The organism is Leclercia adecarboxylata (genome assembly GCF_035787115.1).
GTDB lineage: Bacteria > Pseudomonadota > Gammaproteobacteria > Enterobacterales > Enterobacteriaceae > Enterobacter > Enterobacter adecarboxylatus_E.
Map to the genome: position 1 here is coordinate 1,204,936 of NZ_JALKTL010000001.1, position 57,671 is coordinate 1,262,606.

47 protein-coding genes, 1 tRNA gene and 1 pseudogene (2 of these 49 only partly in view) are annotated in these 57,671 nt (G+C 55.4%); 26 read left to right on the top strand and 23 right to left on the bottom strand.

Going from position 1 to position 57,671, the window contains the following annotated elements; all coding sequences use genetic code 11:
• The 6 genes from mglA to MXM41_RS05790 all read right to left on the bottom strand — a co-directional run.
• A protein-coding gene (gene mglA / locus MXM41_RS05765; RefSeq protein WP_325930462.1) for a galactose/methyl galactoside ABC transporter ATP-binding protein MglA crosses the window boundary here: on the bottom strand, nucleotides 1-29 show its 5' portion. It extends 1,492 nt beyond the left edge of the window; the window shows 29 of its 1,521 coding nt (coding positions 1-29); its start codon is at nucleotides 27-29; its stop codon lies off the left edge, out of view.
• Nucleotides 30-102: 73 nt separating this feature from the next.
• Nucleotides 103-1,101 (bottom strand): galactose/glucose ABC transporter substrate-binding protein MglB, encoded by a 999-nt coding sequence (mglB, locus tag MXM41_RS05770; protein WP_325930463.1) that lies wholly within the window; start codon nucleotides 1,099-1,101, stop codon nucleotides 103-105.
• Between the two features lie 291 nt (nucleotides 1,102-1,392).
• Nucleotides 1,393-2,415: an HTH-type transcriptional regulator GalS gene (galS, locus tag MXM41_RS05775; protein ID WP_325930464.1), complete on the bottom strand. Its 1,023-nt coding sequence runs from the start codon at nucleotides 2,413-2,415 to the stop codon at nucleotides 1,393-1,395.
• Between the two features lie 155 nt (nucleotides 2,416-2,570).
• Complete coding sequence (gene yeiB, locus MXM41_RS05780) at nucleotides 2,571-3,728, bottom strand: DUF418 domain-containing protein YeiB (RefSeq protein WP_325930465.1); 1,158 nt, start codon at nucleotides 3,726-3,728, stop codon at nucleotides 2,571-2,573.
• A gap of 17 nt (nucleotides 3,729-3,745) precedes the next feature.
• On the bottom strand, nucleotides 3,746-4,414 hold the full coding sequence (gene folE, locus MXM41_RS05785) for a GTP cyclohydrolase I FolE (protein WP_325930466.1): 669 nt from the start codon (nucleotides 4,412-4,414) through the stop codon (nucleotides 3,746-3,748).
• Between the two features lie 117 nt (nucleotides 4,415-4,531).
• Nucleotides 4,532-5,665, bottom strand: coding sequence for a YbfB/YjiJ family MFS transporter (locus MXM41_RS05790; RefSeq protein WP_325930467.1), 1,134 nt, complete (start codon nucleotides 5,663-5,665; stop codon nucleotides 4,532-4,534).
• Nucleotides 5,666-5,805: 140 nt separating this feature from the next.
• Here MXM41_RS05790 and fghA point away from each other — a divergent pair, with 140 nt between their 5' ends.
• Nucleotides 5,806-6,642 (top strand): S-formylglutathione hydrolase, encoded by an 837-nt coding sequence (gene fghA, locus MXM41_RS05795; RefSeq protein ID WP_325930468.1) that lies wholly within the window; start codon nucleotides 5,806-5,808, stop codon nucleotides 6,640-6,642.
• A gap of 94 nt (nucleotides 6,643-6,736) precedes the next feature.
• On the opposite strand, the gene cirA is transcribed toward fghA, so the two are convergent.
• The 3 genes from cirA to yieE form a co-directional block, all read right to left on the bottom strand.
• The gene (gene cirA, locus MXM41_RS05800; protein WP_325930469.1) at nucleotides 6,737-8,707 is read right to left on the bottom strand and encodes a catecholate siderophore receptor CirA; all 1,971 of its coding nucleotides are present in this window, start codon (nucleotides 8,705-8,707) and stop codon (nucleotides 6,737-6,739) included.
• Nucleotides 8,708-9,022: 315 nt separating this feature from the next.
• Nucleotides 9,023-10,492 carry an amino acid permease gene (locus tag MXM41_RS05805; protein WP_325930470.1) on the bottom strand — a complete coding sequence of 490 codons (1,470 nt, stop codon included), beginning with the start codon at nucleotides 10,490-10,492 and terminating at the stop codon, nucleotides 9,023-9,025.
• 177 nt (nucleotides 10,493-10,669) lie between these two features.
• The gene (yieE, locus tag MXM41_RS05810) at nucleotides 10,670-11,539 is read right to left on the bottom strand and encodes a DNA-binding transcriptional regulator YeiE (RefSeq protein WP_325930471.1); all 870 of its coding nucleotides are present in this window, start codon (nucleotides 11,537-11,539) and stop codon (nucleotides 10,670-10,672) included.
• Nucleotides 11,540-11,661: 122 nt separating this feature from the next.
• On the opposite strand from yieE, the gene MXM41_RS05815 reads away from it, so the two are divergent.
• Both MXM41_RS05815 and nfo read left to right on the top strand, forming a co-directional pair.
• Nucleotides 11,662-12,708, top strand: coding sequence for a YeiH family protein (locus MXM41_RS05815; RefSeq protein WP_325930472.1), 1,047 nt, complete (start codon nucleotides 11,662-11,664; stop codon nucleotides 12,706-12,708).
• 65 nt (nucleotides 12,709-12,773) lie between these two features.
• A complete protein-coding gene (gene nfo / locus MXM41_RS05820; protein WP_325930473.1) occupies nucleotides 12,774-13,631 on the top strand; it encodes a deoxyribonuclease IV in 858 nt (285 codons plus the stop codon).
• A 72-nt stretch (nucleotides 13,632-13,703) separates the two neighbouring features.
• Here the strand turns inward: nfo and fruA are convergent, their stop codons facing one another.
• The 3 genes from fruA to fruB are packed head-to-tail and all read right to left on the bottom strand — an operon-like array spanning nucleotide 13,704 to nucleotide 17,480.
• Nucleotides 13,704-15,395, bottom strand: a complete 1,692-nt coding sequence (gene fruA, locus MXM41_RS05825) for a PTS fructose transporter subunit IIBC (RefSeq protein ID WP_325930474.1) — start codon at nucleotides 15,393-15,395, stop codon at nucleotides 13,704-13,706.
• Nucleotides 15,396-15,411: 16 nt separating this feature from the next.
• Nucleotides 15,412-16,350 (bottom strand): 1-phosphofructokinase, encoded by a 939-nt coding sequence (gene fruK / locus MXM41_RS05830; RefSeq protein ID WP_325930475.1) that lies wholly within the window; start codon nucleotides 16,348-16,350, stop codon nucleotides 15,412-15,414.
• The gene (gene fruB, locus MXM41_RS05835) at nucleotides 16,350-17,480 is read right to left on the bottom strand and encodes a fused PTS fructose transporter subunit IIA/HPr protein (RefSeq protein ID WP_325930476.1); all 1,131 of its coding nucleotides are present in this window, start codon (nucleotides 17,478-17,480) and stop codon (nucleotides 16,350-16,352) included. The genes fruK and fruB overlap by 1 nt, the downstream gene beginning before the upstream one ends.
• Nucleotides 17,481-17,848: 368 nt before the next feature.
• On the opposite strand from fruB, the gene setB reads away from it, so the two are divergent.
• On the top strand, nucleotides 17,849-19,030 hold the full coding sequence (gene setB / locus MXM41_RS05840) for a sugar efflux transporter SetB (protein WP_325930477.1): 1,182 nt from the start codon (nucleotides 17,849-17,851) through the stop codon (nucleotides 19,028-19,030).
• Here the strand turns inward: setB and MXM41_RS05845 are convergent.
• Entirely contained in the window at nucleotides 19,027-19,281 is a 255-nt protein-coding gene (locus MXM41_RS05845; RefSeq protein ID WP_325930478.1) for a YkgJ family cysteine cluster protein, read from the bottom strand. The two genes, setB and MXM41_RS05845, sit on opposite strands and share 4 nt — an antisense overlap.
• A 162-nt stretch (nucleotides 19,282-19,443) precedes the next feature.
• Between MXM41_RS05845 and yeiP the strand changes: the two genes are divergently transcribed.
• Nucleotides 19,444-20,016 (top strand): elongation factor P-like protein YeiP, encoded by a 573-nt coding sequence (gene yeiP / locus MXM41_RS05850; RefSeq protein WP_103825003.1) that lies wholly within the window; start codon nucleotides 19,444-19,446, stop codon nucleotides 20,014-20,016.
• A gap of 129 nt (nucleotides 20,017-20,145) precedes the next feature.
• Here yeiP and uxuA read toward each other — a convergent pair whose 3' ends face one another.
• Entirely contained in the window at nucleotides 20,146-21,336 is a 1,191-nt protein-coding gene (gene uxuA / locus MXM41_RS05855) for a mannonate dehydratase (protein WP_325930481.1), read from the bottom strand.
• Nucleotides 21,337-21,541: 205 nt separating this feature from the next.
• Between uxuA and MXM41_RS05860 the strand changes: the two genes are divergently transcribed.
• The 9 genes from MXM41_RS05860 to yejF all read left to right on the top strand — a co-directional run bounded on the left by MXM41_RS05860 (nucleotide 21,542) and on the right by yejF (nucleotide 33,189).
• Entirely contained in the window at nucleotides 21,542-23,008 is a 1,467-nt protein-coding gene (locus tag MXM41_RS05860) for a fructuronate reductase (RefSeq protein WP_325930482.1), read from the top strand.
• A gap of 123 nt (nucleotides 23,009-23,131) precedes the next feature.
• Nucleotides 23,132-24,118: a GTP-binding protein gene (locus tag MXM41_RS05865; RefSeq protein WP_325930483.1), complete on the top strand. Its 987-nt coding sequence runs from the start codon at nucleotides 23,132-23,134 to the stop codon at nucleotides 24,116-24,118.
• Between the two features lie 33 nt (nucleotides 24,119-24,151).
• Nucleotides 24,152-24,841: a phosphatase PAP2 family protein gene (locus MXM41_RS05870; protein ID WP_325930484.1), complete on the top strand. Its 690-nt coding sequence runs from the start codon at nucleotides 24,152-24,154 to the stop codon at nucleotides 24,839-24,841.
• Nucleotides 24,842-25,281: 440 nt separating this feature from the next.
• Nucleotides 25,282-25,851, top strand: coding sequence for a bifunctional murein DD-endopeptidase/murein LD-carboxypeptidase (gene mepS, locus MXM41_RS05875; RefSeq protein WP_325930485.1), 570 nt, complete (start codon nucleotides 25,282-25,284; stop codon nucleotides 25,849-25,851).
• A 180-nt stretch (nucleotides 25,852-26,031) separates the two neighbouring features.
• Nucleotides 26,032-27,588, top strand: coding sequence for a cyclic di-GMP phosphodiesterase (locus MXM41_RS05880; RefSeq protein ID WP_325930486.1), 1,557 nt, complete (start codon nucleotides 26,032-26,034; stop codon nucleotides 27,586-27,588).
• A 75-nt stretch (nucleotides 27,589-27,663) separates the two neighbouring features.
• Nucleotides 27,664-29,469 carry an extracellular solute-binding protein gene (locus MXM41_RS05885; protein WP_325930487.1) on the top strand — a complete coding sequence of 602 codons (1,806 nt, stop codon included), beginning with the start codon at nucleotides 27,664-27,666 and terminating at the stop codon, nucleotides 29,467-29,469.
• A gap of 9 nt (nucleotides 29,470-29,478) precedes the next feature.
• On the top strand, nucleotides 29,479-30,573 hold the full coding sequence (locus tag MXM41_RS05890) for a microcin C ABC transporter permease YejB (RefSeq protein WP_325930488.1): 1,095 nt from the start codon (nucleotides 29,479-29,481) through the stop codon (nucleotides 30,571-30,573).
• Nucleotides 30,573-31,598: an ABC transporter permease gene (locus MXM41_RS05895; protein WP_325930489.1), complete on the top strand. Its 1,026-nt coding sequence runs from the start codon at nucleotides 30,573-30,575 to the stop codon at nucleotides 31,596-31,598. Before MXM41_RS05890 ends, MXM41_RS05895 begins: the two co-directional genes overlap by 1 nt.
• 1 nt (nucleotide 31,599) lies before the next feature.
• Nucleotides 31,600-33,189, top strand: a complete 1,590-nt coding sequence (gene yejF, locus MXM41_RS05900) for a microcin C ABC transporter ATP-binding protein YejF (RefSeq protein ID WP_325930490.1) — start codon at nucleotides 31,600-31,602, stop codon at nucleotides 33,187-33,189.
• A 3-nt stretch (nucleotides 33,190-33,192) separates the two neighbouring features.
• On the opposite strand, the gene MXM41_RS05905 is transcribed toward yejF, so the two are convergent.
• The 3 genes from MXM41_RS05905 to rsuA form a co-directional block, all read right to left on the bottom strand.
• Entirely contained in the window at nucleotides 33,193-33,537 is a 345-nt protein-coding gene (locus MXM41_RS05905; protein WP_325930491.1) for a YejG family protein, read from the bottom strand.
• A gap of 333 nt (nucleotides 33,538-33,870) precedes the next feature.
• Nucleotides 33,871-35,067, bottom strand: coding sequence for a Bcr/CflA family multidrug efflux MFS transporter (locus tag MXM41_RS05910; RefSeq protein ID WP_325930492.1), 1,197 nt, complete (start codon nucleotides 35,065-35,067; stop codon nucleotides 33,871-33,873).
• A gap of 15 nt (nucleotides 35,068-35,082) precedes the next feature.
• Nucleotides 35,083-35,790, bottom strand: a complete 708-nt coding sequence (gene rsuA, locus MXM41_RS05915) for a 16S rRNA pseudouridine(516) synthase RsuA (protein WP_325930493.1) — start codon at nucleotides 35,788-35,790, stop codon at nucleotides 35,083-35,085.
• 151 nt (nucleotides 35,791-35,941) lie between these two features.
• Between rsuA and MXM41_RS05920 the strand changes: the two genes are divergently transcribed.
• A complete protein-coding gene (locus MXM41_RS05920; RefSeq protein ID WP_325930494.1) occupies nucleotides 35,942-37,699 on the top strand; it encodes a DEAD/DEAH box helicase in 1,758 nt (585 codons plus the stop codon).
• 128 nt (nucleotides 37,700-37,827) lie between these two features.
• Nucleotides 37,828-38,112 carry a 50S ribosomal protein L25 gene (gene rplY, locus MXM41_RS05925; protein WP_325930496.1) on the top strand — a complete coding sequence of 95 codons (285 nt, stop codon included), beginning with the start codon at nucleotides 37,828-37,830 and terminating at the stop codon, nucleotides 38,110-38,112.
• A gap of 51 nt (nucleotides 38,113-38,163) precedes the next feature.
• Here the strand turns inward: rplY and yejK are convergent, their stop codons facing one another.
• Nucleotides 38,164-39,171, bottom strand: a complete 1,008-nt coding sequence (yejK, locus tag MXM41_RS05930; protein WP_325930497.1) for a nucleoid-associated protein YejK — start codon at nucleotides 39,169-39,171, stop codon at nucleotides 38,164-38,166.
• A gap of 134 nt (nucleotides 39,172-39,305) precedes the next feature.
• Between yejK and MXM41_RS05935 the strand changes: the two genes are divergently transcribed.
• The 8 genes from MXM41_RS05935 (at nucleotide 39,306) to MXM41_RS05970 (ending at nucleotide 48,327) form a co-directional block, all read left to right on the top strand.
• Complete coding sequence (locus MXM41_RS05935) at nucleotides 39,306-39,533, top strand: YejL family protein (protein ID WP_032612681.1); 228 nt, start codon at nucleotides 39,306-39,308, stop codon at nucleotides 39,531-39,533.
• Nucleotides 39,534-39,552: 19 nt separating this feature from the next.
• The gene (yejM, locus tag MXM41_RS05940; RefSeq protein WP_325930498.1) at nucleotides 39,553-41,313 is read left to right on the top strand and encodes an LPS biosynthesis-modulating metalloenzyme YejM; all 1,761 of its coding nucleotides are present in this window, start codon (nucleotides 39,553-39,555) and stop codon (nucleotides 41,311-41,313) included.
• Between the two features lie 73 nt (nucleotides 41,314-41,386).
• Nucleotides 41,387-41,463: transfer RNA gene (locus MXM41_RS05945), tRNA-Pro, on the top strand.
• Between the two features lie 664 nt (nucleotides 41,464-42,127).
• Nucleotides 42,128-42,709, top strand: a complete 582-nt coding sequence (gene ecpA, locus MXM41_RS05950) for a common pilus major fimbrillin subunit EcpA (RefSeq protein WP_325930499.1) — start codon at nucleotides 42,128-42,130, stop codon at nucleotides 42,707-42,709.
• Between the two features lie 76 nt (nucleotides 42,710-42,785).
• On the top strand, nucleotides 42,786-43,463 hold the full coding sequence (locus MXM41_RS05955; protein WP_325930500.1) for a hypothetical protein: 678 nt from the start codon (nucleotides 42,786-42,788) through the stop codon (nucleotides 43,461-43,463).
• Nucleotides 43,464-43,471: 8 nt separating this feature from the next.
• Nucleotides 43,472-46,009, top strand: a complete 2,538-nt coding sequence (locus MXM41_RS05960; protein WP_325930501.1) for a CS1-pili formation C-terminal domain-containing protein — start codon at nucleotides 43,472-43,474, stop codon at nucleotides 46,007-46,009.
• 37 nt (nucleotides 46,010-46,046) lie between these two features.
• Nucleotides 46,047-47,618, top strand: coding sequence for a fimbrial protein (locus tag MXM41_RS05965; protein ID WP_418936772.1), 1,572 nt, complete (start codon nucleotides 46,047-46,049; stop codon nucleotides 47,616-47,618).
• 31 nt (nucleotides 47,619-47,649) lie between these two features.
• The gene (locus tag MXM41_RS05970) at nucleotides 47,650-48,327 is read left to right on the top strand and encodes a molecular chaperone (protein WP_325930503.1); all 678 of its coding nucleotides are present in this window, start codon (nucleotides 47,650-47,652) and stop codon (nucleotides 48,325-48,327) included.
• Between the two features lie 80 nt (nucleotides 48,328-48,407).
• On the opposite strand, the gene MXM41_RS05975 is transcribed toward MXM41_RS05970, so the two are convergent.
• Together MXM41_RS05975 and MXM41_RS05980 are read right to left on the bottom strand one after the other, a co-directional pair.
• The gene (locus MXM41_RS05975) at nucleotides 48,408-49,811 is read right to left on the bottom strand and encodes a DUF7594 domain-containing protein (protein WP_325930504.1); all 1,404 of its coding nucleotides are present in this window, start codon (nucleotides 49,809-49,811) and stop codon (nucleotides 48,408-48,410) included.
• A gap of 91 nt (nucleotides 49,812-49,902) precedes the next feature.
• Nucleotides 49,903-51,087: an MFS transporter gene (locus MXM41_RS05980; RefSeq protein WP_325930506.1), complete on the bottom strand. Its 1,185-nt coding sequence runs from the start codon at nucleotides 51,085-51,087 to the stop codon at nucleotides 49,903-49,905.
• A 283-nt stretch (nucleotides 51,088-51,370) separates the two neighbouring features.
• Between MXM41_RS05980 and eco the strand changes: the two genes are divergently transcribed.
• Entirely contained in the window at nucleotides 51,371-51,868 is a 498-nt protein-coding gene (eco, locus tag MXM41_RS05985) for a serine protease inhibitor ecotin (protein ID WP_325930507.1), read from the top strand.
• A 36-nt stretch (nucleotides 51,869-51,904) separates the two neighbouring features.
• On the opposite strand, the gene mqo is transcribed toward eco, so the two are convergent.
• A complete protein-coding gene (gene mqo, locus MXM41_RS05990; RefSeq protein ID WP_325930508.1) occupies nucleotides 51,905-53,560 on the bottom strand; it encodes a malate dehydrogenase (quinone) in 1,656 nt (551 codons plus the stop codon).
• A gap of 178 nt (nucleotides 53,561-53,738) precedes the next feature.
• Here mqo and MXM41_RS05995 point away from each other — a divergent pair.
• Nucleotides 53,739-55,027 (top strand): annotated as a pseudogene (locus MXM41_RS05995) (SulP family inorganic anion transporter).
• Here the strand turns inward: MXM41_RS05995 and mgtE are convergent.
• On the bottom strand, nucleotides 54,990-56,426 hold the full coding sequence (mgtE, locus tag MXM41_RS06000; RefSeq protein ID WP_325930509.1) for a magnesium transporter: 1,437 nt from the start codon (nucleotides 56,424-56,426) through the stop codon (nucleotides 54,990-54,992). The pseudogene MXM41_RS05995 and the gene mgtE overlap by 38 nt on opposite strands.
• Before the next feature lie 154 nt (nucleotides 56,427-56,580).
• Nucleotides 56,581-57,671 carry the 3' portion of a multidrug ABC transporter permease/ATP-binding protein gene (locus MXM41_RS06005; RefSeq protein WP_325930510.1) on the bottom strand. It continues 553 nt past the right edge of the window, so 1,091 of the gene's 1,644 nt are visible here — the last part of the coding sequence; the start codon falls outside the window, past its right edge — the gene reads right to left on this strand; its stop codon occupies nucleotides 56,581-56,583.

Here is a 57,671-nt window from a genome sequence, read left to right on the forward strand (position 1 = left end):
CCGGACGACTGAGTATTTGTGCTGACCATAATTATACCTTGTCGGCCTCGCATGTCGCGTTATAAAAGGGCGCAGAAACTGCGCCCAGTGGAATGCAATAACTTATTTACCAGTGAACTGCGCCAGGTTTTCCTGGTCTACGCCAACGTACGGTACGCGAACAACTTTGTTGTCAATTTTCCAGTTAGTACCGTCAGCAGCGCCTTTGCCTTCTGCCAGGTTTTTCGCCAGATCAAAGGTGGCTTTCGCCTGGTTGTTAGCATCGTTCAGCACGGTACCGGCCATTGCGCCGGATTTAACCAGAGCCAGTGCTTCAGGCAGGGCGTCAACACCAAATACCGGGATAGAGGATTTGTTGTGGGCTTTCAGCGCTTCTACCGCACCCATTGCCATCGCATCGTTGTTAGCGATAACCACTTCAATTTTGTTAGCGTTCGGGCCGGACAACCATGCGTCCATTTTGTCTTTCGCCTGAGCGGTGTCCCACATTGCAGTATCTAATGCCAGCTGCTGGGTTTTCAGACCCTTGTCATTCAGCTCTTTAATAACGTAGGTGGTACGTGCTTCAGCATCCGGGTGGCCTGGCTCGCCTTTCAGCAGTACGAACTGAACCTGACCATCTTTATTCAGATCCCAGTTCGGGTTAGCAGCCCAGTGTTTAGCAATCAGGTCGCCCTGAATAATGCCGGATTCTTTAGAGTCGGTACCCACGTAGAAGGCTTTGTCGTAGCTATCCAGCGCTTTGCGGGAAGGTTCTTTGTTGAAGAACACAACCGGCACGTTCTGGCCGCGTGCTTTCTCAATAACGGTACCTGCAGCAGCCGGGTCAACCAGGTTGATTGCCAGTGCTTTTACGCCTTTCGCCAGCAGAACGTCGATCTGGTCGTTCTGTTTGGACTGGTCATTCTGGGAGTCATTCATCAGCAGCTGAATGTCTGGTGCACCTTTACCCTCTTTCTCGATTGCCTTACGCACAACTGACATGAAGTTGTCGTCATACTTATAGATAGTCACACCAATACGGCTATCTGCAGCGTGCGCGGCGGCACCGAAAAGCATGCTTGCCATAACAGCAGACAGAGTCAACACCTTCTTATTCATGATATCTCCGATTTTTATGCAGGGTAGTTCGTGTGAATAACGCTCGGCGGGCACATGTTAAAGAAACGTTATTGCCGGCCGAAGTCCACTTATAAAATTTCTATCTTCCTTGGTCGGTAACGCTCCAGAATGCGTTTTTTTGGATGTTTAACGTACCTTAGCTATAGTCAAAGTGATTAATCACCGTTACATAGCGTTTCAGTTGCTAAAACGCTGACATCATAGACAGCGCATTGTTAACTTACTGTGAAATTACTCACAAATTGAAAACGGTTACATCACGACGAATTATTAGTTAGTGATCGGCACCACAATTTGCCGAATGGCAACGGAGTGGCGACGCACTAAAGTCGGCATGAAACAGTGTGTTGCATTGATATCCAGCTTGCCGGCCGCCCCCTGTAACGCCAGTTCGGTGGCCAGCCGCGCCATGGAGGCAATCGGGTAGCGAACCGTTGTCAGCTGAGGATCCGTATAACGGGCAATTGGAATATCATCAAAACCAATCAGTGACAGATGCTGTGGCACCGCAATGCCGTTATCTTTCAGCGCCGTCAGGGCTCCTGCGGCCATGCTGTCGTTATAGGCAAAGACCGCGGTCAGCTGCAGGTTACGCCCGAGCAGCTCCACCATTGCCGCTTCCCCGCCCTGCATGTCCGGCGCACCGGTACCGATCCAGCTTTCCGAGGCGGTAATACCCTGTTCCAGCAAGGCTTTCTGCCAGCCTTCCCGACGCAGGTCGTCATCCTCTATGCGGTGGCTGGAGGCCAGATAGCCGATGCGCTGATGACCGTTGTTCATCAGCATCCGGGTCGCCATCATCGCTCCGCTGACGTTATCGAGGCAGACGCAGCGATGGGCGTAGCCAGGGACGATGCGGTTAATCAGCACCATGCCGGGGATCTGCTCCATCAGTGCGGACAGTTCTTCATCGCTTAATGCTTTTGAGTGTACGATCAATGCGTTACAGCGCTGGCGAATCAACACCTCAATGGCGTTGCGCTCTTTTTCCGCCTCGTGATAGCTGTTGCCGATCAGCACATTTTTCTGATGCTCCTGGGCTACCATATCTACGGCTTTCACCAGCGCACCAAAGAACGCATCCGACACATCCATCACCACCACGCCGATGGTGTCGCTGACCTGTGTCGCCAGCGCCTGCGCGTTCGCATTTGGCCGGTAGCCCAGCGCCGTGACGGCTTTCATCACGCATTCACGCGTCTCTGGGCTGACCAGCGCGCTATTGTTAAGTACCCGGGAAACGGTGGCGACTGAAACGCCCGCCTGACGCGCAACGTCACGAATGGTGATCATATTCACCATCCTTCTTTAGATTGCAGCAACTCACAGACACCCCCTGTGTTTAGCAAGGTGACTATTCTGGCAGCGAGAAGGCGGGGACTACGTGAAGAAGGTCACAAGGATGAAAACGGTTACATCCGTTTTGTTAATGATTGTGATCCAGATCGTTATCCGGATGTATTACTTGATGAAACCCCTGACGCACGTGCGGTCAATTGTCGCCATAGCCATTCCAGCGGTCCCTGACGGAAATAGCGCAACCAGAGTACGGAGAAGAGGATATTCACCAGCCATACCGGCAGAACAATCCCCAGCAGCTGTAGGCGGTCGAACTGCATGAACAGGCCGAGGTGATAAAACAGGGTGGTGCAGATCAGTGTCTGTAAAATATAGTTGCTAAGCGCCATGCGCCCGACGCAGGCCACTGCCGTCACCAGCCTGAAACGGCAGAGCTGCGGCCAGAAACCATATATCAGCGCGGCATACCCAATCGTCTGGAACGGCGCGCTCAGCTCACGCGGCGCCTGTAGCAAAAATGCGCACCAGCGGTAATCCCAGTTTAACTGCCACTGCGCGATCACCGCCGGGAGGTTGATACCCAGACCAACCAGCACCAGCCACATCCCGGTACGCCGGTAGTGACGCTGGCTGAATTCGCCCTTCAGCCAGCCTGTGCGCATCAGCGCGGCGCCGATAAGCATCATTCCCGCCAGCTGCCAGCCATACTGGGCCCCGAGCGCCAGCAGGCTGTTGCCAATCATATCCGCCCGGTTGCTGACCGCCTCCATGCCGCCGCCCAGCTTCCAGTATCGTTCATACTGCAGACTCGCCGCATCCGGCACCCAGGAACGACTGGTCGACCCACCTGAGATGACACCAAGCAGCAGCAAAATGGCCACGCCAATGAGGAACAACACCACGCCGGTATTGAAGAGGTTTTTGACATCATGCGCGTCACGGATGATGCGCCAGCAGATCAGCCCCACCAGCCCATAGGCCAGCAGGATGTCGCCATCCCAGAACAGCAGCCCATGAATAAAGCCAAACAGCACCAGCAGGGAGAGTCGGGCCTGGATCCAGCGTTTACCGCGTTTCAGCAGCAGCTGAAGCCCGGCGCCAAACAGCAGCGCAAACAGGGTGAGGAATTTGACCTGAGCAAAGAGATCCAGCCCCGCCCATGTCCAGGCGTCGCGGAGAGTGATGTCGCCATACCAGGCGGGATTGAGGTAAGCGGCCTTCGGCAAACCGAAGGCGCTTATATTCAGAAGCAGAATACCCAGAATAGCGACGCCACGAACAAAATCCAGCGTGACATTTCTTTCCATGTATCCTGCCCTGACGATTAGCTAACGTGACGGACGGCGCGCAGGAACTCCTGGCGGGTATTCTGGCTCGATTTGAACAGGCCGCCCAGCGAGGTGGTCGTGGTGGCGCTGGTCGCATCGCGAATGCCGCGCGCTTTCACGCAGTAATGCACCGCATCAATAGATACCGCCACGTTGTTGGTGCCAAGCAGCGTTTGCAACGCGATGAGGATCTGCTGGGTCAAACGCTCCTGCACCTGCGGACGCTGGGCAAAGAACTGCACGATACGGTTGATTTTCGACAGGCCAATCACCGAGTCTTTCGGGATATAAGCCACGGTCGCTTTACCGTCGATAGTGACAAAGTGGTGTTCACAGGTGCTGGTCAGAGTGATATCGCGCACCGTCACCATCTCATCGACCTTCATTTTGTTTTCAATGACGGTGATTTTCGGGAAATTGGCGTAATCCAGCCCGGAGAAAATCTCATCGACATACATTTTGGCGATGCGACGCGGGGTCTCCATCAGACTGTCATCACTCAAATCGAGATTGAGCAGCTGCATGATTTCCGTCATGTGCCCAGAAATAAGACGTTTACGTGTTTCGTTGTCCAGATCCTGAACCGGTGGGCGCAGCGGCGTTTCAAGGCCGTGTGCTACCAACGCTTCATGAACAAGGGCAGCTTCTTTACTCATTGATGACATTCTTTTCTCCTGCAGGTGTGGCGCTCTTCTGCCCTCCGTGGGGCAAAATGTGCACTCATTGTGCGCGAGGCGGCGAGCATAATCCAGTATTCACCGCGATAATTATTCCAATTGCCGTTACCTTTCAACCTGACGCTGCCAGACCAGTCCGCCCGCTATAAACAATGCGATACCGGCAAGGCCCAGCGCCGGCTCAAGCTGATGGGTAAGCCAGCTTGACAGCGCTGAAGTCATCGGGCCAATCAGCTGCCCAATGGCATAGCCGGTCGTCAGCAACCCGGCCATATAACGCGTGTGGTTCGGCGCCAGTTCGCGTCCGTAAAGCAGCGAGAGCTGCACCGCACATAAAAATCCGCCTCCGACCAGCATCGCGCCGGTCACCAGACCGGCCATCCCCGGCATCAGCCAGGCGGCGATCACCCCCATCGCCTGCAGCCACAGCACCACGGCCAGCCGACGGTGAGTGGTTGAGACGTGGCGCAGGGCGATGCTCAGGGCAATTCCCAGCATCGAGGCGAAACCGAACACCGGCCAGACAAACTGGGCAAACGTGCTGCCTGGAAAGCGCAGCGCCGCCATATGCGACAGAAACGTCGCCGGGAGGATGTAACCAAACCCGGCGAGGCTGTAGCTCCACACCAGACGACGCAGATCGCGGTTCAGCGTCAGCGGCTCCGGCGTAGTGCCCGGACGATGCAGCTGCCCGGTACGCGGCAGGTAGCGGGCCACCAGCGCGACGAGCACCAGCGCCAGCAGGCCGTAGATTTGCCAGGCGGCGCTGGCCGACAGCGCCCGGGACTGGATCCACACCGCCAGCAGGCCGCTTATCGCGATCCCGGCCCCCGGCCCGGCGAACACCGCGGCGCTGAGGCCGGGCTTGCCAAAATGGGCCAGCCTTTCGTTGGTCCATGCGGCAACCAGCACCATTGACCAGCCGCTCATGCAGCCAATCACAAAGCGTAAAAGCCCGTGGATCACGGCATTATCCGCGACGGCGGAGAGCAGCGTCAGCGCCACCGCCCCCGTGATGCCAAGCCATAATCGCCCTTCGACAAACCGGTGCGCGCGCATGGCATCCCACGCTCCCACCAGATAGCCGAGATAGTTCATCGCCGCCACCAGCCCGGCGCTGGTCAGGGTAAGCTCGCCTGCCGCAATCATCAGCGGCACCTGTGGGGTAAAGGCAAAACGCCCTATTCCCATCGCTACCACCAGAACCACAAATCCGCTGAGCGCAATACGCAGCGCCATGACCACTCCAGTTGTTAAAGTTTCGTAAATTCATGATGCAGGATATGACGTCAATGAGGAAGTGAAAGTTACTCACACGTAACTGAATAATCTGTATTATGGCTTTCATACCCGATATCACCTTCCTGAAGGAGCCCTGCATGGAACTGCTCGAAGAGCACCACTGTTTTGAAGGTCGACAGCAGCGCTGGCGTCATGACTCAAGGGTGCTGAACTGCGCGATGACGTTCAGCATTTTTCTGCCCCCCGCGAACGGCAGCGCAAAACCGCCGGTGTTGTACTGGCTCTCCGGCCTGACCTGTAATGACGAAAACTTCACCACCAAAGCGGGTGCCCAGCGCGTGGCGGCCGAACTGGGTATCGCTCTGGTAATGCCGGATACCAGCCCGCGTGGTGACGATGTGGCGGACGATGAGGGATACGATCTGGGCAAAGGCGCCGGATTCTACCTCAACGCCACCCAGGCGCCGTGGGCGGGTCATTACCGGATGTATGATTACCTGTGCGATGAGCTTCCAGCGCTTCTCCAGGCGGAATTTGCGCTGTCCGATCGTTGTGCGATCAGCGGTCATTCGATGGGCGGCCACGGTGCGCTGATAATGGCACTGAAAAACCCGGGTAAATACGTCAGCGTGTCGGCGTTTGCGCCAATCGTGAACCCGATCCAGGTGCCCTGGGGACAAAAAGCGTTCACGAATTATCTGGGGGAGGATTCCGCAGCCTGGCAGGAGTGGGACAGCTGTGCGCTGATGCTGGCCAGCCAGCCGGAACAGGCCATCCCGACGCTTATCGATCAGGGTGATGCCGATCAGTTCCTGGCGAGTCAGCTCCAGCCGGCAGTGCTGGCGGAAGCGGCGCGGCAAAAAGCCTGGCCGCTGACGTTGCGTATCCAGCCGGGGTACGATCACAGCTACTACTTCATTGCGTCGTTTATTGAAGATCACCTGCGCTTCCATGCGCAGCAGTTGTTGAAGTAAGTGCGGCCTGATGCCCTCACCCCAACCCTCTCCCACAGGGAGAGGGAGTCAATCGTAGGCCGGGCAAGCGCAGCGCCGCCCGGCGTTTCCATTATCAGAACCGGTAATCCACCGCCATAAAGTAACGGCGCCCCTCTTCGGTATAGCTGTAATCGTCGCGGCTGAGATCTTTATCCAGCAGGTTCATCACCCCCGCACGCAGCTTGACGTTTTTGCTCGCCTGCCATGCGCCACCGGTGTTCCACACCACGTAGCCACCCGGCGTTGGCTCGCCTGCGGTAAGGGCGCGTTTCTCACCCGTATAGTTTCCCTGTACATAGAAGGACCAGGCCTGCGTCGCCTGCCAGTCAAGCGTGCCGTTGGCGGTATGGAACGGCAGCTCGGAAAGTGGTTTGTCGCCGCCGTTGCTGATATCACGCCCGTCGTTATAGGTGTAATTCAGCGTCATACGCCAGTCTTCGGCAATCGGGAACTTAATCTCCGTCTCCAGGCCACGGATACGTGCCTTATTAACGTTGTAATAGCGGAAAATTGGCTCGCCGTCGGCGTTCAACCCGACAAAGTTCGGATAGTTCTGCGCCTGGCTGACGCTGGCGTTACGGCTGATGCTGATCCGGTCATCAACGTCGTTCTGGAAGGCAGTAATGCTGCCCTGAACGCCTTCTAACCATCCCTCTTCGCCGCTGTAGTAGAGGCCCAGCTCGAAGCTTTCGCTGGTTTCGGGTTTCAGATCCGGGCTACCGACAATTTCACAGGCGCCGCGGCAGGAACCGGTGGTCCAGTCCGGGCTAAGTTGCAGCAGCGACGGCGCTTTAAATGCCGTTGCCCAGCCGCCCTTCACGGTCAGGGTATCGGTGGCGTTATAGACCAGATAGGCACGCGGGCTCCAGTGGTCGCCGTAGGTTTCGTGATCATCCATACGCACGCCGGTGGTCAGCGCCAGCGGCTCGAAGATCCGCCATTCGTCTTCCAGGAAGAGCGCATACTGGCTGGCCGAGGTATTGCTGCTGTTGCCGCCGGTGAGGTTTACCGGATCTTTAAGCTTGTCGTGACGCCATTCGCCGCCGAAGGTCAGGAGCTGGTTGATCTCGCCCAGCGGCAGGACATATTTACCGTCAATGGAGTTGCTTTCGGAAGTGATCGGGCTGCTGTTGCCCGGATTTTTGTTATCCACCTTCTCGCCGTAGAATTTCAGCTCGCTGTTGCCCACACCCCAACGGCCATTATGGCTCAGGGAGTAATTCTGACGCTCAAGACGGTTTTTATTCAGCGAGTCGGAGTCACGATCCTGGCGATCGAAACCGTATCCGGCGGTGAAATCGTGGTTGTCGTTCGGGGTCCAGGCAAATTCCACGTTGGCATCGCGGCTGGTAAAGCCTTCGATACGCGGGGTTTCGCCAGTAGCGCTGGTAGACGAGGTCTGCGGATCGTCTTTATCACGCTGAGAGACGCTGCCGAAAGCTTTCAGGCCGAGGACGCCATCCACCAGCGGGCCGCTGGTATAGAACTGGCCGCCGTAAGTATCGCCGCGATCGCGATGCTCCTGAAGCGTGGTATCTGCCGTCAGGGTGCCGGTCCATTTCTGGCCAATCTTTTTGGTGATGATGTTGACCACGCCGCCCAGGGCATCGGAGCCGTACAGGGAGGACATCGGCCCGCGCACCACTTCGATGCGCTCAATGGCATCTACCGGAACCCAGTTGAGATCGAAATCGTTATGGCGGAAAACGGCATTGCGCGAGTTGACGCGTTTACCGTCGATCAGGATCAACGTGTAGCTGCTGTCCAGCCCGCGGATACTGACGCCCTTACGGTTGTCCCCTTCGTTAGTTAATTGCACACCCGGAACGTCCTGTAACACATCTTTCAGGTTCTGCACCGGCTTACGCTGCAGATCCTGCTGGGTAATGACGCTAATACTGGCGGGAGCATCCTTCAGGTTTTGCTCATTGGCCGAGGCGGTAACGACCATAGTGTCGCCAGATTCCACCGCCACAACCGGCAGGGCCAGGGAAAGAGCAGACACGCACAGCCCTCCCCGAACGAAGGGATTCAACCTAAACATTCCATTTCTCCATGAGGTAAACACAGCAAAATCAAATAGGTACTGCTCACATTGCATTGCATGCTGCCCGCTTCTTTGGGCGGGTCAGCCAGGTAATTTTTTGCAGGTGCGGCGCAACACCCTCCCCTGACCAGGGCGAGAGTATTAACGCCTTCATCCTTTTGATTACTTTGCTAATGATAAAGCAAACGATAACTATTATCAATTCAATTGTTAAAAGTTATGTCAAGACTGCATATTGTGGAGAACGGATTGAAGAGCACGGAGATATAAAAAAACCCGCTCGAATGAGCGGGTTAACCTGAGGCGTTACTGCTATTTTTTGAAGCTATTCGGGAAGTCCATCTCTTTATAGCTTACGAACTTCGTTCCTTTTACCAGCTTGTAACCAAACCAGATGATCAGGAACAGCGGGATGCCAATATAAGTGGCTGCCACGCCGCCCCAGTCGATGGTGTCGGCCAGGAAGGCTTCGTAGTTCTGACCCAGAGTGATGATCAGACAGAGTACAAAGGCGAAGATCGGCCCCAGCGGGAAGAACCCGGAGCGGTACGGCAGGTTGTTAATATCGTAACCCTGCTTCACATAGCCACGGCGGAAACGGTAGTGACTGATGGCAATCCCCAGCCAGGCGATGAAGCCTGTCATCCCGGAGGTGTTCAGCAGCCACAGGTAGACCGTCTGATTACCGAACATTGAGGTCAGGAAACACAGGCAGGCGATCACGGTGGTGGCATACAGGGCATTACGCGGTACGCCGCCACGGGACAGCTTAGAGAAAATGCGCGGCGCTTTGCCATCGCAGGCCAGGGAGTAAAGCATACGGGTAGAGGCATACATCCCGGAGTTACCCGCCGACAGGACCGCCGTCAGGATCACCGCATTCATCACCGCCGCCGCCGAGAGCAGACCGGCATGCTGGAAGACCAGCGTGAACGGGCTGACGCTGATGTCTTTCACATCGTTACGCAGCAGGCTCGGATCGGTATACGGAATGATCAGGCTGATAATCAGGATCGCAAACACATAGAACAGCAGGATACGCCAGAACACCTGACGCACCGCGCGCGGGATATTCTTCTCCGGATTTTCGGATTCGCCTGCGGCAATACCGATAAGCTCGGTCCCCTGGAAGGAGAAGCCGACAATCATCGCCACGCCGATCATCGCCGAGAAGCCACCGGCAAACGGCGCATCACCCACCGTCCAGTTGCTCCAGCCCGCAGGCTCGCTGCCCTGGAAGATACCGACGATCATCGCCAGGCCGACGATAATAAAGATGATTACGGTCGCCACTTTGATCAGGGAGAACCAGTATTCCGCCTCACCAAAGCCGCGCACGGAGATATAGTTGAGCAGGAAGATCACCGCGAGGAAGACGGCGCTCCAGATCCAGCCTGGCGTGTCCGGGAACCACCAGGTCATCACCAGCTGTGCGGCGACAAGGTCAACGGCGATGGTGACCGCCCAGTTGTACCAGTAGTTCCAGCCCAGCGCGAAGCCAAAGCCTTCTTCAACGTATTTCTGACCGTAGGTAGAAAAAGAACCGGATACCGGCATGTACGCCGCCAGTTCGCCCAGGCTGGTCATCAGGAAATAAACCATCAGACCAATCAGGATATAGGAAAAGAGCGCGCCGCCTGGACCCGCTGCTGAAATGGTCGCCCCAGAGGCGACAAAGAGGCCTGTACCGATGGAGCCGCCAATAGCGATCATCGTCAGGTGACGCGCCTTGAGTTCGCGACGTAGCGCGGGCGCTTCTGTGGTTTTAGTTTCGGAAACCATGTGAAAATGCTGTCCATTCAAAAAATGAGGCGCGATTGTAGCAGACGATCGCCCGCTCTTCCGGCACAAATGCCCTGTTATAAGAGAGCTTCATGACCGGTCCAGGATTATAAGTAAAGCAGAGGATGGTATTGGTGTGAGGAATAGATCCCGGCGGGAAAAAGCCGCCGGGGAAACCTACATTTCGCAGTAACGCAGAAAACGTTGCAGTGAATTAGAGAGGTGTTTCTGGCGGTGATGAATGCGCCACAGGGTACGTACCAGCTTGTTTGGTAGCGGAACGGGGATCTCCACCAGCGTTCCACTCTCCAGCTGTTCGGCTATCACCCGGCGCGACAGGCAGCTGATGCCAAGACCGTGGCGCACCGCATGTTTGATGGCCTCCGAATTACCCAGCTCCATGCCCATGTGGAACTGCGGCAGATGCGAAAGCAGCAGATAATCGACGATCTCGCGCGTGCCCGATCCCTGCTCACGTAAAATCCACGGTGCCTGCGCCAGCCGTTCCAGCGTCACCTCCTGCTGTAATAAAGAAGAGTCCGGCGAGGCAAAGACCACCAGCTCGTCTTCCAGCCAGGGCTCCGCAATGATGTCGGCGTTGTGGCACGGCCCTTCGATAAGACCGATATCGACGCGAAAATCGATCACCGCGGTGATGACATCCTGGCTGTTACCGACGCTCATCTCCAGCGGCAAGCTGGGGAAATCCCGACGGTAACGGGCAATCACCTCGGGCAGGATATAGTTGCCGATGGTACTGCTGGCATAGACGCGAATGGCGCCGTTATCCTCGCGAAACAGCTGTTCGATCTCGACCGTCTGCTCCAGCAGCGCCAGCGCCCGCGGGTAGAGCAAACGCCCGTGTTCGTTCACCACCAGCCGCTTCCCTACCCTGTCAAAGAGCTGAACCCCCAACTGGCCTTCAAGATCGGTCAGCGCGGCGCTGACGGCAGACTGAGAGAGCGCCAGCATCTGCGACGCCTGCGTGGTCGACCCGCTTTTCAGCACTTCGGCGAAGACTTCAAGCTGGCGTAACGTAATGTGCATAGTAGCTACCCGATACGGTAAGCGCCCTGCTTACCACTTATAAAGATTAATTATAAATATATAATCAATTTTATTTTTAAGCCAGCGCGCCGTAACCTTTAGCCAGAGAAAAGGAGAAGGTTATGACAACACTCACCCTACAGCATCATCGTACACTGTGGCACTACATTCCGGGCCTGGCGCTGAGCGCGCTGGTTACCGGCGTTGCGTTACTGGGCGGCAGCATTCCGGCGGTGGCGGGAGCGGGATTCAGCGCCCTGACGCTGGCTATCCTGTTGGGGATGGTCGTCGGGAATACGGTCTACCCGCAGATCTACAAAGCCTGTGACGGCGGCGTAATTTTTGCCAAACAGCATCTGCTGCGTCTGGGGATAATTCTTTATGGCTTTCGCCTGACCTTCGCGCAGATCGCCGACGTCGGGGTAAGCGGGATTGCAATCGACATATTAACCCTGACCAGTACCTTTATGTTGGCCTGTTTTATCGGCCAGAAGGTGTTCGGGCTCGACAAGCAGACCAGCTGGTTAATTGGCGCGGGCAGCAGCATTTGCGGTGCCGCGGCGGTGCTGGCCACCGAGCCGGTGGTCAAGGCCGAGTCCAGTAAAGTGACCGTGGCGGTGGCGACGGTGGTGATCTTCGGTACGCTGGCAATCTTCCTCTATCCGGCAATGTATCCGCTGGTGGCGCACTGGTTTAGCCCGGAAACCTACGGGATCTACATCGGTTCGACGATGCATGAGGTCGCCCAGGTGGTGGCAGCGGGTCATGCCATCAGCCCGGACGCAGAAAATGCGGCGGTGATCGCCAAAATGCTGCGGGTCATGATGCTGGCGCCGTTCCTGCTGATTCTGGCGGCGCGGGTGAAACAGCTTGCTCCGGCGGGCAGCGGTGAGAAAAGCAAAATCACCATTCCGTGGTTTGCCATCCTGTTTATTGTCGTCGCGATATTCAACTCGTTCCATCTGCTGCCTGAGGCGGTGGTGGATATGCTGGTGACGCTGGATACGGTGCTGCTGGCAATGGCGATGGCGGCGCTGGGCTTAACCACCCACGTCAGTGCCCTGAAAAAAGCCGGTGCTAAACCGCTGCTGATGGCGCTGCTGCTTTTCGTCTGGCTGATTGTCGGCGGGGGCGCCATTAACCTGGCGGTTCATAGCCTGATGGCATAAACCGCTGTAGCCTTCTCCTGTTAACCCGCTATCATAGGCGTTTGTGGGTTAACAGGAGTCCCTTTATGAAATACGTTGGAGCGCACGTCAGCGCTGCTGGCGGTCTGGCAAATGCCGCCATTCGCGCCGCCGAAATCGAGGCGACCGCTTTCGCCCTGTTCACCAAAAATCAGCGCCAGTGGCGCGCCGCGCCGCTCACTCCTCAGGGGATTGATGAGTTTAAAGCGGTCTGCGAAAAATACCATTTCACGCCCGGTCAGATCCTGCCCCATGACAGCTACCTGATTAACCTTGGCCATCCGGTTCAGGAGGCGCTGGATAAATCCCGCGATGCCTTCCTGGATGAGATGCAGCGCTGCGAGCAGCTGGGCCTGACGTTACTCAACTTCCACCCCGGCAGCCATCTGTCACAAATAGATGAAGACGACTGCCTGGCGCGGATCGCCGAGTCGATTAATATCGCGCTGGCGCAGACCGAAGGGGTTACGGCGGTGATCGAAAATACCGCCGGCCAGGGCAGCAACCTCGGTTTCCGCTTTGAGCATCTGGCAGCCATCATCGACGGCGTGGAGGATAAAACCCGCGTCGGCGTGTGCATTGATACCTGCCACGCTTTTGCCGCCGGTTATGACCTGCGCAGTATTGAAGCCTGTGAAAAAACCTTCGCCGAATTCGAGCGCATCGTCGGCTTTAAGTATCTGCGCGGTATGCACCTCAACGACGCGAAAAGCGCCTTCGGCAGCCGCGTTGACCGCCACCACAGCCTGGGTGAAGGTAATATCGGACATGATGCGTTCCGGTTTATCATGCAGGATCCGCGTTTCGACGGTATTCCGATGGTGCTGGAAACCATCAACCCGGATATCTGGGCCGAGGAGATCGCCTGGCTGAAAGCGCAACAGCATGCCGAGGCCACCGCATAATAACGGGTCGTTGCACATTTTAAGGCAAAAAAAAGGGCAGAGTCGCCTCTGCCCTTTTCGTATCACATATGGTTAAGCTGCCTTCGCGGCGACCACTTCTGCTTCCGGACGTTTAAGCACCGCGTAAGAGAGGCCCGCCACCAGGGTACCGGCGATAATCGCGAACAGGTAACCCAGCACCGGCGTGATTGCGCCAGGGATCAGCAGAACAAACAGACCACCATGCGGCGCCATCAGTTTCGCGCCAATCGCCATGGAGATAGCACCGGTTACCGCGCCACCGACGATACAGCACGGCAGTACACGCATCGGATCACGGGCAGCGAACGGAATCGCCCCTTCAGTGATAAAGCACAGACCCAGTACCAGCGCCGCTTTCCCGCCTTCCTGCTGCGCCTTATCGAATTTACGACGGGCAACAATAGTTGCCAGACCCAGCGCCAGCGGTGGCACCATCCCTGCCGCCATGATGGCTGCCATTGGGGCATACGTCTGGGTACTCAGCAGGCCAACACCGAAGGCGTAAGACGCTTTGTTCACCGGACCACCCATATCGGTACACATCATCGCACCGAGGATTGCCCCCAGCAGGACCGCATTTGCGGTGCCCATGGTCTGCAGCCAGTGGGTCAGGCCTTCAAGAATACCCGCAACCGGTTTACCGATCAGGTAGATCATTGCCAGACCGACAATCAGGCTGGAGAACAGCGGAATGATCAGGATCGGTTTCAGCGCTTCCATGCTTGGCGGCAGTTTCAGCTTCGAGCTAATAAGCTTCGCCACGTAACCAGCAAGGAAGCCGGCGATGATCCCGCCGATAAAGCCAGAGCCGGTGCTCACGGCCAGCATACCGCCGATTAGACCGGGGGTCAGACCCGGACGGTCAGCGATGGAGAACGCAATATAACCTGCCAGGACCGGCACCATCAGCGCGAACGCCGAGCCGCCGCCAATCTGCATCAGCGCTGCTGCCAGGGTACCTGGCTCTTTAAAGGCCTCGATACCAAAGGCGAAGGAGAGCGCGATACAGAGACCGCCCGCGACCACCATCGGCAGCATATAGGACACGCCCGTCAGCAGGTGACGATACGCCCCTGCGGACTCTTTTTTGCCTTCAGAAGCCGCAGTTGCCGTATTGCCGGCAGGCTGGAACGGCTTCGCTTCTGCCTGGGCTTTATCCAGCTCTTGCGCAGTTTTCTTCAGCGCCAGACCGGTTGAGGTGCGGTACATCGGCTTACCGGCAAACTTCGCCAGATCCACTTCGATATCTGCCGCCACAATCACCAGATCCGCAGCCGCCACCTCTTCCGGGGTGATGGCATTGCCCGCGCCTACAGAGCCGCGGGTTTCCACTTTTACCCACCAGCCGCGTTTTTTGGCTTCGGTTTCAATGGCTTCAGCCGCCATAAAGGTATGTGCCACGCCGGTCGGGCAGGCGGTAACCGCGACCACGCGTTTCGGACCTTCCGCAACAGGGGTTGCCGCTGCGGCAGGTGCGGTATAGACCGCCGCATGGCCTTTCGCTTCGCTCAGGAACAGTTCCGGGTGGGCAACGGCGCGGTTAATGTCGCCCAGCCACACTTTTTTGCCATTCAGCGAGCTGTCCGCCGGGATTTTGTCGCCCAGCACGATAACCAGCTCGGCATCGCCCGGGTTGTCGATGAAATCAAGGTGTGCTTTATGTCCCGCCGAACCCAGCAGGGTTTTCGCCATATAGGCGCGAGCCTGTCCGAGTGCAGAGTCAATAATCAGCAGCGTTTTCATTATGCCTCTCCTGCTGTCAGTTAAAAGGTTTCAAGTCAACGCGCGCCATCATCGCGGCTAACTGGGTACGATCGGTGATCCCGACATTGCTCTGGCTGACGGCCAGGGCAGCAACGGCGGTGGCAAGACGTAAAGTATGTTCGCTGGATTCACGCATCAGCAGGCCATAAATCAGCCCCCCTACCATCGAATCGCCCGCACCGACGGTGCTGACCACTTCCATCGACGGCGGTTTAGCGATCCATTCTCCAGAGGCGTTAACCCACAGCGCCCCTTCAGCGCCCAGGGAGATCACCACGTGCGCGATACCCTGCTCACGCAGGGCATGGGCGGCATCAATCACATCTTTTAATTCTGGCAGCTTACGGCCAGCCCAGATCTCAAGTTCGCGACGATTAGGTTTGACCAGCCACGGCGCGGCCTTAAGACCGGCCACCAGCGCATCGCGGCTGCTGTCAAAGATGATGCACGGGCACTGGCTGCGCAGGCGCGTCATCCAGTCGGTAAAGGCTTCAGGACTGACGCCGGACGGCAGACTGCCGCTGACGCAGACCATGTCGAACTGACCCAGCCAGCTCAGGGAGTCATTCACAAAACGCTCCCAGTCTGCCTGGGTGACTTCAAAACCGGAGAAGTTCAGATCGGTGACTTCGCCATCTTTCTCGGTCAATTTCACGTTGATGCGGGTCCGCCCCTGCACCACCTGGAAACGGTTGGCGATCCCCAGCTCGCTGAACAGCTGCTGGAAACCATCCTGATTATCTTTACCGAGGAAGCCGCCGACGGTGACGTCAATCCCGAGATCCTTCAGCACCTTAGCGACGTTAATCCCTTTACCTGCCGCGTGCAGGCCAGTGGTACGCACGAGGTTAACTTCGCCGCGTTCAATTTCCGGGCAAAAGCCCACGAGGTCGTAAGCCGGGTTCAGCGTAATAGTGGCAACACGTCTGCTCATTATGCGCCCTCCCCCAGACCGGCAGCGATGGCGTCGCCAATCGCTTTCAGCGCCTGTTCAGCATCCGCCCCCTGCGCGGTGAAACGCAGGCGATGCCCTTTCTTCACGCCCAGCGCCACAACCTTCATCAGGCTGCGACCGTTGGCCGGTTTACCGCTGCCGTCGAGGTTGGTGACGGTGATGTCGCTGTTGAACTGCTTAATGGTATTGACCAGCATGGTGCCAGGACGGGCATGCAGGCCGTGTTCGTTACGCACCACAAACTCGGCGCTCAGCAGTTCATCGGTGTTCACATCATCACTGGTCAGCAGCGCCAGTAAGGTTGCGGCATCGGCTTTCAGCAACCGTTCAGCTTTTTTGTTCAGCAGCAGGTCGCCGAGGCGCTTCAGCACCTCTACCGGCTGGTCGTCCGCCATCGCGACGGTCACCAGCATCGCCGTGGTGTCTCCGGCGGTATCGAATGGGGTGGCCGCACGGCTAACCGCGATCGCGCTGCGCAGGTTGCCTTCAGCACAGTCGTTCAGCCAGACGCCCTGACCAAGGTTCAGCGGCTTGTCGTTAATGGCGTGAGCCACAAAAGCGGTATCCACCGCACCGGCTTCTTTCAGACGGCCGGCGTTCAGCGCCTGCAGGGTCACCAGGTCGGAAGCCGCCACGTCCAGGGTCAGCGTCTCGTTATCCAGCTTCAGGGCTTCGCTCTGCTTTTCACCCATCAGAAGCGCGCGCAGCTCTTCTGCGGTGGTGGCGGATTTCAGCTGTTCAGCCACGTCGTCGTCGCTCAGGACGTGCGTCAGCTGACGCAGCAAACCGAGGTGTTCATCACTGCTGGCGGCAATGCCGATAGCGACGTAAGCCACCTGGCCTTCACCCCACAGCACGCCCTGCGGGAACTGGTAAACCTGAACGCCGGTTTTCAGCACCTGGTCGCGCGTATCGGTAGTGCCATGCGGAATGGCAATGCCATTGCCAAGGAAGGTCGAGGTCTGCAATTCGCGCGCCAGCATGCCGTCAACGTAGCCGTTAGCGACGTTGCCCGCCTGCACCAGCGCGGCAGCGATCTGCCGGATAGCCTCTTCTTTAGTCCCGGCCTGTTCGCCCGGATGGATGTCTGACACGGATAACTGGAACATTGTTCTCCACTCCTGCTGAAATTGAATCGTTTCAGCTAACTTGAGAAAAAATACGCTATTCCGGCTGAATAAGAGGTACCCGATAGCGCTGAAACGTTTCAATAAGTCTTGCGCTTTCTACAAAAGCTTGCAAGAAAAGTTACAATTCAGCATACAAAAATTAGATGTGCAGCACATTTTATTGGCAGGAAAATCATTTTTTCTGGCCTGTTTTAAATTCTGCCGCTCTGTTTCAGCAACTTCAGCAGCATCCCAGGATATTCTGAAAAGGGATTTTGATTTTTTGTGGGGTAATTGGCTTCACTCTCTGTTTATTTTCTGACAAGCGGCGTAAACTCCGCCTCTCTTCATATCACTGATACAGAAACATGCACACCACTCCCGCGGCCACTTCATCCAGGTCATTTGATTTGACCTCGTCGGCGTTTTTGATTGTTGCTTTCCTCACCGGCATTGCCGGGGCGTTACAGATCCCGACGCTGAGCCTGTTCCTGACCAACGAAGTGCATGCCCGTCCGGCGATGGTCGGCTTCTTCTTTACCGGTAGCGCCATTATCGGCATCCTGGTCAGCCAGTTTCTGGCCGGGCGTTCGGACAAGAAAGGCGACCGCAAATCCTTGATCGTTTTTTGCTGCCTGCTGGGCGTTTTTGCCTGCCTGCTGTTCGCCTGGAACCGTAACTATTTCGTGTTGCTGTTTGTCGGGGTGTTCCTCAGCAGCTTTGGCTCCACCGCCAACCCGCAGCTGTTCGCCTTAGCCCGGGAGCATGCCGACCACACCGGCCGCGAAGCGGTGATGTTCAGCTCGATCCTGCGCGCCCAGGTCTCACTGGCGTGGGTGGTGGGGCCTCCGCTGGCCTATGCGCTGGCGATGGGCTTTGGCTTCACGGTAATGTACCTCAGCGCCGCCGTGGCGTTTGTGGTCTGTGGCGCGATGGTGTGGATCTTCCTGCCGACGATGCGCAAGGAGCCGAAGCTGGCCAGCAGCGTACTGGAGTCGCCGCGCCGCAACCGTCGCGACGCCCTGCTGCTGTTTACCGTCTGCACCCTCATGTGGGGCACCAACAGCCTGTACATCATCAATATGCCGCTGTTTATCATTAATGAGCTGCATCTGTCAGAGAAGCTGGCGGGGGTCATGATGGGGACGGCCGCCGGGCTGGAGATCCCGACGATGCTGATTGCGGGCTACTACGCAAAACGCTTCGGTAAACGCTTCCTGATGCGCCTGGCCGCCGTTGCCGGTCTGCTGTTTTACGTCGGCATGCTGACCGCCCACACGCCAGTGGTGTTACTGGGATTGCAGCTGCTGAACGCTATCTATATCGGGATTCTCGCCGGGATCGGCATGCTCTATTTCCAGGATCTGATGCCAGGTCAGGCGGGGGCCGCCACCACGCTGTATACCAATACCACCCGCGTGGGCTGGATTATCGCTGGTTCAATGGCGGGGATCGTGGCCGAGATCTGGAGTTACCATGCGGTCTTCTGGATTGCGCTGGGGATGTGCATCATTACCCTGCTGTGCCTGACGCGTATTAAGGATATTTAAGGCGCGGTGAGCGCCTCGAGTTCGAGCAGCCAGGTGATGGCCTGATGACGCGTGTCGCCGCACATCTCCCGCGACGGCTGCAGGCCAGCACACACTTTGGGCCGCGAGCTCGAGCCGAAGATTTTACAGCGCTGTTGCGCGTCCAGCTGCACGCAGGGCGTATTAGCAGGCTTGCCGTTGGGCATCCCGGGAATGGGGCTGGTGATGGAGGGCGCGGTGCAGCATGCTCCGCAGTCCGGACGGCAATCCATATATGCACTTTACCTGAAAGAAGCCCAGGAGCCGGGCGTGGCGCGCACAGTAACACCTTTTACGTATTGATAGCAAAAGCCGCGAAATCCACTTGCCTGAAAAGCCGCGCGCGAGTACTTTGACGCGATATTTTTGACCTTCCCGTTAACAGGATTACTGCAATGCCAAGAGCGAACGAAATTAAGAAAGGAATGGTGCTGAATTACAACGGCAAGCTGCTGATTGTGAAAGACATCGATATTCAGGCACCCAGCGCCCGAGGCGCAGCAACGCTGTATAAAATGCGTTTTGCTGATGTGCGTACCGGTCTGAAAGTAGAAGAGCGTTTCAAAGGCGACGATATCGTGGATACCGTTACCCTGACCCGTCGCTATGTTGATTTCTCCTACGTTGACGGCAACGAATACGTGTTTATGGACAAAGAAGACTACACGCCATACATCTTCACCAAAGATCAGATTGAAGAAGAGCTGCTGTTTATTCCGGAAGGCGGGATGCCTGACATGCAGGTTCTGACCTGGGATGGCGTCCTGCTGGCGCTGGAGCTGCCGCAGACCGTCGATCTCGAGATCGTGGATACGGCACCGGGCATTAAAGGTGCATCAGCGTCCGCGCGTAACAAACCGGCGACCCTGACCACCGGTCTGGTGGTACAGGTGCCGGAATACCTCTCCGCTGGCGAAAAAATCCGTATCCATATTGAAGAAAAACGTTATATGGGTCGTGCTGACTGATAGTGCGCGCCCTTTACGCCGGGTGGCGGCTTCGCCTTACCCGCCCTGCAAAAGCACGCATAAAAAAACCGGCGCATTGGCCGGTTTTTTTGTAGGCCCGGTAAGCGCTGCGCCACCGGGTATTAAGGCTTAAAGAAGCTCTGGATATTTAGTCATCTTCAGCGCCAGCTCTACGCCGCGCACTTCCGCCATCCCTTTCAGACGGCCAATCGCCGAGTAGCCCGGGTTGGTTTTTTTGCGCAGATCGTCCAGCATCTGGTGCCCGTGATCCGGACGGAACGGAATCGGACGCAGATCGCCCGCCTGCTTACGGCGTTTCTCTTCTCCCAGAATGGCATCCACGACCGCTACCATATTTACGTCTCCGCCAAGATGCGCGGCTTCGTGGAAGGTTTTCGGATTCGCTTCCCGGCAGGTTGCCCGCAGGTGGGTGAAGTGGATACGGTCGCCGAAGGTTTCAATCATCTGCACCAGGTCGTTATCGGCCCGCACGCCGTACGAACCGGTGCACATGGTAAAGCCATTATTAATGCTGTCGACCGTCTCTTTCAGCCACTGCATATCTTCGATGGTGGAGACGATACGCGGCAGACCCAGGATTGGACGCGGCGGATCGTCCGGGTGCACCGCCAGACGCACGCCCACCTCTTCCGCAACCGGCACGATAGCGCGCAGGAAGACGGCCATGTTCTCCCGCAGCTGGTCTTTGTCGATGTTGCCGTACTCCGCCAGACGCGCGCGGAACTGGTCGAGGGTATATCCCTCCTCTGCTCCCGGCAGGCCGGCGATGATATTGCGGGTTAATTTTTCAATATCCGCGTCGCCTGCCGCCTCGAACCACGCCTGCGCCTGCTGCTGCTCTTCTGCGGTGTAGTCTGCTGCGGCACCCTCGCGCTTCAGGATGTGCAGCTCAAACGCGGCAAAGGCGATCTGGTCAAAACGCAGCGCTTTTGAACCATCCGGCAATGTGTACTCGAGGTCGGTGCGTGTCCAGTCGAGGATCGGCATAAAGTTGTAGCACACGGTATCAACGCCGCAGGCCGCAAGGTTGCGAATGCTCTGCTGATAATTCGCGATCCAGGTTTTATAATCGCCGGAGTGGGTTTTTATCTCTTCGTGAACCGGAATACTTTCGACTACCGACCAGGTGAGCCCTTTCTCGGCCAGCAGCGCCTGACGCGCTTTGATCTCCTCCACCGGCCACACCTGACCGTTAGGAATATGGTGCAGCGCCGTGACAACGCCCGTTGCGCCGGCCTGACGCACATCATCAAGAGAAACAGGATCATTTGGCCCGTACCAACGCCAGGTTTGTTCCATCGATTCACCCTCTAAAGTTGTTATACCAATATTTCATTATGTGATGACGACTACCATACATGCGTACTGAAACAGGTCAACACGCCTCGCTACATTGATTGATCCATCTCACAGTTCCCGGATATTTACGGCTCACCAATTTAATTTGTTGTCATATAACTTTACACTGACCTTGTTAATTAATGGTTAATCAGGTGTTTATTTCATGAAGACAATTGCCTCCACCACGCTCCCTGCTCACGTGTTACAGCCGCAGTACGATCGCCAGACATTACGCTCCCGGATTGTGCATTTCGGCTTTGGCGCCTTTCATCGCGCCCATCAGGCACTGCTGACCGATCGGGTGCTTAACGCCCAGGGCGGCGACTGGGGGATCTGTGAGATTAGCCTGTTCAGCGGCGATACGCTGATGAGTCAGCTGCGCGCGCAGGATCATCTGTTTACGGTGCTCGAAAAAGGGGCCGAAGGTAATCAGCCGATTATCGTGGGGGCGGTCCATGAATGCCTGAACGCGAAACTGGATTCGCTCGCGGCCATTATTGAGAAGTTTTGCGAGCCGCAGGTGGCGATTGTCTCTCTGACCATTACAGAGAAGGGCTACTGCATCGATCCGGCTACCGGCAAGCTGGACACCCATAATGAACGCATCATCCACGATCTGGAGTACCCCGATGCACCACACTCGGCGCCAGGGATCCTCGTCGAAGCCCTGCATCGCCGTCGCGAGCGCGGCCTGTCGCCCTTCAGCGTGCTCTCCTGCGATAACATTCCGGATAACGGCCACGTGGTGAAAAACGCCGTGCTGGGCATGGCCCACAAACGCTCGCCGGAGCTGGCGGAGTGGATCGCCGCTAACGTCAGTTTCCCGGGCACGATGGTGGACAGGATCGTCCCTGCCGCCACTGAAGAATCCCTTGCGGAAATCGCCCGGGAAGTAGGGGTTGAAGATCCCTGCGCCATCAGCTGCGAACCGTTTATTCAGTGGGTTATCGAAGATAACTTCGTCGCCGGGCGCCCGGAGTGGGAAGTGGCCGGCGTGCAGATGGTGCAGGACGTTCTGCCGTGGGAGCAGATGAAACTGCGCATGCTCAACGGCAGCCACTCTTTCCTGGCATATCTCGGTTACCTGGCCGGTTTTGCCCACATTAACGACTGTATGGACGACAGCGCGTTGCGTGACGCCGCCCGCCGTCTGATGCTAAGCGAACAGGCACCGACGCTGCGTATCACCGGCGTGGACCTGACCGCCTATGCCGACAGTCTGATTGACCGCTTCGCCAACCCAGCCTTACAACACCGTACCTGGCAGATTGCGATGGACGGCAGTCAGAAGCTGCCTCAGCGAATGCTGGAGAGTATCCGCCGCCACCTTCAGCGCGACACCGCCTGGCCGCTGCTGGCGCTTGGGGTTGCGGGCTGGATGCGCTACGTCAGCGGCGTGGATGACGCGGGCAATGCCATTGATATCCGCGATCCGCTGAGCGATAAAATTCGCGCCATTGTCGACACCAGCAGCGAGGAGGAACGCGTTACCGCCCTGCTGGCGCTGAGTGAAATTTTTGGTCACGACCTGCCGCAGGAACCGCAGTTCGTGGAGGCCATCAGCCGGGCGTACCAGCGTATTTGCCAGGCGGGCGCACGCCAGGCGGTTGTCGAGACGCTCCAGCTTTAACCTCCGGTGCGTTTAAGGCGAGCGGGAAGCCTCCCGTTCGCCCTTCCCCTTCCCAACACGACGCTTTTCCGCCAGGATTACTGATAATTGTTATAGCATTACATTTATCACCCTGGAGCACCTGTGACTAAAACCAACCTCATTACCGGTTTTCTCGGCAGCGGGAAAACCACGTCGATACTGCACCTGCTGGCGAATAAAGATCCTGACGAAAAATGGGCCGTGCTGGTCAATGAATTTGGCGAGATAGGCATTGATGGTTCACTGCTGGCCGATAACGGGGCGCTGATAAAGGAGATCCCGGGAGGATGCATGTGCTGTGTGAATGGCCTGCCAATGCAGGTGGGGCTGAACACGTTGCTGCGACAGGGTAAGCCCGACCGGCTATTGATTGAACCGACCGGGCTCGGTCATCCGAAGCAGATCCTCGATCTGCTGACCGCCCCGGTCTATGAACCCTGGATTGATTTGCGTGCTACCCTTTGCCTGCTCGATCCCCGCCAGCTGCTGGACGAGAAATTTGTCCACAACGAAAATTTCCGCGACCAGCTTGCCGCCGCCGATATCATCATTGCCAATAAAGAGGACCGCGCCACCCCGGAAAGCCGCGCTGCGCTGGATCTCTGGTGGCAGCACTTTGGCGGCGAACGTCAGCTCGTCCACGCGACTCAGGGAAATGTGGACAACGCCCTGCTCGACCTGCCGCGACGCAATCTTGCTGAACTGCCCGCCAGCGCAGCTCATTCCCACAGCCACAGCGAGAAACAGGGTCTGGCGGCACTGAGCCTGCCTGCCCACCAGCGCTGGCGTCGCAGCCTGAACAGCGGCCAGGGGCATCAGGCCTGCGGCTGGGTCTTCGACGCCGACACCTGCTTCGACACCATCGGTTTACTGGAGTGGGCGCGGCTTGCTCCGGTTGAACGGGTAAAGGGGGTGATGCGTACGCCCGATGGACTGGTGCGGATTAATCGCCAGGGCGAAGATTTCTTCATCGAAACGCAGGGTGTGGCGCCACCAGACAGCCGAATAGAGTTAATTAGTGCGGTTAACACCGACTGGAACGCCTTACAGTCGAGCTTGTTGAAGCTTCGTTTAAGTTCGGGCAACTAACGTTGCCCTGGTTTAACTGCTTACGGCGTGATGATGAAAACCCGACTATTCCCCATTTTATTGCTCAATATCGCCGGTGTGGCGCTCTTTTTATCCTGGTATCTGCCGGCCAACCACGGATTCTGGTTCCCGCTGGATAGCGGGATATTCCACTTCTTTAACCAAAAGCTGGTGGAAAGCCGTGCCTTTCTGTGGCTGGTGGCGATCACCAACAACCGTGCGTTTGACGGCTGCTCGCTGCTGGCGATGGGCTACCTGATGCTGACGTTCTGGCGTAAAGAGAGTCCCGCCGGGCGTCGGCGTATCCTTATTATCGGTCTGGTGATGCTGCTAACGGCGGTGGTTCTGAACCAGCTGGCACAGGCCATTATTCCGGTAAAACGCTCAAGTCCGACGCTATTTTTCCCGGATATATACCGCGTCAGTGAATTGCTGCATATTTCGACAAAAGACGCCTCAAAGGATAGTTTCCCCGGCGATCACGGAATGATGCTGCTTATTTTCACCGCTTTTATGTGGCGTTATTTCGGTCATAAGACTTTCGCATTAGCCCTGATTATTTTTATGGTTTTCTCTTTCCCGCGGGTAATGATCGGTGCGCACTGGTTCAGTGATATTGCCGTCGGGTCCCTTTCTGTGGCATTGATTGGGCTTCCCTGGTGCCTGATGACCCCGTTAAGTGAGCGTTTAATCGCCTTCTTTGATCGTTACCTGCCTGGTTAATTCAACATCCCTAAAACTAGTTACTAACGGAAATTAACAGTATCCATCAGGAACCATTCTCGGGTCCTGATGGATCTTCCCAATACATTTACAGCGCCCGTCATCTTCCTGTCATATTAATCACGATAGAAATTAATATGTTGTTCAATACTTAAGCTAAATTACCCCGCCAGAGTGCTCTCCCGGCTCCGCGCTTTGAGTATCACATTTACTTATAAAAAACTGCATATTTTTGCTCGCAATGCCTGTCTCAATCAGGTAATCTCAGACTCGTTTTACCTCAGCGCTGCATTTATTTTCGATGTAAAGAAATTTGTGCGATTCGCCACAGATTTGACCATAAAGAATTGTCTGATAGTGCGCAGGTAATTAGTCTCGTCTCGCTTGGCATTTTTTATAACGATATTTGTCGTTAAGGACTTCAAGGGAAAATAAACAACATGGTCAAATCTCAACCGATCTTGAGATACTTCTCACGGGTAATCCCGGCGATTGCAGTCGCGGTTCTGCTTTCTGCTTGTAGCGCATCGAACACCGCAAAGAATATGCATCCTGAGACGCGTGTTGTGGGGTCAGAAGACGCCTCTTCACTGCAAGCTTCTCAGGATGAATTTGAAAAGATGGTCAGCAATCTGGATATTAAATCCCGATTAATGGACCAGTATGCCAGCTGGAAAGGCGTGCGCTATCGTCTTGGCGGCGAAACACGAAAAGGCATTGATTGTTCCGGTTTCGTACAGCGTACTTTCCGCGAGCAGTTTGGTTTAGAACTTCCGCGTTCGACCTATCAACAACAGGAAATGGGCAAATCGATTTCGCGTAACAGCTTACGCACCGGCGATTTAGTTCTGTTCCGCGCGGGTTCAACCGGCCGTCATGTCGGCATCTATATTGGTAACGACCAGTTTGTCCACGCGTCCACCAGCAGCGGTGTGACGATCTCCAGTATGAACGAGCCGTACTGGAAGAAGCGCTACAACGAAGCGCGTCGTGTACTGACTCGCAGTTAACCGCCTGTGCTGTCTGTTTCCCTTGGCTGACAGCATGGTAAAAAAGCACTGCTATGGCAGTGCTTTTTTTTTTGTCTCAATATGAGATTCTGGCCTGGTGGTTCCAGGCTATAGTCAGGTAGTTGCGTGAGTTTAGCCGTCATGATAACGCGGGCGGCACATCAGGATCCGATAACATTTATGTTTACCCGCCATTTATCATCCCGCCGAAAAGTGCTGATGCTCAGCGTGCTTTCAGCACTTATAGTCGCCCTGCTCTGCGGCGGTATACAGTTTTTTGTCAGTTATCACAAACGTGAAGTGAAATACGATAATTTAATTATCGACCTTCATGACTACATGGAAAGTTATTTTAAAGAGCTACGCGTTTCTATTGATGAATTGCAGCCGCTGACGCTCAGCCAGTGCCAGGACGTCAGATCCGAACTCACTTCCCGCGCCTCATTCAGTCTTAACGTTCGCGCCTTTCTGCTGGTTAAAGACGGAATGGCTTTCTGCTCGTCAGCAACCGGACCGATGAATGTTCCGCTCAGCGAGCTGGTGCCGGAAATCGACGCAAACAAAACGGTGGACATGGCGCTTCTGCCGGGTACGCCGATGATGCCGAAAAAACCTGCCATTGTGTTGTGGCATCGTAATCAACTGATGAAAGATGGCGGGGTATTTACCTCCATTAACCTTAACCTCACTCCTTATCTACTCTATACCGCCCGCCAGGACGAGTTTGCAGGCATCGCCCTGATTATAGGAGATATGGTTTTTTCGACCTATTCAAATCGCTTAACCCACGTGTCGGATCTGAACGAACGTCCTGCGCGCTCCAGCCAGATCGACGGGCTACCACTCACTATTCATCTCTATGCCGATAGCTGGACGGTGGAAGATCTGATCTTCGCACTGCTGTTTGGTCTGATGTGCGGCTCCAGCATCGGGGTACTCTGCTTCTACTGGCTGATGATGCGCGCCAATCCGCGTAAAGAGATCCTGACCGGCATTAAGCAGAATCAGTTTCATGTGGTGTATCAACCGGTGGTGGACGCGCGCGATCTGCAGATGCGTGGCGTGGAGGTACTGATGCGCTGGCAGCATCCCGGTGCTGGCGCGATCCCGCCGGATGCTTTTATTAACTTCGCAGAAGCCCAGCAGCTGATTGTGCCGCTGACGTTGCATCTGTTCGACCTGATCCTTCGCGACGCGCCGGCGTTAGCTAAACGTCTGCCTCCGGGTGCAAAGATTGGCATCAATATTTCGCCAGGCCATCTGCACGCCGACAGCTTTAAGGACGATATGCGCAAATTCGCCGCCTCGCTGCCGCCGGATCACTTCCAGATTGTGCTGGAAATTACAGAGCGCGACATGCTCAATCAACGGGAAGCGACAAAGCTTTTCGAGTGGCTGCATCTGGAAGGTTTTGAAATCGCCGTGGATGATTTTGGCACCGGTCACAGTGCCCTGATTTACCTTGAACGTTTTACCATGGATTACCTCAAAATCGATCGGGGCTTCGTGAGCGCCATTGGCATGGAAACCGTTACCTCGCCGGTACTGGATGCGGTATTGACCCTGGCCCGGCGGCTGAATATGGTGACAATCGCCGAAGGTGTCGAGACCCCCGAGCAGGCGAAATGGCTGCGCGATCACGGCGTCAATCTGCTGCAGGGCTACTGGATAAGCCGGCCCATGCCTCTGGAGCAGTTCCTGAGCTGGAAACCTGATATCCATCTTGATAGCGAATAATTGCCCAACCCTCGCTACGTCACTTATTATTCAGATATCTCGCCCGGGCAGAACAGATAAGGAAAACGTAGCGGAATGATTGTGCGCATTGTAGTGCTGCTGGTAGCGTTGATGAGCGGTCTCAGTCAGGCACAAACTATTAAAGAGAGCTACGCCTTCGCGGTTATCGGCGAGCCTAAATACGCCATCAATTTCGATCACTACGATTACGTCAATCCCGCCGCGCCAAAAGGGGGCGCTGTTACCCTGGCGGCGAATGGTACTTTCGATAACTTCAATCGCTACGCCCTGCGCGGCGTGGCGGCAGAGAGGACCGACGCTCTCTACGACACTCTCTTTACCACTTCAGACGATGAGCCCGGCAGCTACTATCCGCTGGTGGCCGAAACCGCACGTTACGCCGATGATTTTTCCTGGATGGAGCTGACAATCAACCCGCTGGCGCGTTTTCACGACGGCACGCCGGTCACTGCCCGCGATGTTGCCTTCACCTTCCATAAATTTATGACCGAAGGCGTGCCGCAGTTCCGGCTGGTCTATAAAGGGGCGACGGTGACGGCTATCGCTCCGCTGACGGTGCGCATCGCGCTGACCAGCGCCAACAAAGAGGACATGCTGAGCCTGCTGACCCTGCCGGTGATGCCGGAAAAATTCTGGAAAGATCATAAGCTCAGCGATCCGCTCTCCACCCCACCGCTGGCAGGCGGTCCCTATCGCATCACAAGCTGGAGAATGGGGCAATATGTCATTTATTCCCGGGTAAAAGATTACTGGGCGGCAAACCTGCCGGTGAACCGGGGCCGCTGGAATTTTGACACCCTGCGCTACGACTACTATCTGGACGACAATGTGGCCTTCGAAGCCTTTAAAGCGGGTGCATTTGATATGCGGGTAGAGAGCAGCGCTAAAAACTGGGCCACCCGCTACAACGGAAAAAATTTTGACCGCCACTACATTGTTAAAGAGTCCTTTAAAAACGATTCCGCCCAGGACACGCGCTGGCTGGCGTTTAATATTCAGCGCCCGGTATTTACCGACCGCCGCGTTCGCCAGGCCATCACCCTCGCCTTCGACTTTGAATGGATGAACAAAGCGCTGTTCTACGGGGCCTACAGCCGGTCCAGCAGCTATTTTCAGAATACCGAGTACGCCGCAGCGGGCTATCCGGACGCCGCCGAGCTGACGCTTCTCGCGCCGCTGAAAGGTGCCGTTCCCCCGGAGGTGTTTACCAGCGTCTTTCAGCCGCCCGTCTCGAAAGGCGACGGCTACGATCGTAATAATCTGTTGAAAGCCAGCCAGCTGTTGGATGAGGCGGGCTGGATCATCAAAAATAAGCAGCGGGTCAACAAGCAAACCGGCAAACCATTCAGTTTTGAACTGCTGCTGCCCTCCGGGGGCAATAATCAGTGGGTGCTGCCGTTCCAGCACAATCTTGAACGGCTGGGCATCACCATGAACATTCGCCAGGTAGATAATTCACAAATCACCAACCGGATGCGCAACCGCGATTACGACATGATGCCGCGTCTGTGGCGGGCGATGCCGTGGCCGAGCACCGATCTGCAGATTTCGTGGGCCTCCCAGTACATTGATTCAACCTATAATTCTCCGGGCGTAAAAAACCCGGCGGTAGATAACCTGATCGCGCAAATCGTCGCCGCCCAGGGGGATAAAGCCAGGCTTCTCCCCCTCGGACGGGCGCTGGATCGGGTGCTGACCTGGAACTATTACATGCTGCCAATGTGGTTCATGGGGGAGGACAGGGTCGCCCGCTGGGATAAGTTCGCCCTTCCCTCGCAGCGCCCGGTTTACTCCCTCGGGTTTGAAAACTGGTGGTATGACGTTAACAAAGCGGCAAAATTACCCGCCGAACGGCGTTAAGGGATTGCAATGGGCGCTTATTTACTTCGTCGTTTACTGCTGGTGATCCCCACCCTGTGGGCGATTATCACCATCAACTTTTTTATCGTGCAGATTGCCCCCGGCGGCCCGGTGGATCAGGCGATTGCCGCCATTGAATTTGGCAACAGTGGCACGATGCCCGGCGGCGGTGATGAAGGGATGCGCGCCAGCCATGCCCGCACCGGGGTGGGCAATATCAATGAGAGCCACTATCGCGGCGGACGCGGGCTGGATCCTGAGGTGATCGCTGAGATCACCCAGCGTTACGGCTTCGATAAGCCGATCCACGAGCGCTACTTCAAAATGCTGGGGGATTATCTGCGCTTTGATTTTGGCGACAGCCTGTTTCGCAGCGCGTCGGTGCTGCATCTGATCAAGGAGAGTCTGCCGGTTTCCATTACGCTGGGTCTGTGGGGAACGCTGATTATCTATCTGGTTTCGATCCCGCTCGGCATCCGCAAAGCGATGGACAACGGCAGCCGGTTCGATATCTGGAGCAGCACGTTCATTATTATCGGTTACGCTATCCCGGCGTTCCTGTTTGCCGTCCTGCTGATTGTCTTTTTCGCTGGCGGCAGCTATTTCGATCTCTTCCCGCTGCGCGGGCTGGTTTCGACCGATTTCAGCACCCTGCCGTGGTACAAGAAGATAACCGACTACCTGTGGCACATCACCTTGCCGGTGCTGGCGACGGTAATCGGCGGGTTTGCGGCGCTGACTATGCTGACCAAAAACGCCTTTCTCGACGAGATCCGCAAGCAGTATGTGGTGACCGCCCGTGCCAAGGGGGTGAGCGAGCGGCGCATTCTGTGGAAACATATTTTTCGCAATGCCATGCTGCTGGTGATCGCCGGTTTTCCTGCCACCTTTATCAGCATGTTCTTTACCGGCTCCCTGTTAATTGAGGTGATGTTCTCCCTTAACGGCCTGGGTCTGCTGGGCTACGAAGCCACCGTCTCGCGGGATTATCCGGTGATGTTTGGCACGCTCTATATTTTCACCCTGATTGGCCTGCTGCTGAATATCCTCAGTGATATCTGCTATACGCTGGTCGATCCGCGTATTGATTTTGAGGGTCGCTGATGCCGCGCTTAAGCCCCATCAACCAGGCCCGCTGGGCTCGCTTTCGTCACAACCGCCGCGGCTACTGGTCGCTGTGGATCTTCGCCCTGTTTTTTGCGCTGAGCCTGTGCTCGGAGATCGTCGCTAACGACAAGCCGTTGCTGGTGCACTTCAACGATCGCTGGTACGTTCCGGTTGTCAAGAATTACAGCGAGAGCGATTTTGGCGGCCCCTTCGCCACCGCTGCGGATTATCAGGATCCGTGGCTCCAGGCGCAGTTAAACGAGCACGGCTGGGTGCTCTGGACGCCGATCCGCTTTGGCGCCAGCAGCATTAACTTTGCCACCACCACCCCTTTCCCGTCGCCACCCTCGGCGCAAAACTGGCTGGGCACCGACGCCAATGGTGGGGATGTGCTGGCGCGTATTCTGTACGGAACGCGAATCTCTATCCTGTTTGGCCTGCTGCTGACCCTGTTTTCCAGCGTCATGGGCGTACTGGCCGGAGCGATCCAGGGCTATTACGGCGGCAAAATTGACCTCTGGGGGCAGCGGTTTATCGAAGTGTGGTCCGGTATGCCGACGCTGTTCTTAATTATTTTGCTTTCAAGCGTGGTGCAGCCCAACTTCTGGTGGCTGCTGGCCATCACGGTACTGTTTGGCTGGATGGCGCTGGTGGGCGTGGTGCGGGCGGAATTTCTGCGCACCCGCAACTTCGATTACATTCGCGCGGCTCAGGCGCTGGGGGTGAGCGATCGCGGGATCATCTTTCGCCACATGCTGCCAAACGCTATGGTGGCCACGCTCACCTTTCTGCCGTTTATTCTTTGCAGCTCCATCACCACCCTCACCTCGCTCGATTTTCTCGGCTTCGGCCTGCCGCTGGGCTCGCCTTCGCTGGGGGAACTGCTGTTACAGGGCAAAAATAATCTGCAGGCGCCGTGGCTTGGGATCACCGCGTTCCTCTGCGTTGCCGTGCTGCTCTCATTGCTGATTTTTATTGGCGAAGCGGTACGCGATGCCTTTGATCCGAATAAGGCGGTTTAACATGACGCAGCCTCTGCTCCATATCGACGCGCTCTCCGTTGCCTTTCGCCAGCAAGGCGAAGTGCGCACCGTGGTGAAGGATATCTCCCTGCAGATAGAGGCCGGCGAGACGCTGGCACTGGTGGGCGAGTCGGGTTCCGGAAAGAGCGTTACCGCCCTGTCTGTCCTGCGTCTGCTGCCTGCCCCACCGGTGGTGTATCCCCAGGGTGATATCCTTTTTCACGGCGAGTCGCTGCTGCACGCCGATGAACGTACGTTGCGCGGGATACGCGGGAATAAAATTGCCATGATTTTCCAGGAGCCGATGGTGTCGCTCAATCCGCTGCACACCCTGGAAAAACAGCTCTATGAGGTGCTCTCTCTGCACCGCGGGATGCGCAAAGAAGCTGCCCGGGGAGAGATGCTGGACTGCCTGGAAAGGACCGGGATCCGCAATGCGGCAAAACGGCTCGGCGATTTTCCTCATCAGCTTTCGGGCGGTGAACGCCAGCGGGTGATGATCGCCATGGCGCTGCTGACCCGCCCGGAGCTGCTGATCGCCGATGAACCGACAACCGCGCTGGATGTTACGGTGCAGGCACAGATCCTGCAGCTGTTGCGCGAACTGCGCGACGAGCTGAACATGAGCCTGTTGTTCATCACCCACAATCTCGGCATCGTGAAAAAACTGGCCGACCAGGTGGCGGTGATGCAAAACGGCCGCTGCGTGGAACAGAACCGTGCCGCGTCGCTGCTTGCCTCACCGCAGCACCCCTACACCCAGCGCCTGCTCAACAGCGAGCCCGCAGGCGATCCCGTCCCACTGGAAGACGCCGCTCAGCCGCTACTGCGCGTGAAAGATCTCTCTGTGGCATTTCCTGTGCGAAAAGGCATCCTGCGCCGGGTCGTGGACAATAAGCAGGTGCTAAACAACGTCAGCTTTACCTTGCGCCCCGGCGAGACCCTGGGGCTGGTGGGCGAATCCGGCTCCGGCAAGAGCACTACCGGGCTGGCGCTGCTACGCCTGATCGCCTCAAAGGGGGAGATCCTGTTTGACGAAAAGCCCCTGCATCAATGGGATCGGCGCCAGATGTTACCCGTCCGCCACCGGATGCAGGTAGTTTTTCAGGATCCTAACTCCTCACTTAACCCGCGGCTTAACGTGCAGCAGATCGTTGAGGAGGGATTGCGCGTACACCAGCCCGACCTGAGCCTGCAGGCACGCGAAGAGGAAGTTATCCGGGTGATGGGGGAAGTGGGGCTCGATCCGCAGACCCGGCATCGTTATCCCGCCGCCTTTTCCGGCGGCCAGCGCCAGCGGATCGCCATTGCCCGCGCGCTGATCCTGCGACCGGAGTTGATTATTCTGGATGAACCGACCTCATCGCTCGACAAAACCGTCCAGGCACAGATCCTGGCGCTGCTGAAGGCGTTGCAGCAAAAACATCGCCTGGCCTATATCTTTATCAGCCACGATTTACAGGTGGTACGCGCGCTATGTCACCAGGTGATTGTGTTGCGTCAGGGAGAGGTGGTCGAGCAGGGAGACTGTCAGCGCGTGTTTGCCGCGCCGACGCAGGAGTACACGCGTCAGCTGTTAGCGTTACGCTGACGCTCAGAAAGGATTTTGCCCAGAGAAGGGCTCGGCGATGGCCACGCCGACGTTTTTCAGGCGACAGGTTGCCGCAAATTCGTCCTGGCTTTTCACGAACAGGCACGGCTCGCCTTCGCACTCCAGCACCGAGCTGTAAAGCTCAATGTCCGTCAGCGCCTGGCTCAGCTTTTCCATCAGCGGCCATGCGTTGCCCTCTTCCGGGCTCAGCAGCTTTAGCGCCACCAGACAGTTATCAGGTTTTGTTCCGCTCTGCGGAATCGGTTCAACCTTCGAGCCTGCAAAACCCGCTGACCAGCGATAGCTCTGCGGCAAGCGATGCACAATTGAGAGCTGTAATGTATTCACGTTTGTTCCCCGGAAGCAAAATATACTTCACAATCTATTTACATTTATAGTAACACAACATCACTCGCCTGCTCTGTTTTTAGTAAGAAAACGCTTACACCCAGCATTCATGGGCTTTGAGGTCTTATTTTTCAGGGCTTTCTGGCGAGGTTTCAGGTTTATAGCGGCGCTATATGTACCCGTTTCTGTGATCTAACACAACCTTTTTAACTACAAAGATGTGACTATTTACACAAATAGATTTTACATAAAAGAAACAAACATGAGGTTGGTGAACCGCACTTTGATTGACCTGTATCAAAAAAGGGCCCCGCCGGGACCCTTTTTTGTGCGTTATTTCACCGCTTTTCGTGGCCGACTGGCGTAGAGCGTGAAGAGAATTGAGCAGGTGGCGCAGAAGACGATGGACCAAATCATCGGCCAGGCGGAGTTAAAGGTCGCCATCGACAGCAGCGCGCCGACAATGGCGCCGATACCAAAACGGAAAGTACCCGCCAGCGACGAAGCGGTGCCCGCCATATGGGGGAACTCATCCAGAATAACCGCCATGGCGTTTGACGAGACCAGCGACACGCAGCCGACGAAAGCCGCCACCCCTACTACCAGCGACCAGAAGCCCACATCGAAGAACGCCGAGACCACCATCCAGATAGCCATGGCGAACTGGATCCAAAGCCCGGCGCGGAACATGTTCAGCGCCCCTACCCGACGCACAAAGCGGCTGTTGATGAGGGTCATCACGATCAGGAAAACGATGTTCAGCGCGAAGTAGTAGCCAAAATGCTGGGGGGAGACATGGTTCAGCTCGATATAGACAAAAGGCCCGGCGCTCAGGAAGGAGAACATCCCGGCAAAGCTGAAACCGCTGGCCAGCATATAGCTCAGCACCCGCTTGTGGCGGAACAGGGACGCGAAGTTGCCAAGCGTGGTGCGAATATGAAACTTCTGCCGCCGCTCAACCGGCAGCGTCTCTTTAATAAAGAAGAAGATCATCAGAGAAGCCAGCAGTGCCGCCAGCGCCAGGATCCAGAAGATGGCGTGCCAGCTAAACCAGACCAGCACCGCCCCGCCCGCCATGGGCGCAACAAGTGGCGCTATCGTGGTGACCAGCATGACGAAGGACATCATGCGGGAGAACTCTTCTTTCGGATAGATATCGCGCATCAGGGCGTTGATGACCACGCTGGCGGCCGCCGCGGCCAGGCCGTGGAAGAAGCGCATCACGATCAGCTGATCGATGGTCTGGGCCAGAGCACAGGCCACCGCCGCTGCGGCAAAGATCAGGGTGCCGCCCAGGATCACCGGCTTACGTCCCAGGCTGTCCGCCATGGGGCCATATAACAGCTGCCCGACGGCAAAACCCAGTATATAGGTGCTGAGGGTCATCTGCGCGCTGCCTGCCGGCACGCCAAACTGCTCGGCGATCACCGGCAGCGCGGGCAGATACATGTCAATAGACAGCGGCATCAGCATGGCCAGCAGGCCAAGAATAAAGACAATGCTGAACGACGAGTGTGGCCTGGTGGTCACAGTTAGCTCCTGAAATTAGCGTGAAGAGTGGCCAACGCTGGCAATTTCTTCTTCCGTCAACGGGCGATATTCGCCTGGCTCAAGGTCCGGGTCGAGGGCGATCGCGCCGATCCGTTCGCGATGCAGACCGACAACGTGGTTGCCCACGGCGGCAAACATGCGCTTAACCTGATGGTAGCGCCCTTCGCTGATGGTCAGACGCACTTCGGTAGGGGTGATCACTTCCAGCACGGCGGGCTTAGTCAGATCTTTTTCATTATGCAGCTGGACGCCATGGGCAAACTGTTCTGCCGTGCTGTCGCTCACCGGCGACTCCAGGGTCACCAGATAGGTCTTCTCGCAATGGTGGCGCGGTGAGGTGATCCGGTGTGACCACTGACCGTCATCGGTCATCAGCACCAGGCCGGTGGTATCGATATCCAGACGTCCGGCGGCGTGCAGCTTGTGCGCCACAGGCTCATCCAGGAAATAGAGGACGGTCGGGTGATCGGGATCGTCGGTCGAGCAGACATAGCCTTGCGGCTTATTGAGCATGAAGTAACGCGGGCCATTCTGCTGGGTCAGCGAATTGCCTTCATATTCCACCTGATGGTCAGGCTGGAGTTTGAACGCGCTGTCTCGCACAATATCACCATCCACGGTCACGTGGCTGGCGCGAATCAGACGCCCGGCAATAGCGCGGCTTACGCCGAGTTGCTGAGCGATAAACTTATCAAGTCGCATGAAATATTTTAAGCCTTAAAGGTGCCAGGAGCCGGACAACGCGTCCGGAAAAGAAGCAGTCAGAAACAGCTCAGTATAACGGGCTCTGTGCGCCACTCAAGGGAAAAAGTTTCGTGGCATAATATGAGCGAGATAACTAAACCGAGACCCCATGACCTTTACACTTCGCCCCTACCAGCAGGAAGCCGTGGACGCTACCCTCGCCCACTTTCGTCAGCATAAAGAACCGGCGGCTATTGTTCTGCCCACCGGCGCAGGTAAAAGCCTGGTCATTGCCGAACTGGCCCGCCTGGCGCGGGGCCGCGTGCTGGTGCTGGCGCACGTCAAAGAGCTGGTGGCGCAGAACCATGCCAAGTATCTGGCGCTGGGGCTGGAAGCGGATATTTTTGCCGCCGGCTTACAGCGTAAGGAGAGCCACGGCAAAGTGGTGTTTGGCAGCGTGCAGTCGGTGGCCCGCAACCTGGATAAATTTCAAAGCGAGTTCTCACTGCTGATTGTGGACGAATGCCACCGCATCAGCGATGACGACGACAGCCAGTATCAGCAGATCCTGACCCACCTGAAGCGCGTCAATCCGCACATCCGCCTGCTGGGGCTCACCGCCACGCCGTTCCGCCTCGGTAAAGGCTGGATTTACCGCTTTCATTATCACGGCATGGTGCGCGGCAATGAAGACGCGCTGTTCCGGGACTGTATTTACGAGCTGCCGCTGCGTTACATGATTAAACACGGCTATCTGACGCCACCGGAACGGCTGGATATGCCGGTAGTGCAGTATGATTTCAGCAGGCTGCAGGTGCAGAGTAACGGCCTTTTCAGCGAGGCGGATCTTAACCGCGAGCTGAAAAAGCAGGATCGTATTACTCCGCATATCATCAGCCAGATTATGGAGTTCGCCGCCGCGCGCAAAGGGGTGATGATTTTTGCCGCCACCGTGGAACACGCCCGGGAAGTCACCGGCCTGCTGCCCGCCAGCGACGCCCGGCTGATTACCGGTGAAACGCCGGGCAGCGAGCGTGACCAGTTGATTGAAGCCTTTAAGGCACAGCAGTTCCGCTATCTGGTGAATGTGTCAGTACTTACTACCGGCTTTGATGCCCCGCATGTCGATCTGATTGCCATTCTGCGTCCGACCGAATCCGTCAGCCTCTATCAGCAGATTGTGGGCCGCGGCCTGCGCTTAGCCCCCGGAAAAACCGACTGCCTGATCCTGGATTATGCCGGTAACCCGCACGACCTGTATGCCCCGGAAGTGGGAGCGCCAAAAGGCAAAAGCGACAACGTACCGGTGCAGGTTTTTTGCCCGGCCTGCGGGTTCGCCAATACCTTCTGGGGTAAAACCACCGCCGACGGCACGTTAATCGAACACTTTGGCCGCCGCTGCCAGGGCTGGTTTGAAGATGATGATGGCCATCGCGAACAGTGCGACTATCGCTTCCGCTTTAAAAACTGCCCCCAGTGTAACGCCGAAAACGACATTGCCGCCCGTCGCTGCCGCACCTGTGATGCGGTGCTGGTCGATCCCGACGATATGCTGAAAGCGGCTTTGAAGCTAAAAGACGCGCTGGTACTGCGCTGTAGCGGCATGGTGCTGGCCCACGGCGCCGATGAAAAAGGCGAATGGCTGAAAATCACCTATTTCGACGAAGATGGCGCCGATGTAAGTGAGCGCTTCCGCCTGCAAACACCCGCTCAGCGCACCGCCTTTGAACAGCTGTTTATCCGTCCGCACACCCGCACGCCCGGCGTACCGCTGCGCTGGATCACCGCGGCGGATATCGTTCATCAACAGCCGTTACTGCGCCATCCTGATTTTGTGGTCGCGCGGAAAAAAGGACAGTTCTGGCAGGTGCGTGAAAAGGTCTTTGATTATGAGGGCCGCTTCCGCCGTGCCAATGAATTGCGGTGAGAGCGGGACTTTTCATTGATGTGAAAGCCATTTGAGTATAAAATGCCGCCCGCTTCACATCCGTGAGGCAGAACACTCACCTGTTGCTGGGTCGCCTGTAGCAGGATTTTTTATACAGAGAGAAATCAATGTTCACTATCAATGCAGAAGTACGTAAAGAGCAGGGTAAGGGTGCGAGCCGCCGCCTGCGCGCAGCTAACAAATTCCCGGCCATCATCTATGGCGGCGAAGCTGCTCCTGTCGCAATCGAACTGGACCACGACAAACTGTGGAACCTGCAGGACAAAGCTGAGTTCTACAGCGAAGTTCTGACCATCGTTGTTGACGGTAAAGAAGAGAAAGTTAAAGCTCAGGCAGTACAGCGTCACGCTTACAAGCCAAAACTGTCTCACATCGACTTCGTTCGCGCGTAATCGCAAACTTGTCGAAAAGAAACCCCGCATTGCGGGGTTTTTTTATGGCCGTTATTTACCGCCGGAGGTGCGGCGCTGCAGCTGATCCCGCAGGTTGGGCGGCGTGCCTTTTATGGTCAGCGTGTCGGTCGCCGGATCCCAGAAAATGCGCTCGCCCAGCAGCATGGCATCAAAGTTAATGGTTAACCCGCCGCCGCTACCGGCAAATTTTGTGAGCTGACGCAGCGTGCTGCGATCCGCCGGGAAGCTCTCTTCCAGCTCGTAACCCTTCTCCGCCGTAAATTCCTGGAAACTTACTTCACTGACGCCTGCCAGCTCTTTGGATAGCGACTCCAGTTCAATCTCTTCCCCCGCCTGCAGCTGTTCGTTGCAGTAGGCATAAACCTGCTGACGCACGTTCTGGCGTTCCGCTTTATCCAGTTCGGCTTCTGCGGTGAAATCATCCACCGCCTGCAGCAAACCTTTATTCTGCGCTTTGGCATTCAGGCCTTCGCTGGCGCCAAGGAAATCCATAAAGAAGTCGGCCACCTTGCGCCCTACCCGGCCTTTCAGGAAGGTGAGATAGCGGGTGGATTCCGGGTTGGTTTCCCATTCAGTTAAATCGATACGCGCCACGATATCGGCATGGTTGATGTCCAGATAGTGGGTCGAACTGATATCCAGCTGCTCATTGACGCGCATGCTGCTTAAGTTATTCAGCACCGCCACCAGCAGGTACTCGACCGCCAGGTAACGATAGTGGCAGAACAGAACGATGCCACCGTCGGCAAAGGGATATTTTGCCAGCTCATCGCGCAGACGCCCGGTTGCCGCCCGGCTGAACGCGAGAAACTCCTCTTCACCCTGACGCTGCAGGCGCAGCGCCTGCGCCAGTTCGCTCTCTTCACTGAACAGGCCATAGGCTTTGTTTTTGGCACTGTAAACCCGGTGCAGCTCCGCCATCATGTCAACAACGGTAGGCGTCGGTTCCAGTAACGAATCGCGCAGAACCAGCTCAAGGGTTTGCTCATCACGCTTGATAAGCTGGTGCAGGGCAATCTGGTTGATATCCAGACTCATGTTAAACTCTCCTTTTAGACCGGGCCGTATTCAACCACCCCCCGGTCATGTATGCAACCGAAGATAAAAAAGGGGAAAAAAAGCTGTTGCTACGGTAATATGTTGCCCTTTCCTTCACAAACAGATTTAGATTTATGCCACAACTCTCCCGCTACAGTGATGAACACGTTGAACAAATGCTCAGTGAGCTGCTCAACGTACTGGAAAAACATAAGGCACCGACCGATCTTTCCCTGATGGTTTTGGGAAATATGGTGACTAACCTTATCAATACCAGCGTTGCGCCGGCTCAGCGCCAGGCGATCGCGAAATCTTTCGCCCAGGCCTTACAGTCCTCGGTTAACGACGACCAGGCACACTAAGGGATACGAACGACAGTTTATGGTGACGAATCGTCAGCGCTACCGTGAAAAAGTCTCCCAGATGGTTAGCTGGGGGCACTGGTTTGCCCTGTTTAACATTCTGCTGGCGATGGTGCTCGGCAGTCGTTATCTGTTTGTCGCCGACTGGCCGACGACGCTTGCCGGACGGGTTTACTCCTGGATAAGCGTCATTGGCCATTTCAGCTTTCTGGTGTTCGCCACCTATCTCCTGATCCTCTTTCCGCTGACGTTTATCGTCATGTCGCAGCGGCTGATGCGGTTTGTCTCCGCCATCCTTGCCACCGCAGGCATGACGCTGTTGCTAATCGACAGCGAAGTCTTTACCCGTTTTCACCTGCATCTTAATCCCGTCGTCTGGGAACTGGTGATCAACCCCGACCAGAATGAAACGGCGCGGGACTGGCAGCTGATGTTTATCAGCGTGCCGATTATCCTGTTGATAGAGATGCTGTTTGCTACCTGGAGCTGGCAAAAACTGCGCAGCCTGACGCGTCGCCGTCGCTACGCCAAACCGGTCGCCGCCCTGTTTTTCGTGGCCTTTATCGGCTCGCATTTCATGTATATCTGGGCGGACGCCAACTTCTATCGCCCGATCACTATGCAGCGCGCGAACCTGCCGCTCTCCTATCCAATGACCGCTCGCCGTTTCCTCGAGAAACACGGTCTGCTGGATGCGCAGGAGTATCAGCGCCGCCTGATCGAGCAAGGCGATCCTGAAGCGGTATCGGTGCAATATCCGCTCAGCGATCTGCGCTTCCGTGACATGGGCCAGGGGCAGAATGTGCTGCTGATTACCGTCGACGGTCTGAACTACTCGCGCTTTGAGAAACAGATGCCTGCGCTGGCAGAATTCGCCGACAAAAACATCAACTTTAGCCAGCATATGAGCTCCGGTAACGCGACCGATGCCGGTATCTTTGGCCTGTTCTACGGCATTTCGCCAGGCTATATGGACGGCGTGCTGTCTTCGCGTATCCCGGCGGCGCTGATCACCGGCCTGAATCAGCAGGGTTATCAGCTGGGACTGTTCTCCTCTGATGGCTTCAGCAGCCCGTTGTACCGTCAGGCGTTGCTGTCCGATTTCTCGCTGCCGGTCACGCAGAGCCAGTCCGATGCACAAACTGCCGGGCAGTGGATCAGCTGGTTGAACCGCTATGCGCAGGACGATAACCGCTGGTTCTCGTGGATTGCCCTCAACGGCACGACGCTGGATGAGAGCAACCAGAAGACCTTTGCCCGCCGCTACGCGCAGGCCGCAGGCGGTGTGGATGCGCAGATCGCCCGGGTGCTGGATGCCCTGCGTGAATCCGGCAAGCTGGATAACACGGTCGTGGTGATCACCGCCGGTCATGGGGTGCCGCTGGGTGACGAGCGTAAGGATGTCGACTGGTCACGTCCTCGCCTGCACGTTCCGCTGGTGATCCACTGGCCAGGTACACCATCGCAGCGCATTAACATGCTGACCGATCATAAAGATGTGATGACGACCCTGATGCAGCGTCTGCTTCACGTCAGCACGCCAGCCAATGAGTACTCGCAGGGTCAGGATCTGTTCAGCGCCACGCGTCGCCACAACTGGGTGACGGCCGCCAGTAACAATACGCTGGCCGTCACGACGCCAACCCTGACGCTGGTGCTGAGCAGTAACGGTAATTACAAAACCTATAATCCGCAGGGTGAGAAGCTCAACGACCAGACGCCGCAGCTAAGCCTGCTGTTACAGGTGCTGACGGACGAAAAACGGTTTATTGCTAACTGATTTAAAATTAATCAGTTAGCCTGAACTGGCCTTGCATTAAACGCGGAAATGGGTAGTATGAATTCTTATGCGTCGGCACGTAGCGCAGCCTGGTAGCGCACCGTCATGGGGTGTCGGGGGTCGGAGGTTCAAATCCTCTCGTGCCGACCAAAAATTCCCCAAAAAAACCAACCTTCGCGGTTGGTTTTTTTATTTGTGTCGCTCGCGCGGGCGCGTGTGCCATTTACCTCATCTGCATCTTTTTTATCCACCCTGGTCGAATAAGAGGGCTGAGAATTTTCTTTCGTTAAAATAAATCAGGCCAGTGGCAGTAGATTTACTTAAACCACTAAAAAAAAACATAACCCGAGCCTATCAAAGCACGCTCTTTAAGTTATAAAAAACAAATAATTAAGATAATCTGTAATGATCCTTCGTAATCAATTTTCTTTTTACTTAAATACTTAACGACTTTTTCCTCATAAAACAATCACAATGGAATATGTATCTGAGTAAAATCATTCGCATAATATATTTAGCCGAAACATGATTCATTCGAAGCGTAAATAGTTAAATAAATAGTTACACATCGGAAATTTTAATAATAAAATGAATCTAATTAATCGCTTGTACAAACAAGTCCCCACTCATTAAACTAGCCCCACATTTGAAACACGAAACGTTTTAAATGAAATTTTCCATAACAAAATATCGGTAATAAAATACCCTCAATTCCCTGTGAATTTTTTGTTAATAAAAAATTGCTGAGAAATGATTACATCAGGTCAATAAATATTGCCCACCATAACGGACTACTATAGTAAAGGAATATAAAATGAAAAAATTAATGTTAGCAGGTTGTATTGCTGCCGCTGCCGTTTGCTCTAACGCTATGGCAGATGTTACTGCCTCCGCTACCGCTACCTGGGATGCCAGCGCAACTAAAGATACCACCAGCGCACTGGTTGTCACCCCGCTCAAATCTCTCTCTTTCCAGTATGCAGAGGGCATTCAGGCGTTTAACACCCAGAACGGCGCTTTCGACATTACTGTTAAAGGCCAGTCTGGTGCGACCGATTTCATGCTGACATCTCAGATCGTGACCAACACCCTGAGCCGCGCTACTGATAATTCTACGCTGGATGTCAGTGTTAAATGGAATGACAAGGCGTTGAGCAAAACCGAAGCGGTAAAACTGATCGATACATCTGATAACGTCTCCGCAGGTCTGGACGCGCTGGCTGTGAGCACTGCTTACGCGGGTTCTGACCGTACCTCTACACAGGGTAACTTTACCTTCGGTATCGACTCGGCAACCAGCGACGGCACCAACAAAGTTGAGTTTGCCGAGCTGAACGATGGCTACTGGAGCGGCGACGTTAAAGTACAGTTCAACGCAGTCTGGACTACCGCTTAATTATCATCCTCGCAGTGCCCCTTCATTGGAAGAGACAAGGAGACTATTAGTCTCCTTTTAATCTAAGGATCCCCCCATGAAATTACGTTGTCTTAGCGCGATCGCGTTATCTATGGCAATTGTTTTTCCTGCCCTGGCTATTAACGTTGGGGATGTTACCTCAATAATAACCTCAAAAAATAATAGCCTGGCAAAAGAGATTGAGAATAATACCGAGGCTGCACGTTTCGTTAGCGTTAAGGTTGAAAGATTATCTTCCCCAATGGCCGATGGAAAGGTCATGCCAATGGCAGACCGCTCTGAATTACTTTCAACACCAGCAAGTTTAATATTACCTGGTAATGCCAAAGAAAACTTCCGTTTCATTTATAACGGACCCGCTGATGATAAAGAACGTTATTATCGACTGTCATGGACTGATGAACCCATTTCAGAGTTTGATGCAAGTAAAAAAAGCAAGCTCGGTCAGGCGACCACATCAGCAGTTATTGGCACCATTCTGGTTGTTGCACCACGTAAAGAACACTTTGACTACAAGCGCCAGGGCGGTGAGATCACCAATACGGGTAACGTTTCTTTCCGTGTGATTTCCTATGGTCCTTGTAAAGATAAAACTAAGGATGACGGTAAGGGCTGCCGTGAAAGATATCATTTAATGCCCGGTCTCAGCGTAAAAATAAAACATACCGACCTCAGCAATAAAATGACCCGTATTGGCATCTGGCATGGTGAGCAGTTAATTAACGCAAAATAGAGACTATTATGGATAAGTCTGATTTAAAGAAGGGATCTGTATTTTGTGGACTCATGTTAACCGCCGCTGTTGCTTTACCAGCAAATGCTGCCGTACCTCTCCAGGTTAATAATCAAGTCATCCCTACTGCTTTCGCCTATGCTCTTCAGCAGGGCATGACGATCCCTGTTTTTATACGATATGATGGTGAAAAGGCAGTCGCCCCCAGTCGTCAAAAAATCGCTGACGCAATCATTTCGGTTAACGATAATGTTTTTGTTATTAATCAGGTCACTCTCTCTGACCTGCCAAACAGAACGGAGCTGGCCTCTCAGCTTAAAACCGTTATCAGCGAGTTGAAGGACGCCCGATTTAACGACGGGAATCGACTCCCGCTCAGTAATGACGCCTCTATCATTCTTGATACCCGTTCTTTTTATCTTGAACTGTTGGTCAGCAGAGAGGCCATGGACGCGGCAATAATACCGCGCACTAATATGCTGGGCGAATCATCTTCAGATCAACTTTCTAACATTCTAAACTACGCTGTCGGGAGCTATTACAGCCAGTACGATGAGGATAACAACGGCAGCAGTTATATCACTCTGGATAACTCTACGTCGCTGCGCGAGCACCATGTCAACCTCAATGGTTCTGTTTATGGCGTAGGGACCAGCGACAATAAAAGCGAGCTGTATCGCGCAATGTATGAGCGCGACTATCAGGGGATGCGTATTGCCGCAGGGATGGTGGATACGTGGAACCTGCAGTCGATCGCCAGCATGAGCGCGCTGAATTCCAGCCGCATCTATGGGATTAGCCTTGGCAATAAAAGCAGCACCCGAATTGAAGATAACACCTTAACTCTGGTACCTATTACCGTGTTTTTACCTGCTGCGGGCGAGGTACATATTACACGTAATGGTAAGCTGCTGAGCATTCAACAATTTTCAATGGGGAGCTATGAGGTTGATACCTCTAAATTACCCTTTGGTGTATACAATGTTGATGTGACTGTGATGGTGAACGGCAAAGAGGTTAGCTACCGAACCACGCAAATTAACAAGACGTTTGCACGCGAATCAAGCGTGACGGGTCTTATAGACTGGCAGCTATTTTCTGGCATGCTTAAATACAATAAAATGGATTACCGTGACCATGAAAATATCGACTATGGTGAAAAAAAGACCTGGGTTGCGGGCACGGCATTCGGCACACGGCTCCCCATCTTATCCGGCGTAAATATTAAAGCCACCCTTTATGGCTTTGACAATAATGGCGTCAATGAGTCGGAAATTAACGTCGATTTTAACGATCTCTTTAGCGCCAACCAGCAGCTGCTGCTGGCAACAGACAGCAGCTGGCAGAGTACCAGTACGTTGAACCTTGCTCTCCCGGGCGGCTACGGCAATATCTGGGCATCGCGCCAGTTCGGCCATATAGGCGATAAACTGCCGATATACAAAAGTGACTATTTGACCCTCGGCGCCAGCACCAATCTGAATACGTTTATCCCATGGTTAGGGAGTCTCTCCGTTAGCTACTCAAAGGATAAATACAATGATAATGATTACACTAACGTAGATTACAGCCAGTCACTTTATAACGGGCGTTGGGCCACGCTCACGCTGCGCACCGGTATCCAGCGATATTCTTATGAGGATAGCGGAAACGTCAGCGATAAATACATCAATCTGGATTTGAGCTTGCCGCTTTCAACCTGGTTAAGCACCGGTATGTCCAGTGAAAATGGCGCTACGCTGGCAAACGCAACCCTGCGTAAAAGTTTTGATAACAGCCCGATTACTCAGGTTGGGGCATCATTGTCGAAACGTATTAGCGGCGGTAACGGGAGTGATAGCAATAGCTACCATTCTGACGATTTCGCCATTAACAGTTACGCCTCTTATGATACTAAATACAATACCGGAACCGTCTCGGCAACACGTTCTTCAGATAATAACACCAACCTGACCCTCAACTCGCAGGGTAGCGTTGCGTGGACGAAAGAGGGTATTAACCTTGGTAAAGGTACGGACAGTTCCGGTATCGTCATCAACACTAATTTCACGGAAGAAGGACAAATGACGGCGCAAATCAATGGCCATAACTACCCTCTCACCGGTAAAAGTAATTACATCAGCCTCCCCGCTTACGCTGAATATAAAGTTGAGCTAATGAACGACAAAAACGCTATGGATAGTGTAGAAATCGTCCGCGGACGTCGCAGTAATGTCGTGCTTTATCCCGGTAACGTCAGCGTGATTACGCCTGAAGTCAAGCAGCTGGTCACCGTATTTGGCCGGATGAAAAACATTAACGGCAAAGCTTTTTCCAACGTCAATATTCGTAATCACATTGGTAAAACGAAAACCAATGAACAGGGCGAGTTCGCTATGGATGTCGACAAGCGCTATCCGGTCATCACGTTAATTGACCAGCAGGGCGGCGTTTGCGAAGCCGACCTGGAACTGACCAAAGCGCGTGGCGCCGTATGGATGGGCGATATTCCATGCCACCCACAGGTTCAGTCAGCATCGAATAAAGGGACGCAACCTAATGTTTAACAGACAGACGTTAGCACTTATTGTATTCAGCCTTGCTATGACGTTTTTTAACTCCAGGGCAGCGTACGCGGTACATATGTATAATGAGGCTGCGGTCTCTAACTCTTATTTGTTTATTGAAAACAACGTTGATAATGAATATTTTCTGACTTCATCCACTCTCGATCCCCGCTTTACGGGAGCAAATACCTGGACCAGGTATAAAACCAACCAGGATAGTATGGGTTACATGGGCGTCGTGGCCTGGTTTGAAACCAATACCTGGGTGGATATGTGGATTGATAATTCCCCCATTGATGGTCCTTTTATGGGGATCCGCTGCCGTACCCAGAACGGAGGGTCATGCTCCTCAACAGGCTATATCGCTGCGGGTGACAGGGATAACAACGGCTTTTATCACTCTCGTGCCGGCAATAATGTCTATAACGGCGCCTATGGTTTTGCTTCCTTTAGCCCAGCAGCGTTTGATTACTTTAAGAACCAGACGGTGGGGACACAGGATAGTTTCGATCTTAACTACTGCTACAGTGACACAGACTACGACTATGCTGCCGGCGAGCGTTGTAATACCCTCAGCAGCGGCTACTGGCACAAGCGTAAATTTAACGCCACAAAAGTGGGTCATCTCAGGCTTCAGAGCACGGGAGCCCTGGCAGAAGTGTGGATCGCCAGCGACGGTACACCGAGCGTAAACATTGGTTCTGAATATTGCCAGGTGGGGGTGGTGGCCAACGTCAGGGGGCTGATTTGTAAGATGGCCGCTTACTCCCTGCAAGAAACTAAAAACATCAATTCGCTTGATTTTAAGATGATAATTGATAACTCGAAGCTTGGTTTTAGCCCGGCCCTGACAGACGTAAAATACAGTGGCGATGCCAGCAAATGGTATAACTTCAGTACCGCTACCGATTACAACAACGTTTTCACCACCGGGGGTGATTACGTCTATGCCTTTATCTCTGATAACTTTTTCCAGAAAATGGTGAAGGCGGGGACAAGTATTACTGCCAATGACAATATTTTTACCCTCAATTTTAATAACACCAATACACCTGAGTCGGGTTACTATCAGTTCACGACCTCGACGACGCTGAATATCGTTCCTAAAGAGTATGGTATTAGCATTATTTCAGCAGACGAAAAGGCGAACCCTAAACAGTCCGGCAAAATCGGCAGTGAAAAGGCCATTGAGTTTGATTATCGTATTACCACATCGGCCCCGCGTCAGGCCGATAGCATTACCGTCCAGGTCGTCGGCGAGAGCGCAACGATTCTGCGCATCCCCTACTGCGTGTTTACCTCTGCCGATGGAACCTTAAAGGTGCCGGTTCCGGCCTATATCTCATTTACCAGTCATTCGGGTGCCACCATTACGAAGCGAAACAGCTGTTCGGATGCGCCGATCAATATTACAGGTGCCAACTGGGTACAAACGGCGTGGAACGCCAATCTTGATGATTCATTTTATTACAAAGCCAATATTAAGCTGATCTTCCCTATGGATGACTCTCGCTCTCAGTTTACGCTTTCTGGCCAGGACTGGATGGGGACAGTCAGCGCCAGCGGGGAGATAAAGGCGACGGCAACCTGGGTAGGCGTCGATCGTTAATCTTAAGCCTGATGCTCAGAGGTCTATAGTAATGAGAAAAGCGGGTTTCACACTCCCGGCGCTGTTGGCAGCGCTGCTATTCATTAACACGGCACATGCCGTCTGGTTTAGCGCGCTCATCTACGATATGCCGGCAGACCAGGATTTCGTCTCCCGGCCAATCTATAACGATACCGACCGAACGAATCTCTATAAGGTCAGCGCCTGGAAAATTGACAGGCCTGGCAATGGCGGTGAAAAAAAAATCAGTGACCAGGATCTGGAGATCCTCTGGGCGCCGCTGAAGTTTTCGCTCGCGCCTCTGCAAACGGACTATTTTAAGCTGTTTTATCGCGGCCCCAGGGATGATAAAGAGCGCTATTTCCGGGTCGTGTTTAAGGAGATCCCGCTTCGTCTCTATCCTCTGCAACAATCCGGCAGTAACTTAAACGTGCTGCCGGTGACCTCGATGAGTACCATACTCGTTGTTCGTCCGCGTAAAATTAACCTTGCTTATAAAGTTGATGAACAAAAAGGAGTTATCGAAAATACCGGCAATACCTTTTTCAGGGTGATTATCCAGAAGGGCTGCGAGGGTGATGACGAAAGCTCAACGCAGTTTTATATGCTGCCGGGGGAAAAGTACCAGGACAGAAACGTCAGCGTTAAGAACAGAAAATTTATCGTGGCGCAGGAGCAATACATCAAACTGGGTGATGGATGCTTTTGAACTTAACGCCCTTCAGGCCGTAAATCCCTCAGAAAAGAAGCCGGGTAGCCCCCGGCTTCTGTCGGTAGTTACCCCCTGTATCAGGTTTCCGGGGTGTGTTTATACCCCGTCAACATCAGGATCAGACTCTCTTTCGAATCTGCCGGACTGAACTGGTAGTGGTTACCCTGACGGTCGCCACCGATGTACCAGGAGATTTCAGTCTTGCCCGCCGCCAGGGCTTTACGCACCGCCTTGTCGACATCCACCATCCAGTACTCACGTTTGTTGTTCAGATACAGGATCGCATCCGAGCTGTAGTTGCAGGAAGGCCGTTGTTTCCAGGTGACGGTCGCCGGATCCCAGTCGTTGCTGGCCGGATAGAAAAAGATCTGATCCGCGCCGTTGGCTTCCACTTTCCCGCCGTAGATACGCACCTTGTATTTGAACAAAGTAGCATCCTGGCCGGCTGGCAGCGGTGGGATCTTAAATTTCACCAGGCTCATGGTCTCCGGGTTGCGGGTCCGGCCGCCGTTTTTCCAGTTATCCTGGATTAACAGCGTCTGCGCCGTTGGGACCGGGGTGGACGGCGTCTCGCTGCTCACCCAGACGTTCGCCAGCGCCTTCGAATAGCCGTACGGCACGTTGGTACCGCAATCCATACCCTGGTTCATGCACATCTCGGTCATAAAGCGGGCGCCCTCTTCGGTCCAGCCGTTTATAAAGTCGGCATGCGCAGTGTAAAGGCTGCCCCAGTGCTCCTCGCGCACATCGCCATTCATGGTCGGATCGAGCGACAGCTGCGCTTTAGCCGTATCCAGAGAAGTAATGCCGTGCAGCACGTAAGCCACGTTCATGTTCACCGTTGGGATCTTGACCGGGAAGCCGGAAGGACACTGCCCTTTCACATCGTAAGTCGCATTAGCCATCCCATGATGCGGCTTGAGGTTAATACCGTCCCAGCAGTCAGGGAACTGGATGCCAATGTTAAACTGCACCGCATCTTTGGCTTTTCTCAGCCCGCACACTTCACCGATTTTATTGCTGTAGCCTTTGCCGTTGGCGCATAAAAAAGTGATCCGCGAGTTGGGTTTGCTGCCGTGGTGATCGCCCGCTACCATCGCCAGACCGGCGGGGAATGGGCTGAGCGGATACTGATCGACGTTCGAAGCTTGATAGTAAGTTTTCTGATACGCAGGCTTAACCACCGTGCCGTCCGGCAGGCGCAGCGACGGCGCCCAGTAAGCTGAGCTGTCGGCCTTGTTATCGCAGGTGGTTTCCGACTGCTTACGCAGAGACTGATAGCCTGACCAGGCATCCGTGCGGGTGTTACCGAAAAAGTCGTGCCACATCGCCTGGTTGGTTTTACCAGACATCATAATGGCGTCATCGCCCAGGGTATGGCTGTAGGCGCAAACGACGTGCGCCTGCGGGCCCGCATGAACGTAAAGTGACGGTAGCAACAGGGCTGACGCCAGGGCGGTATAAAGTGGGGTCCTTTTCATAAATATCTCCTGATAGAAAGGACCACATTGGTAACAAAACGGCGCTAACGCGCCGATTTTTTTGCTGAATATTTTTCTACAATTGCGCGCTTTACAACGCTGCCGGGCGTTTCAGCAGGTACCCCAGCGTCACGAGGCAAATAATCGCCCCGGCATAAAACGTGTATTCCGCGCCCCAGGTCTCCCAGATGATACCTGCACCCAGGCTGGCAAGCAGCAGCGCCACGCCGCTCACCATGCTGAACAGACCAAACGCGGTTCCTCGCAGGTCGGCGTGCGCCGTTCTGGCGATCATCGCGGTCAGCAGCCCCTGGGTCATCCCCATGTGGATCCCCCACAGCGCCACGCCGGCAATAATGCCCATCCAGTGGGTGCTCAGCGCCAGCACGATATCCGCTGCGATCAATACCACCAGCCCCCACTGCAGCAGCCGGGTGGGGCTCATGGCATCGGAAAGTTTGCCGAACGGATAAGCTGAAAACGCGTAAAGCAGGTTCATGGCGACCATCACCAGCGGGATCAGCGCCAGCGGAATATCCGCCTGCTGGGCACGCAGCACCAGAAAGGCCTCGCTAAACCGGGCCAGCGTAAAGACGGCGCCAAGGCCAATCACCCACCAGCAGCTGGCGCCGAGACGTTTCAGGTTCTCTTTTTTGATCGGACTGGAACGCTTATGGGTGACAGGCGTGGCGGGCTCATGAAGACCTAAAAAGAGCAGCAGGACGGCCAGCACGCCGGGAATGACGGCAATCCAGAAAATGGTGCGGAAATCGTCGTTCCACAACAGCATCATGCCGACGGCCAGCAGCGGGCCAAGAAAAGCGCCGATGGTATCCATTGACTGGCGCAGCCCGTATGCGGCTCCGCGTAATTCTGGCGGCGTGACGTCAGCGACCAGCGCATCGCGCGGTGCACCACGGATCCCCTTTCCGACCCGATCAATCAGACGCGCTCCGAGGATCATTCCGGCAGAGGAGGCGATCGCAAACAGCGGCTTACTGGCCGCGCCCAGCCCGTAACCCAGCAGCGCCAGCCCTTTACGTTTACCCAGATAGTCGCTGATTGCGCCGGAAAAGACTTTAATGATAAGCGCGGTGGCTTCCGCCAGCCCTTCAATAAGACCAATGAAAATGACGCTGGCCCCCAGAGTGGTCACCATAAAGAGCGGCAGTAAGCTATGGATGATTTCCGATGAAATATCCATCAACATGCTGACGCCGCCAACAACCCAGACGCCTTTTGGGATCCTGCTCAGCGTGGAAAAGCGGGAGACCATGCTCCACTCCTTTTAGCCAGAAAACAATTATTTAACCTGAAAACGCACATGTGTGAAGTACGAATTATTCGCGTCAGTAGTGAAAAGCGAAACCCGGTACCTGTCGCTGCCGCCGGGGTGTTAAGTTTATTACACCCCTGTGTATTTCCCTTTACCGGCCATAACCAGAATTTTAAACCAAATAAAAAGGCATTTATCAGTGATATACGCCAGTTAAAAATAAAACTAAGGCAAAAAAAACTATTCATGGTAGTGTGTTGACCATCGTTTGACATAAAAAGGAATGACTGTGAAAAACGCCTCTAAATGCCTCGTCGCACTGCTGGCCCTGACCTGTGCCAGCGCATACGCCACCAGTGCCAACCAGCCGCTCAGCAAAACGGCCCCGTATCCGCCAGCGGAACAGGGGATGAAACGCCAGGTGATCGACCTGCCTGAGCAGCAAGATGAAGCGAATTACAAAGTTGAACTGCTGATCGGCCAGACGCTGGAAGTGGATTGTAACGTGCATCGCCTCGGCGGTGAGTTAACCAGCAAGACGCTGGAAGGCTGGGGTTACGACTACTACGTTTTTGATAAGGTCACCTCGCCGGTCTCCACCATGATGGCCTGCCCGGAAGGGAAAAAGAGCACCAAATTTGTGACCGCCAGTCTGGGCGAGCATAGCCTGCTGCGCTACAACAGCAAGTTGCCAATTGTGGTGTATACGCCTGCGAATATAGAGGTGAAATACCGCATCTGGCAGGCTGATGAAAAGGTCGAAAACGCCGTCACACGTTAATAAAAAAGCCGGGTTAACTTACCCGGCTTTTTTTCATCAGAGCGCGATATCCGCAACCGGTTTGCTTTCCGGCTGGGAGGTCGCCTGCGCCTCAGGCTGAGGTGCCGCATCCGGTGCCTGCGGTTTTTCATACTTCAGCTGCAGAACACGGCTGGTGTACTCCAGTTCCTGCTCGGTGGCGTCAACGTTGCCGTTCAGCGAGGTGCCGTAAGACGGAATGATGGTCTTCAGCTTCGCCTGCCATTCGGGGGTCGCCACTTTGTCTTTGAACACTTTTTCCATCAGGTGCAGCATAATCGGTGCCGCGGTAGAGGCGCCCGGGGATGCCCCCAGCAGCGCGGCCACGGTGCCCTCTTTATCGCTCACCACTTCAGTACCGAGACGCAGCACGCCGCCTTTTTCCTCATCACGCTTGATGATCTGCACGCGCTGGCCCGCCTGCCAAAGACGCCAGTCCGCTTTCTTCGCTTCCGGGTAGTACTCTTTCAGCGCCTCAAAGCGCTCGTCATCAGATAGCAGCACCTGGCTAATCAGGTATTTTACCAGGTCGAAGTTATCCAGACCGACATCAACCATCGGCCCGACGTTAGAGGTAGTCGTCGCACTCAGCAGATCCCACAGCGAGCCGTTCTTCAGGAATTTGGTCGAGAAGGTCGCGAACGGCCCGAAGAGCACCACGCGTTTACCGTCAAGCATACGGGTATCGATATGCGGCACCGACATTGGCGGCGCGCCCACGGACGCCTGACCATAGACCTTCGCCAGGTGGCGATTCACCACGTCCGGGTTTTCCGACACCAGGAACTGCCCCCCAACCGGGAAGCCCGCGTAATTTTCCGCTTCCGGGATCCCCGTCTCCTGCAGCAGCTTCAGCGCCGCGCCGCCCGCTCCGATAAAGACAAACTTCGCCTTGATGACGTGCTCTTCTTCATTATGCTTCAGATCGGCGACGGTCACGCTCCAGGAGTTGTCGGCGTTACGCTTAAAGCCGCGCACTTCGGTATTCAGCGCCAGGTTGAAGTTCTCTTTTTTCTGCAGAGAGCCCACCAGCTGACGGGTGATTTCACCGTAGTTAACATCGGTGCCAATTTCCGTACGGGTGGCGGCCACTTTCTGGTTCGGGTCGCGCCCTTCCATCACCAGCGGCGCCCACGCTTTGATCTGGGCGTGATCTTCGGAGTACTTCATGCCGCGGAATAGCGTGCTTTGCTGCAGGGCAGCATAACGTCCGCGCAGGAAGTTCACGTTGTCGTCACCCCAGACAAAGCTCATGTGCGGCACGGTGTTAATGAAACTGTGCGGATCGTGCAGCACGCCGCTGTTCACCTGGTGAGACCAGAACTGGCGGGAAATCTGGAACGCTTCGTTGATCTCAACCGCTTTCTCGATACTGATGGAGCCGTCCTTTTTCTGCGGCGTATAGTTCAGCTCCATTAATGCCGAGTGGCCGGTGCCGGCGTTGTTCCAGCCGTTGGAGCTCTCTTGCGCCACGCCATCCAGGCGTTCAACCATGGTCATGGACCAGTCCGGCTGCAACTCTTGCAGATAGGTGCCAAGGGTGGCGCTCATGATCCCACCACCAATTAAAAGAACGTCTGTTTTCTGCTCTTGTGGTGCGTCCGCTTTCACCGCCATGGAGACGGCGTTAAGCCCCACGGCCAGTGAAAAGAGCGCGGCAGTCATTTTTTTCATCATCTATGCCTTAGTTATATGCGTGGAAATTGCAGGTGAAATAAGCTGCGGGGCAAAATTAGCAACATTTAAATATTGTTTAAAGGTTAAGAAATTATTGTAATTGTGAAATTTAATGGTGGAATGTTTGTATGGAAATGTCGCATCCGGCTGGCAAAACGGCGCTTTTCTGGCTACTATGCTGCACTTTGTGATCGCGCGCACGGAAGCCCGCCCAAACCTGCGAAGCTTATGTCTCAATCTCTGATGCCCAATGAAGGTCGCGTAGCAACCGTGCTGCGCTCTCCAACGCTTTTTGTGCGTGAAATTCTGGCCGGGGTGATTACCGCCCTGGCGCTGATCCCGGAAGTGATCTCCTTCTCGGTTGTGGCGGGTGTAGACCCGAAAGTCAGCCTGTTTGCCTCGGTCGTGCTTTGCCTGGGACTCTCGGTGCTGGGCGGCCGTCCGGCAATGGTGACCGCAGCAGCCGGTTCCGTTGCGCTGGTGATCGGTCCGATGGTGGCGCAGCACGGCGTTCAGTATATTCTGCCGGCAGTGCTGCTGGCGGGCGTGATTCAGATCTTGTTTGGCGCGCTGGGAATGGCGCGGCTGATGCGCTTTATACCAGCCTCGGTGATGACCGGGTTTGTTAACGCGCTGGGTATTTTGATCTTCTTCGCCCAGGTTCCCCATTTCTGGAGTAAGAGCCCGCTGATCGTCGGCCTCTTTGTCCTGACGCTGTTAATCGTGCTCTGGGCGCCGCGCTACATTAAAAGCATCCCCTCGCCGCTGATTGCCATTGTGGTATTGACGCTGTTTACCGTCACCAGCGGTCAGATCCTTCCTACCGTAGGCGATGAAGGCTCCATGGGCGGTGGCCTGCCGGGCATCACCCAGATGCTGGTGCCGCTCAACCTGCAGACCCTGAGCATTATCTGGCCCTGCGCTCTGAGTATCGCTTTTGTCGGCCTGATGGAGTCGCTGCTGACCGCGAAGCTGGTGGATGAGCTGACGGCAACCCCGTCCAGCAAGCGCCGCGAAAGCGTGGGGCTCGGCGTGACAAATATCATGGCGGGCTTTTTTGGCGGGATCGCCGGTTGCGCGATGATCGGTCAGACCATTGTTAACGTCGAAATGGGCAAAGGGCGCAGCCGCGTCTCCACCTTTGCCGCCGGTCTGGTGCTGCTGGTGCTGGTCACTGCCCTGAGCGAAGTCATGGCGAAAATTCCGATGGCGGTGCTGGCGGGGATCATGGCGATTGTCGCCATCAAGACCTTCAACTGGCAGAGTATTCGCCCTGCCACGGTAAAAGGCGCGCCGGTTGCGGAAACGCTGGTAATGCTGGTGACCGTCGGGGCCACCGTTTCAACCGGCAATCTGGCGATTGGCGTGGTGGGCGGGATTATCGCGATGGCGATCCTCCCTGCCCGCCTGCGGCGTAAAAGCGCTGTTACAGCAGAAACAGCGTCGCCAGCCCAAGAAAAATAAAGAAGCCCCCGGTATCGGTGATCGCGGTGATCATCACGCTCGACCCCACTGCGGGGTCGCGCCCCAGGCGGGTCATGATCATCGGAATAAGTACCCCCATCAGCGCCGCCACCAGCAGATTCAGCACCATTGCCAGGGTCATCACCCCACCCAGCGCCATATCGTCGTACAGCCACCAGGTGACGCCCCCCATAATGCCGCCCCACACCAGGCCGTTGATCAGTGCCACCCCAAGCTCACGCAGGATCAGGAAGCTAAAGTTGCCCGGCTGAATATGCTGGAGCGCCAGGGCGCGCACGATCATGGTGATGGTCTGGTTGCCGGTATTGCCGCCAATACCCGCCACGATGGGCATCAGCGAAGCCAGGGCCACCAGCTGCGAGATGGTATGTTCAAACCCGTCAATCACTCGCGAGGCGATAAAGGCGGTGCAGAGATTAAGCGCCAGCCATGCCCAGCGGGTTTTCACCGCCTTGCTCACCGGGGCGTACACATCTTCTTCGGCGCTTAATCCCCCGAGGGCGCGCATGTCGTTGTCGGTCTCTTTGTAAACCACATCGACGATCTCATCGATGGTCAGGCGCCCCATCAGTTTCCCCCCTGAATCTACCACCCCGGCGCTGAGCAGGTTGTCACGCTCAAAGGTGCGGGCAGCCTTTTCGGCATCGTCTTCCGGGGAGAAGAGCATCGGTTCCGTTTCCATCACCTCACTGACTTTCGAGCGGGCGCTATTCAGCAGGATAGTCTGTAGCGCAATCTCGCCGAGCAGGGTTCTGTCCCGGGAGGTAACAAAGAGCTTGTCGGTATTTTTTGGCATTTTGCCCAGACGCCGGAGGTAGCGCTGGACCGCGCCCAGCGTCACCTCCGGGCGTACCGTGATCACGCTGAACTCCATGATCGCGCCGACGCGGTCCTGCTCATAGTGCATGACCTGGTGGACGCGTGCGCGGTCCTGAGGTGGCAGCGACGCCAGCAGGCGCCCGGTCAGGTTTCGCGGCAAATGCTGGACCAGGTAGAGCTGGTCATCAATATCCAGAGTGCGCACCGCGTCGAGAATGGCGTGGTCGCTCATCTCATCGATCAGATCGTCCCAGACGTTTTCGGAGGCCTCCAGCAGTACCTGACCGCGCTCGTGATCCTCTACCAGCCGCCACAGGGCATGGCGCTCTTCCGAGGGCAGCGCTTCGAGAGTATCGGCGAGATCCGGCGGCGGCAAATGCTTCACCAGCGCCCCTACCTCAGCAATATCGTCGGCTAAGGTCCCGACATCATATTGCTCAGCCAGGGTCAGTTTACCCAGCAGGGAGGACGTAAGCGCTTTGTCGGTGGTCATCAGCCAGATCAGTCGCGCACGCTCTTCATCGCGCAGCCTTGCGCTATTTTTGGTTAATCCAGACATCAATCATAAATCCATTAAATGAGTTGGCATTAAGCATAGCGCGGGGTTGTGTAAATTTTAATAAACGGATGAGAGGACAGGATAAAAAAACAGCAGATGGAGGGGCAGAAACGCAGACCGGGTGAGGCGGAGCCGCCACCCGGCACAGTTACACTCAGGCGGTACGGGCTACGGCATCGCGCGACGCGGCATCACGCTCCGCGCCGGTCAGTTCCGTCAGCTGGCCGCTGCGCATCTCAAGCAGGCGGTCCGCATGGATGAAGTAATGGTCGTCATGGCTGATGGCAAAGATGGTTTTGCCCATCTGCTGCATCAGCGGGAGAAGCACCTGATAGAACTCGCGGCGGAAATGCGGGTCCTGATCGGCAGCCCACTCGTCCAGCAGAATGATGTCACGCTCTTCCGCCAGCGCCAGCAGCAGCGCCACGCGCTTCTTCTGCCCTTTCGACAGCTTGAGGTTGAGGATTTTGCCATCCTGCAACTCCAGCTTATGCGACATTTGCAGGTGCGCCAGCCACTTGTCCACCAGCGCCGGCTCGGCCTGCCTGCCTTCCGGCCCCAGCAGCTGATCGAACAGCCACACGTCGGTAAACACTGCGGAGAACAGCTTGCGATAATCTTCCGGTTTTTCGGCGCTGAGCGGTTTACCGTCCAGCAGGATCTCGCCCGACTGCGGCTGATACAGCCCGGTCAGCAGCATGGCCAGCGTGGATTTTCCGCTGCCGTTGCCGCCAATCAGGAACAGCAGTTCGCCACGATTGAGGGTCAGGTTGACCGGCCCGACGGAGAAGGCGTTGTCCTGGTACTGGAAGGTGACGTTGCGCAGCTCCAGCGTCTGCCAGTCCGGAAAGGCCTCAGGGCGCGGGAATTCGGCTTTATAAGGCGTCAGCGCGAACTTACGCAGCTTGTTAAAGGCAACCTGGGCACTGAGCAGGGTCGGCAACGCGCCCACGGCTGAGAGCAGCGGCGTGCGCAGGAACAGCAGCGTCAGCGAATAGGTGGCGGCGACGTTGGTATCCGCCCAGCCGAGGCTGTTTGCCATCCAGAAGACCAGGCCAATCGCCCCCAGCATCATGATATTTGACCAGTTGACCGCGCTCAGGTGGAACGTATCGGCACGCACAATGTGATGACGATACTCGCGGGCATCGGGGATATAAAGGTTGTTGAAGATGTGCTCGGCGCGCTCGCGGTTGAGGGTCAGCTCTTTGCGCCCTTCCAGCACGGTCTGGTAGTCGTTATAGA

Excerpts from the sequence above, each read along its gene's own strand:
- uxuA (WP_325930481.1), bottom strand. The coding sequence starts at position 21,336 with ATGGAACAAACCTGGCGTTGGTACGGGCCAAATGATCCTGTTTCTCTT.
- MXM41_RS05880 (WP_325930486.1), top strand. The coding sequence starts at position 26,032 with ATGTTTACCCGCCATTTATCATCCCGCCGAAAAGTGCTGATGCTCAGC.
- fghA (WP_325930468.1), top strand. The coding sequence starts at position 5,806 with ATGGAACTGCTCGAAGAGCACCACTGTTTTGAAGGTCGACAGCAGCGC.
- MXM41_RS05970 (WP_325930503.1), top strand. The coding sequence starts at position 47,650 with ATGAGAAAAGCGGGTTTCACACTCCCGGCGCTGTTGGCAGCGCTGCTA.
- galS (WP_325930464.1), bottom strand. The coding sequence starts at position 2,415 with ATGATCACCATTCGTGACGTTGCGCGTCAGGCGGGCGTTTCAGTCGCC.
- rplY (WP_325930496.1), top strand. The coding sequence starts at position 37,828 with ATGTTCACTATCAATGCAGAAGTACGTAAAGAGCAGGGTAAGGGTGCG.
- MXM41_RS05885 (WP_325930487.1), top strand. The coding sequence starts at position 27,664 with ATGATTGTGCGCATTGTAGTGCTGCTGGTAGCGTTGATGAGCGGTCTC.
- mgtE (WP_325930509.1), bottom strand. The coding sequence starts at position 56,426 with ATGTCTGGATTAACCAAAAATAGCGCAAGGCTGCGCGATGAAGAGCGT.
- yejF (WP_325930490.1), top strand. The coding sequence starts at position 31,600 with ATGACGCAGCCTCTGCTCCATATCGACGCGCTCTCCGTTGCCTTTCGC.
- mglB (WP_325930463.1), bottom strand. The coding sequence starts at position 1,101 with ATGAATAAGAAGGTGTTGACTCTGTCTGCTGTTATGGCAAGCATGCTT.
- yeiB (WP_325930465.1), bottom strand. The coding sequence starts at position 3,728 with ATGGAAAGAAATGTCACGCTGGATTTTGTTCGTGGCGTCGCTATTCTG.
- cirA (WP_325930469.1), bottom strand. The coding sequence starts at position 8,707 with ATGTTTAGGTTGAATCCCTTCGTTCGGGGAGGGCTGTGCGTGTCTGCT.
- fruA (WP_325930474.1), bottom strand. The coding sequence starts at position 15,395 with ATGAAAACGCTGCTGATTATTGACTCTGCACTCGGACAGGCTCGCGCC.
- MXM41_RS05815 (WP_325930472.1), top strand. The coding sequence starts at position 11,662 with ATGACAACACTCACCCTACAGCATCATCGTACACTGTGGCACTACATT.
- yejM (WP_325930498.1), top strand. The coding sequence starts at position 39,553 with ATGGTGACGAATCGTCAGCGCTACCGTGAAAAAGTCTCCCAGATGGTT.
- MXM41_RS05960 (WP_325930501.1), top strand. The coding sequence starts at position 43,472 with ATGGATAAGTCTGATTTAAAGAAGGGATCTGTATTTTGTGGACTCATG.
- MXM41_RS05965 (WP_418936772.1), top strand. The coding sequence starts at position 46,047 with ATGACGTTTTTTAACTCCAGGGCAGCGTACGCGGTACATATGTATAAT.
- nfo (WP_325930473.1), top strand. The coding sequence starts at position 12,774 with ATGAAATACGTTGGAGCGCACGTCAGCGCTGCTGGCGGTCTGGCAAAT.
- ecpA (WP_325930499.1), top strand. The coding sequence starts at position 42,128 with ATGAAAAAATTAATGTTAGCAGGTTGTATTGCTGCCGCTGCCGTTTGC.
- mqo (WP_325930508.1), bottom strand. The coding sequence starts at position 53,560 with ATGAAAAAAATGACTGCCGCGCTCTTTTCACTGGCCGTGGGGCTTAAC.
- MXM41_RS05895 (WP_325930489.1), top strand. The coding sequence starts at position 30,573 with ATGCCGCGCTTAAGCCCCATCAACCAGGCCCGCTGGGCTCGCTTTCGT.
- folE (WP_325930466.1), bottom strand. The coding sequence starts at position 4,414 with ATGTCATCAATGAGTAAAGAAGCTGCCCTTGTTCATGAAGCGTTGGTA.
- rsuA (WP_325930493.1), bottom strand. The coding sequence starts at position 35,790 with ATGCGACTTGATAAGTTTATCGCTCAGCAACTCGGCGTAAGCCGCGCT.
- MXM41_RS05890 (WP_325930488.1), top strand. The coding sequence starts at position 29,479 with ATGGGCGCTTATTTACTTCGTCGTTTACTGCTGGTGATCCCCACCCTG.
- yeiP (WP_103825003.1), top strand. The coding sequence starts at position 19,444 with ATGCCAAGAGCGAACGAAATTAAGAAAGGAATGGTGCTGAATTACAAC.
- MXM41_RS05935 (WP_032612681.1), top strand. The coding sequence starts at position 39,306 with ATGCCACAACTCTCCCGCTACAGTGATGAACACGTTGAACAAATGCTC.
- mepS (WP_325930485.1), top strand. The coding sequence starts at position 25,282 with ATGGTCAAATCTCAACCGATCTTGAGATACTTCTCACGGGTAATCCCG.
- setB (WP_325930477.1), top strand. The coding sequence starts at position 17,849 with ATGCACACCACTCCCGCGGCCACTTCATCCAGGTCATTTGATTTGACC.
- yejK (WP_325930497.1), bottom strand. The coding sequence starts at position 39,171 with ATGAGTCTGGATATCAACCAGATTGCCCTGCACCAGCTTATCAAGCGT.
- fruK (WP_325930475.1), bottom strand. The coding sequence starts at position 16,350 with ATGAGCAGACGTGTTGCCACTATTACGCTGAACCCGGCTTACGACCTC.
- MXM41_RS05790 (WP_325930467.1), bottom strand. The coding sequence starts at position 5,665 with ATGGCGCTGCGTATTGCGCTCAGCGGATTTGTGGTTCTGGTGGTAGCG.
- MXM41_RS05845 (WP_325930478.1), bottom strand. The coding sequence starts at position 19,281 with ATGGATTGCCGTCCGGACTGCGGAGCATGCTGCACCGCGCCCTCCATC.
- MXM41_RS05920 (WP_325930494.1), top strand. The coding sequence starts at position 35,942 with ATGACCTTTACACTTCGCCCCTACCAGCAGGAAGCCGTGGACGCTACC.
- MXM41_RS05805 (WP_325930470.1), bottom strand. The coding sequence starts at position 10,492 with ATGGTTTCCGAAACTAAAACCACAGAAGCGCCCGCGCTACGTCGCGAA.
- MXM41_RS05955 (WP_325930500.1), top strand. The coding sequence starts at position 42,786 with ATGAAATTACGTTGTCTTAGCGCGATCGCGTTATCTATGGCAATTGTT.
- MXM41_RS05870 (WP_325930484.1), top strand. The coding sequence starts at position 24,152 with ATGAAAACCCGACTATTCCCCATTTTATTGCTCAATATCGCCGGTGTG.
- eco (WP_325930507.1), top strand. The coding sequence starts at position 51,371 with ATGACTGTGAAAAACGCCTCTAAATGCCTCGTCGCACTGCTGGCCCTG.
- fruB (WP_325930476.1), bottom strand. The coding sequence starts at position 17,480 with ATGTTCCAGTTATCCGTGTCAGACATCCATCCGGGCGAACAGGCCGGG.
- yieE (WP_325930471.1), bottom strand. The coding sequence starts at position 11,539 with ATGCACATTACGTTACGCCAGCTTGAAGTCTTCGCCGAAGTGCTGAAA.
- MXM41_RS05975 (WP_325930504.1), bottom strand. The coding sequence starts at position 49,811 with ATGAAAAGGACCCCACTTTATACCGCCCTGGCGTCAGCCCTGTTGCTA.
- MXM41_RS05980 (WP_325930506.1), bottom strand. The coding sequence starts at position 51,087 with ATGGTCTCCCGCTTTTCCACGCTGAGCAGGATCCCAAAAGGCGTCTGG.
- MXM41_RS05860 (WP_325930482.1), top strand. The coding sequence starts at position 21,542 with ATGAAGACAATTGCCTCCACCACGCTCCCTGCTCACGTGTTACAGCCG.